At 72.5% G+C, this 57671-nt stretch carries 24 protein-coding genes and 1 pseudogene (1 of these 25 cut by a window edge); 8 read left to right on the top strand and 17 right to left on the bottom strand.

Going from position 1 to position 57671, the window contains the following annotated elements; translation table 11 throughout:
• Both FM076_RS17460 and FM076_RS17455 read right to left on the bottom strand, forming a co-directional pair.
• Nucleotides 1-28693: the 5' end (the start) of a hypothetical protein gene (locus FM076_RS17460; RefSeq protein WP_173871844.1), read on the bottom strand. 33821 nt of this gene lie to the left of the window's left edge; the window shows 28693 of its 62514 coding nt (coding positions 1-28693); its start codon is at nucleotides 28691-28693; the stop codon falls past the left edge of the window.
• A gap of 330 nt (nucleotides 28694-29023) precedes the next feature.
• On the bottom strand, nucleotides 29024-29638 hold the full coding sequence (locus FM076_RS17455) for a hypothetical protein (protein WP_173871842.1): 615 nt from the start codon (nucleotides 29636-29638) through the stop codon (nucleotides 29024-29026).
• Between the two features lie 290 nt (nucleotides 29639-29928).
• Between FM076_RS17455 and FM076_RS17450 the strand changes: the two genes are divergently transcribed.
• Nucleotides 29929-30570 carry a hypothetical protein gene (locus tag FM076_RS17450; protein WP_173871840.1) on the top strand — a complete coding sequence of 214 codons (642 nt, stop codon included), beginning with the start codon at nucleotides 29929-29931 and terminating at the stop codon, nucleotides 30568-30570.
• A 128-nt stretch (nucleotides 30571-30698) separates the two neighbouring features.
• Here the strand turns inward: FM076_RS17450 and FM076_RS17445 are convergent, their stop codons facing one another.
• Both FM076_RS17445 and FM076_RS35010 read right to left on the bottom strand, forming a co-directional pair.
• Complete coding sequence (locus FM076_RS17445) at nucleotides 30699-32255, bottom strand: WXG100 family type VII secretion target (protein ID WP_173871838.1); 1557 nt, start codon at nucleotides 32253-32255, stop codon at nucleotides 30699-30701.
• 1159 nt (nucleotides 32256-33414) lie between these two features.
• On the bottom strand, nucleotides 33415-34323 hold the full coding sequence (locus tag FM076_RS35010) for an RICIN domain-containing protein (protein WP_173871836.1): 909 nt from the start codon (nucleotides 34321-34323) through the stop codon (nucleotides 33415-33417).
• Between the two features lie 598 nt (nucleotides 34324-34921).
• Here FM076_RS35010 and FM076_RS17435 point away from each other — a divergent pair.
• Nucleotides 34922-35167 carry a Smr/MutS family protein gene (locus tag FM076_RS17435; RefSeq protein WP_173871834.1) on the top strand — a complete coding sequence of 82 codons (246 nt, stop codon included), beginning with the start codon at nucleotides 34922-34924 and terminating at the stop codon, nucleotides 35165-35167.
• 244 nt (nucleotides 35168-35411) lie between these two features.
• Here the strand turns inward: FM076_RS17435 and eccCa are convergent, their stop codons facing one another.
• The 5 genes from eccCa to FM076_RS17410 form a co-directional block, all read right to left on the bottom strand.
• Nucleotides 35412-39515: a type VII secretion protein EccCa gene (gene eccCa, locus FM076_RS17430; protein ID WP_173871832.1), complete on the bottom strand. Its 4104-nt coding sequence runs from the start codon at nucleotides 39513-39515 to the stop codon at nucleotides 35412-35414.
• 84 nt (nucleotides 39516-39599) lie between these two features.
• On the bottom strand, nucleotides 39600-42395 hold the full coding sequence (locus FM076_RS17425; RefSeq protein ID WP_173871830.1) for a right-handed parallel beta-helix repeat-containing protein: 2796 nt from the start codon (nucleotides 42393-42395) through the stop codon (nucleotides 39600-39602).
• Nucleotides 42396-42450: 55 nt separating this feature from the next.
• Nucleotides 42451-43797, bottom strand: coding sequence for an EsaB/YukD family protein (locus FM076_RS17420; RefSeq protein WP_173871828.1), 1347 nt, complete (start codon nucleotides 43795-43797; stop codon nucleotides 42451-42453).
• A gap of 108 nt (nucleotides 43798-43905) precedes the next feature.
• The gene (locus tag FM076_RS17415; protein WP_173871826.1) at nucleotides 43906-44220 is read right to left on the bottom strand and encodes a WXG100 family type VII secretion target; all 315 of its coding nucleotides are present in this window, start codon (nucleotides 44218-44220) and stop codon (nucleotides 43906-43908) included.
• Between the two features lie 33 nt (nucleotides 44221-44253).
• Nucleotides 44254-44655: a WXG100 family type VII secretion target gene (locus FM076_RS17410; protein WP_173871824.1), complete on the bottom strand. Its 402-nt coding sequence runs from the start codon at nucleotides 44653-44655 to the stop codon at nucleotides 44254-44256.
• Nucleotides 44656-45487: 832 nt separating this feature from the next.
• On the opposite strand from FM076_RS17410, the gene FM076_RS17405 reads away from it, so the two are divergent.
• Nucleotides 45488-46096, top strand: a complete 609-nt coding sequence (locus FM076_RS17405) for a Uma2 family endonuclease (RefSeq protein ID WP_173871822.1) — start codon at nucleotides 45488-45490, stop codon at nucleotides 46094-46096.
• 150 nt (nucleotides 46097-46246) lie between these two features.
• Nucleotides 46247-46510, top strand: coding sequence for a hypothetical protein (locus FM076_RS17400; protein ID WP_173871820.1), 264 nt, complete (start codon nucleotides 46247-46249; stop codon nucleotides 46508-46510).
• 77 nt (nucleotides 46511-46587) lie between these two features.
• Here the strand turns inward: FM076_RS17400 and FM076_RS17395 are convergent, their stop codons facing one another.
• The 5 genes and pseudogenes from FM076_RS17395 to FM076_RS17375 form a co-directional block, all read right to left on the bottom strand.
• Nucleotides 46588-47301, bottom strand: coding sequence for an alpha/beta hydrolase family protein (locus FM076_RS17395; protein ID WP_173871818.1), 714 nt, complete (start codon nucleotides 47299-47301; stop codon nucleotides 46588-46590).
• Nucleotides 47298-48539: a kynureninase gene (kynU, locus tag FM076_RS17390; RefSeq protein WP_173871816.1), complete on the bottom strand. Its 1242-nt coding sequence runs from the start codon at nucleotides 48537-48539 to the stop codon at nucleotides 47298-47300. The genes FM076_RS17395 and kynU overlap by 4 nt, the downstream gene beginning before the upstream one ends.
• Before the next feature lie 64 nt (nucleotides 48540-48603).
• Entirely contained in the window at nucleotides 48604-49425 is an 822-nt protein-coding gene (locus tag FM076_RS17385) for a tryptophan 2,3-dioxygenase family protein (RefSeq protein WP_173871814.1), read from the bottom strand.
• A gap of 205 nt (nucleotides 49426-49630) precedes the next feature.
• The gene (locus FM076_RS17380; RefSeq protein ID WP_173874819.1) at nucleotides 49631-50044 is read right to left on the bottom strand and encodes a DUF3151 domain-containing protein; all 414 of its coding nucleotides are present in this window, start codon (nucleotides 50042-50044) and stop codon (nucleotides 49631-49633) included.
• A 33-nt stretch (nucleotides 50045-50077) separates the two neighbouring features.
• A pseudogene (locus tag FM076_RS17375) lies at nucleotides 50078-50701 on the bottom strand (YczE/YyaS/YitT family protein); the annotation flags it as partial.
• Between the two features lie 234 nt (nucleotides 50702-50935).
• On the opposite strand from FM076_RS17375, the gene FM076_RS17370 reads away from it, so the two are divergent.
• From FM076_RS17370 to FM076_RS17355, 4 genes are read left to right on the top strand one after another with little or no spacing between them, the layout of a single operon-like run.
• Complete coding sequence (locus tag FM076_RS17370; protein ID WP_173871812.1) at nucleotides 50936-51592, top strand: DUF6875 domain-containing protein; 657 nt, start codon at nucleotides 50936-50938, stop codon at nucleotides 51590-51592.
• Entirely contained in the window at nucleotides 51589-52605 is a 1017-nt protein-coding gene (locus tag FM076_RS17365) for a tryptophan 2,3-dioxygenase (RefSeq protein ID WP_345945062.1), read from the top strand. Before FM076_RS17370 ends, FM076_RS17365 begins: the two co-directional genes overlap by 4 nt.
• 26 nt (nucleotides 52606-52631) lie before the next feature.
• Nucleotides 52632-53900, top strand: coding sequence for an aminotransferase class V-fold PLP-dependent enzyme (locus FM076_RS17360; RefSeq protein ID WP_173871808.1), 1269 nt, complete (start codon nucleotides 52632-52634; stop codon nucleotides 53898-53900).
• Nucleotides 53897-54676, top strand: coding sequence for an SDR family NAD(P)-dependent oxidoreductase (locus tag FM076_RS17355; RefSeq protein WP_173871806.1), 780 nt, complete (start codon nucleotides 53897-53899; stop codon nucleotides 54674-54676). Before FM076_RS17360 ends, FM076_RS17355 begins: the two co-directional genes overlap by 4 nt.
• A gap of 199 nt (nucleotides 54677-54875) precedes the next feature.
• Here FM076_RS17355 and fbaA read toward each other — a convergent pair whose 3' ends face one another.
• The 3 genes from fbaA to FM076_RS17340 all read right to left on the bottom strand — a co-directional run bounded on the left by fbaA (nucleotide 54876) and on the right by FM076_RS17340 (nucleotide 57561).
• Nucleotides 54876-55907 (bottom strand): class II fructose-bisphosphate aldolase, encoded by a 1032-nt coding sequence (fbaA, locus tag FM076_RS17350; RefSeq protein WP_173871804.1) that lies wholly within the window; start codon nucleotides 55905-55907, stop codon nucleotides 54876-54878.
• Nucleotides 55908-56090: 183 nt separating this feature from the next.
• Entirely contained in the window at nucleotides 56091-56630 is a 540-nt protein-coding gene (locus FM076_RS17345; protein ID WP_173871802.1) for an orotate phosphoribosyltransferase, read from the bottom strand.
• Nucleotides 56631-56709: 79 nt separating this feature from the next.
• Entirely contained in the window at nucleotides 56710-57561 is an 852-nt protein-coding gene (locus tag FM076_RS17340) for an aldose 1-epimerase (protein ID WP_173871800.1), read from the bottom strand.
• Nucleotides 57562-57671 lie beyond the last annotated feature (110 nt).

Raw genomic sequence — 57671 nt, 5'->3', positions numbered from 1 at the left:
GCCGCAGCCCTCGGGCCGGTTCGGTGACGACCTCCAGGACCGCGCCGTTCTGCCCACCGTCCATGGTGATGCTCAACAGCCCGGGCAGCGTCACCACGCCACCGTCGTAGTCGCCGAACGTCTCGTAGTGCTGTCCTTGCGGCAATACCATCCGGTACGCGTGCAGTTCGGCCTCGAAGCCACTGGCCGGGGCGAAGCCCTCCACCTCGACCGGGCGGGGGCCCGCCGGGATGAGCGACTGGGCCGGGCCATGCGCCGCCGTTCCCTGTGCGGAGGCACCGCTCCGGTGCCGGTGCCGGGACGTCGCGTCGGGGGCGCGGTGCGACTCCTGGAGCCGCCGCATCCGGTCCCGGACCGCTTCCTCCAGCCGCGTCACCGCGTCCCAGCGGCTGCTGCTCCGGCTCGCGGACCGCTGCCACTCGCGCACGGCCTGGAGCACGCCCGCCAGATCCTGGGCATTCGGGTGGCGTGGCAGGCCGGCCACCGCCTCGTCGATGGCCCGCAACGCGCCCGTGCGCCGGTGTCCCGGTACGTCGGAAATCCGCCGCCAGTCCCGGACCGGGTCGAGGACCTCACGCCGCGAGGGGGGTGCCGGAAGGACGTCCGGCACCTGCTCGGCGTCGGCCGACTCGGGCTGCGTCGTCCCGGCCCCGGACTCGACGGCGCCGCTCGTCGTCACTTCCGTGGTGGACGGCTCCTGCACTTCCTGTCCACGCTGCCCGTCCGTCGCGGACCGGTCCAGCGGGGGCAGCCCGCGCTGCCGCAGGGCCTCGTTGTACAGGTCGAGGGCCCGCTGCGCCGGAGTGACATCTGTGGGCTCGGCGTCCACCAGCTGCCGGATCTCCAACTCGACCGCCGGCACGACGGTTTCCGGAACATCGCCGACGGCCTTGTCGCCCGGCGAGCTCAGCCCCAGCGCCTCGTCCTGCCCGACGAATCGCTCCGGATTGCTGAGCAGCAGGTTCTCCAGATACTCGCCGACTATTGCAGGGCGCTGGCTACGCTCCTCCGGCAGGGAATAGCGCAGCGGCTGCGGGCGGATCGAGCCGCCCGTTTCGAGTATGTACTCCAGTGTAGAGGCGAGCGGCCATGCTTCCGCCTCCAGGAAGTCACGCGGCGCCTGCCCCAGGCTTTGCCGGACCGCACCGAGGGAAGCTTGGGACACGAAAGCCGCGTAGTCCCTCGGGGAGGGCGGCTGCTCGTTCCACTCACGCACCACTGCGGCGATCTGGGTGTATCCGAGGGCCAGAGCACCGGCCAACTCATCCTTGTCCCCGGGCTTTACGTTGGCGGCCTTTTTGGGATTCTCCTCCAGCCACCTGTCGAACATGCGCCTGGCGTCTTCGGCGAACTCCTTCGCGCCCTGGGCATCCTCGTAAACGGCCTTTTCCTGGGGCGAGCCCTCCCGCAGCGGCGCGGTGGCCTGGTCCAGGAACGCCAGGATGCCGCTCAGCGGGACGGTCACTGCCGGGTGGGAAAGCGACCAGGCCGAGACCGACGGCCGAGCCGACTCCAACTCCCCCTGGCCGGCACCGGCGGCAGGGAGCGCGGAAGCCTGCCCGGACACCTGCTGTCCGGACACCTCCGACGGCAGGTACTCCATGGGACTGTTGACCTTGTAATACCCCGGCTCCGCTCCCGGGCCGTACAGCCACTCCAGAAGCGGCACCATGTCCGGAAGGGCGTCGCGGACCCACTGCGCCCCGTTGTTCCGCGGCAACATGGTGTTCGTGTCCTCGCCGGCGTTCACGCCCAGCCAGACAGTGGTCAACTGCGCGAAAAACTCACGCTCGTCCCACGACGAGTAGTTGGGGTAACCGCCGAGCGGGCCGTGCCGGGGGCCGTCCGGCCAGGCTCCGGCTTCCCCCCGTTTTTCCTTCTCGGTCTGCGCGTTGAAGACATCGGTGATGAGCTGCTTCTGCTGCCGGTCCAACGCTCCGAGGTGAATCGCGTGCGCCATTTCGTGGACGAGGTCGGAGTGCCCCTCGTCCTCCTTGGAGAAGGCGGGATTGCCGGGCTCCTCCCCCAGCAGGTTCTCCTCCGATACGCCTACCAGTCCCTCGCGCACGCCTGCCTCGGCCGGCTTGGTCCCGCCCCGATAAGCAATATCGACGTGGCGGAAGCCGTCCACCTCTCGGAACGGCACATCCTTCGGCACCACGATGAGGCGGTAGTGCTCGTCCTCGACCAGCCTCGAAGCGACCTCCGGGTTGCCCAGCATGACGGTCATCAGCGGGACAGCCGCGCGGCGTACGTCCACCGGCCGGTGCACCCGCGGCTCGATCCGCAGCATCAGCAGCGCCGCGGTCTCGGCGTAGTCCTCGGGGGAAAGGGTCGCCCGCAGACGCCCCATCAGCCACATGTTCCAGGTCAGTGCCCCCAACTGCTCAGGGGGCAGCTGTGCCAGCACGTCGGCACGCTCGCTCTGGTCCATGGAGAGCAGCTGATCGGCGAGGCGGGCCGCTGCCACGGGAGCGGCCTCCGGCGCGGCCTGGGTGGTGGCCTGCGCGGAGGGCTCGGTGGCCTGTTGCGGCGCGGTGTCCGTCGCCGCGCTGAGCACCATGTCGCCGGACGCCACCGGCGCGCCGACCGTGGCCGGGGCCTCGCGCTCGCTGAACGTCCAGTTCGGCACGGACCCGTCCGCGTTGGCGTACAGCACGATCCAAGCCGGCTCGTCCGGGCCCTGCAACGGCATGATTGCCGCAGGATTCGCGTGCGCTTGGGTGAAGCGGCCGGTCCAATGGGAGACCGGTTTCTGCAGGGACTCGTGCACGTCCCCCATGCCCAGGAACACCACGGGGTCGTTGAGATCGCGCTTCGTCAGCTGCGGGTCCATGTCGAGCAGCGCCACCACCTCGCCGGGTGGCACCTCCACCTCGACGCTGCGCGGCAGTATCAGTCGTACCTGGCCATCCCGCCCGGGCCCGGCCGCGAAGAGGTGCGGGTCGCCGGTGCCGAGATTCTTCCAGGGAACCGCACCCAACTGGGAGGTTCCGTCCGGCAGAGCCACCGTCAGTTGGTCCGTGCGTACGCGGCTCGTCACCGGAATACCGGTGAAGTTCCGGCCCTGCGGTCCGGCCGCTCCGGGCAGCTCCGTTTCCGGTGACAGGGCGCCGATCATGGTCAGGTGGTGGGCGGCGAGCTGGTCCTCGTGTGTGATGTCGACGCCCACCGCGGTCGCCATGGCCACCGTCCGCAGAAGCTGGCTCTCCCAGTTCTGCTCCCAGTAGTCGCCCCAAGCCGAGTCCTTGGGGAGGTGCAGGACCTTGCTCGCCAGGTCCCGTGGGTTCGCCGCCCGCGCCAGATGACGGTGGGCGCGGGTCAGTGCCCAGATCGCGCGGCCTACGTCCTTGGCGGCCACCGGTGTCTGCTCATCCTTCCGCAGCAGCCACCGCACCTCCTCGTCGCTGACACTGGCCGGATCGTTCTGGGGGAAGAGGTGCTGCAACGCGGCGCGCAAATGCCCCTCGTCGTCCAGCGATGACAGCGGTGCCTCGGGAGAGGCGTCGTCGACCTTCTCTTCCAGCCACTTCAGCAGCCCGTCGTAGGCGATCGCGGCGTTGCGCTCATGCGCGAGAGAGCCGTAGCGGCCCGCCAGCGTGCGCAGCATGTCCATGTTGATCTCGGTGAACTGCCGCAGCAGGGGGTCGTTGGAGCGGAGAAGCTCCAGGACACCGAGCATGGGAACCAGCCGCTCCCAGTAGTCCGGCCGGTCCTCCACGTCGCGCCCGAACATCTTCCGCAGCGCCCACGTCATGACCAGCGCCCTGTCCACGCGGGCAGGACCGGTCAGCGTGGACCCGCTGAACTCGGCCACCTTCTCCAGGGCCTCCGGCGTCGGTTCGGGGCGCGCGACCACCAGTTGCTTGAACCCGGACCGGGCGTCCGCCAACAGGAAGCGGGCCAGTCCCTGTGTGCCGTCGGGCCTGATCGTCTCCCGCGTGGCCACGTACCCGGAGTAGCCCGCCGCGTAGCGACGGCCCACGGTGGCCAGATGCTGGACGAAGTCGACCGTGCGCAGCTCGTCCTCGACCGGGGGAATCGCCTGGGTCACAGGGGGAGGCGGAAGCATCGGGGTATGCCAGGGGACAGCTGCCAGGCAGGTGTCCGCGAAGATCCAGTCACCCGGCCGGAGGTCGGATGCGTTCGCCGCGTCGACAGTCAGCTCAGCGCTCTGCTCGTTGTCCATGACGAGACGCCGGCCATCCTTGAGAGCCCACTGGACACCGCCCGCGGTGCCGTGGGCCATGAGATGGACGCCACGATGCGACGGCTTCAGCTTGTTTCCGGCAGGTTCATTGACCGTGCTTCCGTCTGCGTTCACGTTCCAGGGGCCCCTGCCATGGGCGCGGGCCATCGCGTGGTAGAAGTCCAACGCGTTACCGTGCTGCTGCGCCCTTGCCATCAGGCGATGGGCAGGGCGGTCTTCGCTGGCGATGCTCATGATCGCGTCGGGGCCGCCGTCGTTGCGCGGAACGGGAAGCAGGATCACATCGCTGGTACGGAAGCGTTCACCTCCCTCGGCGATCCACTCCCGCTCCGGCAGCGACTGCTCCACACCGTTCCAGTGATACGACGCCCAGCCCCCGTACGCCTGGTCCGGGTGCTTGTCGACCAGCGTGGGGTACCAACGGCCGTCGGGCCCTTCGATGAACGTGGCGACCCCGGACGGCGTGCGCACCGGGTTGCCGCGCAGGCTGTTGCCGAGGGCGCGTTGGAACGCCGTGTCGAGCGACGAGGCCTCCGAGAGCACCACCACCACGGAGGTGTCCTTGCCCATCTGCCGCAACACCGGGTCGCGCTCAAGAATCCCCCCGAGCCTCTTCCCATCGATCCACTCACCCTTGTAGTGGATACCGCGGCTCCCGTCGCCCTCCGCCCACAGGAGGTACACCTTCCGCCAGGGCGCCGGTTGAGCCTGGCTGAGCCGCTCCTCCTGCCCCGGCCAGGCACGCAGCAACCGCACCTGGTCCGTCACCACCGAACCCAGCTGCCTGCCCGTCAGATTGCGGCCCACCGTCTGCCTCGCGGCGTCGGCCTGTGCGGCGTGCACGCCTCCCTCAACGAGGGTGTCCTCGGCGAGGAAGGCGTTCAGCAGTTCCTCATCGGCCGCCGAGGTCCCGCCCTGGGATGCGGTGCCGCCGTGCGTGGCGTGCTGGTGGGAGGAGCCGGAGGGCTGCGGCATGTGCAGGGCCACCGCATCGCGGGGCGCGTCGCCGTCGTACTCCTCGTCCGAGGCGAGATCCGTGTCCTCCTCGAACGTCCCGTAGAACGGCGCCTCGGCAACGGGCTCGGTGAGGATTTCCGTCGGATCCTGGACCAGGTCCTCGGTGTGCGGGGCCACCTGACCGGTCTGCTCCGTGGCGGAGCCGTCCTGCTCCTCGCGGGCCAGCTGCGCGCCCTCGCTCTCGACAGCGCGCGGCTCGGCCCCGAAGAACGTCTCCGGCTGCGGCTGCGGCGCTTCCACCGTGGTGGGCGTCTGCGTCGGGTCCGTGGTGGTGTGGGAGGCCGGGGCGCTCACCGGCTCCGGCTCGTGGGCCTGGCTGGTCGCCTCGGTCCGCTCGCTCCCGAGCGGCGCGGGGGCGGACGCGTTCGCCCTCAGATCCCGCACCGGGACCGCCGCCGCCCACGCCGCGTCCCCGGCGTCGCCGGTCCCCAGGCGCAGCAGCGTGATCTCACGGCCGGAGTTCGGACCGGTCTCCCACAGACCGCCGTTGGGCAGCACCACCGTCGGCCGGAGCCCGAGCACGGGTGCGACCGCCGCGAGCAGGCCCCAGTCGGAGGCCCGCTGCGGCGCGACGGAGTTCTCCTGGCCGGTGCGGACGCCGTCGCCGGGTCGCAGTGACGCGGCGAAGGCGGAGCGGTGCTCGTCCGTGTTCCCGGCGAGGAGCGGCCTCTTCTCGCCAGGCGCGGACAGGCCGTCGATCCAGGGCCAGAACCGGCGGTCCCCGGTCGGCAGGCGCAGGTCCGCTTCCAGCGCGTCCGCCACCAGATTACGCAACTCGTCCACGCCTGCGGGCCAATCGTGCCCGGCCAGCGCGGCCGACTTCGCCGCCGCCGTCTTCACCGAGTTCACCGCGTCCACCAGCTTGCCGGTGGCGTCGGAGCCGGGCAGCATGACCTCTCCGCGGCTGCTGAGCGTTGCGGCCTGCGACGCGGTGACGGTCGGCCGGCCGAGCTGCCCGGCCTCCTGCGCCCCGGCCACCGAGTCGGTGCCCGCTGCCTGCCCGGACGTGGACACACCTGTCCCCTCGACCGGGGACAGGGAGTCTCCGAGCGCGGACGGACGGGGGTCCTCGACGACCCGGTCCCCACGGACAGGCACGCTCTTGGTGTGGCTCGTCCTGGCCGACGGGCCGTGGTGTGTGGCCTCGGACGCGGTGCCGGCCCCGGAGCCGGTGGGGACGGCCTCAGTCGTGGGGCCGGCCGGGATCGCGACGGGCAACTGCGGCGCGGTCGCTGGATTCTCCAGGAAGTTCAGGAGCTCCATCGCGCCCTCGGTCCGGGCTGCTTGGACGAGCATGCCGCCGACCGCCTGGCCCGGGTCGGCCGGCACCGGCTGGCCATGGCGCCTGTAGAACAGCTCCAGGATGTGCTCCAGCCGTGGCATCGTCAGCGGGTCGGTGTCCCCGATGCCCCAGCGCATGGACTCAAGCGCCCCCAGCCCACGGAGGTAGCCCACGTACTCGCCGACCCGCTCCGGGGACTCGATCGCATCGCCGAAGCCGTAACGCAGGACACGAGTGAATCGACGCGCCCGCGTCTCGCGCTCGGGAATGTCCGGATGCAAACCCGCTCGGTCAGCGATCAGCGGGAGATACGCCTCGGAAATCTCCGGATTGGCCACGAGGATGTCCTCGCGGTTCTCGTCCAGCTTGCCGTGAATCAGCAGGCGAGCCGGCTTTCCGTCTCCCTCCTCGACATAATTCGCCTTGTCCGCGTAGGTGTAGGCCGGAACTCCTACCTCGGTTGCCGTCCTCACCCCCGGGAACGCCGGCTCGACCAGCGGGTCTGCGACTTTCTTGCCACTGTCGCAGACGTCCATCCACACAGTGGGCTTTCCGCGGAAACTCGGACGGCGCCGGATGAACCGTCCGGCCTCCTCCCACGCCACATCCGAGGGCATCTCCGCCGTGCTGCCGTCGGGTTGGACCTCGTTGTAGGTGGCCGCCACGGCCCCGAACTCGATGCGCCCGTGTGTGGAGAAAATGTACGAGTTCGCCATCCCCGGCGGGAGTTCCCGCAGCGGGCCCTCAACGTCCCTGTCAGGGTCCCACCGCGCGAAGTGCCGCACGGCGGGCAGCGGCCGGTACGCCCACTCGTTCTCGGCGAAATCCTCGGAATCGTGCAGGCTGCGCCCGGTCGACTCGTGGGTGTTCGGGTCGACCAGCGTGTGCGTCACCATGGTGTTTTCGGTGAACGAGTGGTTCTTGCCGGGTTGGAACACCATGTCCCCGGCCGGGGGCAGCAGGCCGGGTTCCGACAGCATGCCGGGGCGGGTGAGAATCCATTGGCCCGTCGGCCGCATACCCTGGGGATCCTCGACGAACGCCACATACGGCAGCCCGCCGCCAGCCGGAGTGACCCACTCGTACTTCCAGGCGTCCATCGAGAACGTGCCTGCCTGCGACTGGTGCGCCACCTGCCGTGGCAGCACCAGCAGGTCCGCACCGCCTCTCGCTGCGAGAATCACCACCCGTGTCCCAGCGGGCCGCTCCGGGTCCCGTGCGACCACGTCGGCCACCTGCTCAGGACCGAACAGGCGCTTCGTACCGTCCGGACCGTCCGGCAGCCACAGTCCCTCAGGACCCCCCTCGGCCACCAGCGCGTAAACCGGTTCGCCCGCCCATGGGGTCTCGACGGGTTCCCGCCGTGTCCCGTCCGCACCGATGACGCCCCAACGCGACAGGTCGATGTCACCGAGCGGCTGCGACGCATAGTTGCGGCCTCGGCCCGCGACTCCGCCGATCCGTGTCTCAGCCGCATACACGTACTGAGGCGACGGAACAGCAGAGGTCTGACCGACCGGGGCAGGGGCCTGGAAACCGCGGGGCACCTGCGCTTGGGACAACGCGCTGGCGAAGGGGTTGCCGAGGGCAGCACTCTGCGGGACCTGCTGCGGCTGCTGGTATCCCTGCCATCCGGATGGACCGGTGAACGCCCCCCAGCCCGTGTTCGCGCTCTTCGTGTGGCTCTTACGCGCCACGGACTCCGGCGGCCGTTCTCCGCTCGTGTCCTCTTCCGCGTCAAGGGAGGTCCCGTCGTCCGCGGAAGTCGACACACTGGTCCCGTCGGACCGACCGTCAACCGTTCCGGCACCCTCCGTTACCGGCTCCGCGGCCCCCTCGGTGGCCACCTGGGCAGCGGACTCCGTACCGCCCTCCGCGACGAACTCCGCGACCGTGTCGGCGGCGAAGACGGCGTCCGCCAGGGAGACGAACACGCTGGGCTGCACGTGGCCGTCCGGGTCGGTCACCGTGAGGCGGGGCGGCAGGACGGGGCGGCGCGGCAGGCCGAGTTTCTCCACCAGGCGGCGCGGCAGCAGCGCCTTGTAGGTGTCACCGTCGCGCAGCACGTGCACCGACGGCAGGTCGCCCGGCACCTCGTCCTCGGTCACCGCGCCGGTGACGCCGGGGTGGAAGACGAACACGCCCTGGTCGGGTATGACCACGTGCACCGACACGTTGTGCCGGTGGGCGAACAGCTGCGGTGCGAGGTCCATGGCGGAGTTGTCGTAGCCGGCCGTCGGCACGGTCATGGCCCCGGTCTTCACCTCGGTGCCGCCCGGGCGTTCCAGCTGGCGTGCCAGCAGCTCCGCGCGCTGCTCGGGCGTGGTGGGCACGTTGAAGTGCAGCACGCCCTCTTCGTCGAACTCCTTCTGGTGCGTGTCCTTGCCCGAGGTGTCGAGCACGCCGAGTCCGGCGGCGGCGAGATCGTCCGGGGTGAAGACGTCGTCCGGCTCGCGCTCGGCCCAGTCCGCGACCAGCTCGGGGTTCGCCCGCACCCAAGCGGCCAGGTCGGCGCGGACCTGCGCGGCCCGCTGCGCGGAGGTGACGCCCTCGTAGGGGTTCTGCGTCAGTCCGGCGTGGTCCAGCGCGGCCAGCCCCGCGTCCAGGGACAGCGGCAGGCCCTCGCCCTTGGTGGCCTCCGGGGTGCGCACGCTGTGCGGATCGAAGACGTCGTAGACCGTGCCGTCCGGGCCGGTGTAGCGGGTCACCGCGTCCTCGCCGGGCTCCCGTACCGGCTCGAAGCGCACCGACGCGTCCAGGGCCTCCTTCCACCGGAGCGCTTCCCGTTCGGTCTCCGACAGGTCCCGGGTCGCCCTCGTCGCGGGCAGCGCCGACGGCTGGGGGAACCGCTGCGGGTCGGTGGCGAAGTCCAGTACGGCCTGCTTCACCTTCGCCCGGTGCAGCTGGTTCTCCAGCCGCGCCACCTGGTCCCGCTGCTCCTCGGTGACGGTGGCGGCGCCGTGCGCGGCGCGGGCGCCGCCGGCAGTCGTCGTCGGGACGCCCTTCCAGGCCGAGTCCAGCTGCGTCTGGAGGACCTCGACCTCGCGCGGCTGCGTGTCGAGCGGACTGCCCGCGGACAAATGGGTGCGGATCTCCTGTGCCAGCGTCTGGCGGGTCTCGGCCTCCGTCTGCCCGCGGCCCTCGTCCTCCTCGCGGTCGGACTCGCGCGCCTCGCGGTCCAGCCGGTCCAGCTCCTCGTCGATGGCTTGGCGCATGCCCTCACCGGTGCGGACGACGTCGGCCAACGCCTCCTGGAGGTAGGCCAGTTCGCCGCCGCGTACCGCGGCCACGTGCGCGTCCCCCGCGTCCAGCGCCGCGTTCAGCTCCGCCCGCTTGGCCCGGACCAGGCCCCGCAGCGCGTCCGCCTTCAGCCACTCCCGCAGCTCCAGGTGCTGCGGCGGCACCTGCGGGCCGTTCCACCAGTCACCGGGCGAGTCGGCACGCCTGACCAGGTCCTTCACGTCCCGCCGCCGGTAGAGGGGGACCTCCGGCGGTGCCTCGTGGGGCGACGGCGCCGCCACCTCGTCCTGACCGACCGGGGCGAGGGGGTGCTGGGCGGCCTTCAGCTCCTCGTCCAGCTCGTGCGGCTTCCAGGCGGCCGGCGGCTCGCCGGTGCGGGTCGCCGGGTCCTGCTGGTACCACTCCGTCAGATCCAGCGCCGACAGCTTCGCCTCGGCCTGATCGGCCCCCAGCCGCTCGTAGGCGTCCCGCAGCCCGGCCCGCTCCACCAGCTGTTCACCCAGCCGCCGGACGAGGTTCTCGTACCGGTCGCGCAGCGGTACGGCGTGCGCCTCGGTCCGCTCCGGCTCGCTCAGCAGGTCGTACAGCTCCTTGTAGATCCTCTCCACACGGATGTCGGCCGCCTCGAGCTGCTTGTAGACATCGCGGATCTTCTCGTGGAGCGCGTCGACACGGTCCCAGGCGGTGCCGACCACCTCGGGGTAGGTGCTGTCGTCGATCAGCCCGTACTCCCGCGCCTGCCGCTCCGGCACCATCAAGTACAGCGGTTCGTCGTCCACGAACGACGAGGCGAAGGCTTCGGCCCGCTCGTGCCCGAAGTGCATCCGCCCACGCACGGCGCGGTGCACCCAGTCCTTCCACTCCTTCGGCCAGTTCTTGCCGACCCTGGCCTCCACCCACTGCTCCAGCCCGGAGATCCCGACCAGCAGCTGCGGCTCCCTGACCGGAACCCCCCGCACCTGGTAGACGGACTTGTCCGCGTGCTGGCTGGCACCGGTGTCGCCTGCCCCGAGCATCGGCAGGTTGTCGCTGGGGAAGCTGTTGCCCGTCGTGGTGCCCGAGTTGAAGGCGGGGTGCCCGCCGAACGACACCGCCGCCTCGATGCCGGACGCACCCTGCTCGAACTGGTCGGTGTTGGCCACCTGCTGGTCGGTGTACTGCCCGAAGGTGCGCGTGGCACCGTGCACCTTCCATCTGGCTCCTGCGAGGAACCTCCACCACACCCGCATATCCGCGTGCGCGTCGCCCACGGCGCTGCCGTTGTACACCCGCGGCAGCCGGTAGCCCCGCGGCCCCACGGCGTCCGGCCCCTTGAGCCGGAGCGCGCGGGAGCCGAGCAGCCGGCTCATCTCGACCTGGGCCTGTGTGCCGGGGCGCGTCAGGGACGTGTAGTCCCGGCCGCGCACCAGCGGGCTGCGGGACGCCCAGTCCCGCACGTCGCGCTGCCGCTGCGAGATGCCCCGCAGCATGCCGCTCCACCGCTTCGGGACGATCCGCAGGGCCTTGCCGCCGCCGGACACACGTGTCCCCGACGACTCGGGCGCGGGCTCCACCGTGACGGTGGTGACGGTGTAGCCGTTGGAGGTGCCGGCGAAGATGAGGTCGCCCGGGTCCCAGGTCAGGCCCGGGGTGGACGCGTCGTCCCCGGGCGCCTGGGCCTCACGGGGCCCGTCGGCCACGGAGAAGCCCGTGGTCACGGTGATGGCGTGCGCGGGGCCGGGGTCGGCCGCGATGGTGGTGGGGGTTCCCGTCCCGGAGGCGCGGACGAGGGCGCCGAGCGGGATGTCCTCGGTGTTGCGGAAGGTCGCCGGGACGAAGGAGGCCGAGGACGCCGAGGACGCGTCGTCGGCGGTGCCGGCGGCGAGCCGCGTCGTGACCGCGTCGCCGCCCCCGGCCGGCCGCTGCTCGCGGTACCAGTTGTACGCACGGGCCAGCACGGCCTCGGCGTGCTTCTCCCGCTGGAGGCCACCCGGGGCGTTGAGCACGGTGACCTGCTTGTCCTGGAGGAGCCGTACCAGCGGATGGTCCTGCGGCGCGGCCAACCGGTCGCCGGGGCGGACCGGGACGACGACGGGTTCCTTGCCCGCCTCCGCCCGCACCGCCGGCGCCCGCACCGCCGGCGCCGTCACCTCCGCACCGTCCGGCCGGACGGCCTCCGCAGTTCCGGCGGCGGTACCGGCGGCGTCCTGACGGACGGGCAGCACCAGCAGGTCCGGGTACACCTCACTGAGCCGGCCGGCGGGCTCCAGCACCGCGAACTCGGTGCCGTCGTCCCGGGTGTAGGTCACTTCCACCCACTGCGGGACGTCGAACTTCCAGTCGCCCGGCATGGCCAGCGCCGGGTTGCGGCTCACCTCGTTGGTGACGCTGGTGCTCTGCACGTTGGACGAGGCCGCGGTGACACCGGGGGCCAGGACCGTGTTGTGGCCCTGGGCCTCACCCGAGGCGTCGTTCTTCTCCGTGCCGAAGACCGCGGTGAGGGGCAAGGGCGACGTCACCTTCTTCGGCCGGGAGGTGCCCAGGCTCCGCGTCTTCTTCTCGGTGAGGACGAGTTCCTGTTCCACGTCGATGTTGTGGTGTGCGTCCCGGTACCGCGGCTCACCGCGCACCAGCCGCACCCGCACGGTGCCGCTCAGCGACCCGAGGTGGAAACGGTCGAAGAACTGGTTGTGGTAGTGCCGCGTCGAGAGCCCCTCCGGGGTGCTGAGCTGGTCGTACATGGACCTAACGAGGTGCGGGTTGCGCAGCAGGAGGGCGAACTGGTCGTAGAGCCCGCCCAGGTCGCGGATACCGCTGGCGGGCAGGACCTTGCCCAGCTTCTCCGACGCGAGTGCCCGCCGGAAGGCGTCCAGTACGCCCCGGGGATCGAGCGCCCCCTCGGCCGTCGCCAGGATCGGCGTCGGCAGCAGCGGCCGGACGGCCGGCAGCGGCTTCGGCCTGTCCAGACCGTTGCTGACCAGCCCCAGTTCCACGGCCGACTTCAGGTCCCGCAGGTCCGTCGACCTCGACTGGACGAGCACGGCGCCGACCTTTTCGTGCTCCTTGGAGAACGGTCTGTTGGACTTGATCCTGGCGGAGACCACGTAGACCGTGCTGTCGTGCTCGGTGCGCGCCTGCCGGCCGCCGCGGGTCTGGCCGGCCTGGAAGGTGAAGGACAGTCCCTGCGACACTCCCTCGCTCTTCATGCGCTGCCACGGCGTCCAGGACGGTCCCGTGATGATCGTGGCCGGCAACGCGTCCGGCACCCCGTTGTTGATGCTGCCCCAGCCGGACGCCCGGACGCCGGCCTCCCAGCCACGCTTGCCGGCGGTGCCGCTCCCCACGGAGATGGGGCCCGCGTAGCCGGCCTCACTGTGCAGGCCGCCGTTCAGGATGGGGCGGACGCGGTGCCCCTGCTGGAGGGCCGTGACATCCACCTCGGCCTCCAGGCCGAAGAACCGTCCCGTGACCTTGACCCGCACCGCGGGCCACTGGCCGACGAGCATCGCGGCCAGGTGCGACTCCAACTGCCCCGGGGCGAGGGACATGTCGATGGTCTGCCGCTCCGTGGTGCCGGTGGCCGACAGCATCCACCGGGTCTCCTTCGGCGACATCTCCGCGATCATGTTCGCCATCAGGTCCGCCAGCGGATTGGCGTGCCCGACCCACAGCGGCACCTGGTGGACGTGCTCCTCCGGCCGGAACGGCCGCCGCATGAGGGCGTCCCGCAGCGCCCGCGCCTGCGGCTCGGTGAGCACCCGGGAGGAGGGCGGGGGCGGCGCGTTGTGCTGGGCCCGCTCCTGGCCCTGGACGGTGGGCTGCACGTCGGCCGGCGACTGCTTGCGGACGTTGCTCAGGCTGTGCGGCATCAGGGCGTCGGGGACGCGGGCCACCGCTGCGACCTGAATGTGCAGCGCCCCGTCCCCCGGGCTGCCGAGCCGGACGGGCACGATGCGCGGCTGCGCGTCCGGCCCGGCGGTCCGCGGCTCGCCGTTCTTCCGCTTCCCGGCGTTCTTCCGCTTCCCGACGTTCTTCCGCTTCCCGTCGGCGAGAGCCCGCCCCTCGGGGCGCTTGCTCAGCCAGTTCCCGGTGACCGCGCGCACCGGACCACGCGGCACGGTGTGCACCTCCGCCGTGACCTCCAGGCCGAACTCCGTGCCGTAGAGGTGCACGCCGGAGTCCGAGACGACCGTGCCGTCGAAAGCGACCCCGGTCCCGGTCTCGCCCCGGCGCGACGCGGACCACGTACCGGCCACCCCGCCGCCGGGCATGAACCGGCCCCCGTCGAACCTCGGCCCGCCGTCGATTCCCGCAGTGACGCCGCCGCTCTGAGTGGCGTTGGAGGAGTTACCCGCGTCAGTGCCGCCGCGGTAGCCCCCACGCGTGTTCTCGTGCGGTTCGTAACCCTTCCACTTGAAGTCCCCCCAGCTGGTGCCGCGGAACTTGAGCACCAGCGTGCTCTGGGACAGCAGCCCGGGGCGCCGGAGTTGGACGACGTAGGTGGCGCCCTCCTGGTCGAACGTCGTCCGCATCCAGGTGTTCAACGACAAGGGCGAGAACCCCTGGTCGATCAGCTGCTGGTTGCGGAGCGCGTTGATCGCCTTCCGGTGCAGGGTATCGAAATGAGGCTTCACCGGGCGCCGGTGCGGTATCGGCCTGCCGCGCACGGCGGCCCACGCCGCCCGCCGGGCGTCGCCCATCCGCACCTTCGCCTTCCTCAGCGGCGGGTGCAGCCTGCGATCGGCCTCGCGGAAGCCTTTCCGGATCCTGGACGGCTCCGGGGCGATCCACTTCCGAAGCCGGGGGTCGGACTCCAGAACCCGGGAGACCAACCGCCTCAGCTCCGCGGGACCGATCAGGGTCGGCTCCTCCACCACCGGGGACGGGGCCTCCGCCGGGCCGTCGAGCGGCGAGGGGGGCACCTGGAGCCGTTCCGGCACAGGGGGAGCCGAGCTTCCCCGGCGCCGGTCGCGAAGCTGGAGCGGAAGCTCCTGCGGGCGCTCGGCCGCTCCGGTCACCGTCCCGGCCCGCGACCTGCGGCCGCGCGGGACGCCGAACCGCGCCTCGCTCCCCTCGGCGTCCGGCAGCCCCAGCAGCCCCTGGTCGCCCAGCGCGTGCTGCGCAGACCTGGTACGGCGATGCAGCGGGGACGGCAACCGTGCGGCGTCGCTGCCCGGCGTACTGGACCCGCTGCGCGAGGAGTTGGCCCGGATCCGGGGTGCGAAGCCCAGCAGGGGTGAGCGGGGCCGAGGGGGCTGCGTCCTGGGCTCGTTGAGCAGTTCGGCACGGCTCACCAGCATCTCGACGCCGTAGGCCATCAGCGCCAACGGGTGGCGTCCCCGCAGCTCGGGCGGCATCTCGGGCACGTGCAGCGGCTCGCCGTCCGCGCCCTTGACCCTCCGGCCGGGGTCCCAGCCGCCCAGCTTCCGCGCCTCGGTCCGGGGCGTCTGGAGCCGGACGTTGCCCTCGAAGGATGCCACCAGGCCCTTCGGGTCGGCACCCTTCAAGTCGGACGGCTGGGGCAGACGGGCCAGGTCGTGCGGCGCGTTCACCGTCAGGCTCACCTCGACGGGGCCCTGGTAGAGGCCCTTGGTGCCCTTGTCCTCCCGTCCCGTGTACACGCCGCCGGTGTGCGTGACCGTGTTGGCGTCGGTCCTGCTCGTGCCGAGTGTGAATCCCGCGCCGCCCATCACCCGGAAGGTCGGGACGTTGGCCCCGACGCCTCCGCTGACCGTGACCGCCAGGCTCTTGTTCAGCCCCCGCTCGTGCGCGACGGAGGGCATGTACTCCTTCTCGTTCCGCAGCGTGGAGTCGTAGACCGGACGGTCGAGGCTCGCCGCCTTCCCCGGGGCCGGCCGCACCGTCCACTCCACGGAGCCGGCGATCTGGCCCGAGTTGGTCTGGAGCAGAACCTTGGTGCCCCCGCTCTGGTTGGCCAGGAACATGTCCTCGCTGAGCCGGGACTCCTGGAAGCTCCTCAGTACCTGGTCGACGCCCCTGTCTTCCAGAGTGAGGCCGGTGAACTTCTGCAGGGTCGGCAGCAGCCACTGCAACAGCTCCGGGGCCACGGTGAGCTGTCCCGTGGCCTGGTCCGGCAGCTTCCCGTCGGCGAACTCGATGGCGCGGGGCAGCCCCTGGGGCTTGGCCGGCACCTTCTTGGTCATGCCGTCCGGCACCCGCCACTCGAAGCCGTCGCGGACCACGAACCGCAGGACGTGCGGCGTGTCCTGCCCGGCCGCCGCGGACGGCATCAGCGTCCCGTTTTTCGGGTGCTGGTCGTACAGCTCGACGTCGTACAGCGCCTTGTTGGTGTACGCCTTGCCGCCCACCTGGTCCCGCACCTGACGGGTCTCCTGGACGGCCTGCTGGAAAGTGCTCTTGTACTGCTCCCGGTTGTGGGAAAAGCTGAGGTCCACGCGGAGCAGGCCGCTGGGGTCGCCCATCGGCGGCCAGAAGCCGCCGCCGAGGGAGGCGGCACCCGGGGAGTCCTTCTGGGCCGCCCGGACGCTCTTGTCGTGGGTGCGCTGCCGCTGGTGCACCTTGAGGCCCGTCGCGGTGTCCTCGACGCCCTCGGCGCTCCGGGTGCCCTGGGGCGCCTCGTAGACCGCGTAGTCGCCGAAGTTGCGCATCCGGATCCTGGCCAGCCGCCAGACGCCGTCCGCGCCCCGGAACGTGACCGCCTTGCCGTCGCCCGCCGGGCCGGGTTCGGTCGCGTGCTGCCGCTCGCCCGGTGTCCGGGGGATCTCGCCGAGCAGGTTGTGCGGCCGGCCGGACATGTCGCCCAGCAGATCGTTGTACAGCCGTCCCACGTCCTTGGGATGCGGCCGGAGGGCCTCGACGATCTTCTGCGCCACCGTCTCCGGCTCGTGCAGGATGATCTGGGTGCCGCTCTCCCGGACGGCGTGCTTGCGCAGGCTGCTGCCGTCCGCGAAGGTCTGCACGCCGCTCTCGTCGAAGGACGGGTCGCCCGCGCCGCCGGGCTGGACCACGTACATGGCCCGGACCGTGTCGAAGGCGGCGGCCTCGGCGGGCAGCGGCACCGTGCCCGCCACCAAATCCTCGGTGCGGGGGGCGGAGGCGCTGGTGGCGGTGCCGGTGGTGGCGGCCTCGGTGGCGGCTGTGCTGCTGGTGGTGGTGGCGCCGGTGGCGGTGCCTGTGGTGCCGGACCGGTCCGACGAGGACGCGCCCGTGCCCGTCCGCCCCTGCCGCTGCCCGAGGAACACCTCGCGGTGCAGGTTGCGCAGGTAGTCCAGCGCCCGGTCGTACGCCGGCCCGTCCTCGTAGAGCCAGTCCTCCGCCGAGCGCCGCGGGAACCCCATGAGGTCCCACGCCTGGTGGCGGCGGCGCACGATGAACTGCGCCCAGGAGCGCTGCTCCGACTCCGACATCGGGCTCGGTTCGCCGGTGGGTGTCGTCTCCGGAACGGTGGTCGGCACGGCCGGGTAGCCATGGAGCCTGTGCTCCTGCCGCGGTGGCCGCATGCCGTGCCGCAGGCGCCACCAGGTGCGCCGGTTCTCCAGGTTCTGGACGGTGATACGGAGGGTGCGCACCTCCTCGCTGTAGTCGGCGCCCAGTTCGGACGCGGTGTCGGCGGCCGACGCCTCGCTGGAGTGGCTGCTCGACGTGTCGCTGTCCGCGGAGCCCGTGGTGCTCGCGGAGTCCGACGTGCTGCCACCGGTGCCACCGGTGCCCTCGGTGCCCTGGTCGGACCGGTCGTCGTCGAAGTCCTCGGCGGCGGCGAAACGGACGGAGTTCTCCCGTCGAACCGGCTCCGCCGCCCTGTCGTCGGACGCGGCGGACTGAGACGTCCCTGTCCCCTGGCCCTCCGACGCTTCCTGGCCCGCCGACGCTTCCCGCGCTTCCTGCGCCGATTGCGCCGTGCGCGACAGCTGGGCGGAGGTGGTGACCTCCGCGGAGCCGTCCTGTTCCTCCGGGGCGACGGAGGAGGCGGAGGAGACGGAGGAGTCGTCCTCGGAGGGCTCGCGGGGGGCGTTCACCGCCTTGTCGGCGGTCCCAGCGGTGGCCTCCTCGGCCGCCTCGGTCACCGTCTCGCCGCCGGCCTGGGCGGCGGTCTCGTCGGTGCTCTCCTCTGTGGCCTCGGTCGCGGTCTCGCCGGCGGTGTCGGTCCCGGTGTCGCTGGCGGTGTCGTCGTCGGCCTCGCTCAGCGTCTGCCCGGCGGTCTTGTCGGCGGTCTGGCCGGCAGCGGCGGTCCCGGACGCGGACCCGGCGTGGGCGCCGTCCAGGAGGTCGTCGCCCACCCGGCCGCCGGACGCGCTGTCGTCCGCCCGCGCGTCGGCCTCGTCGATGTCCACCCACGCGTCGGAGTCGTCCGCCGCCTGGGCGGTCCGCTCCCGGTGGTCGGCCACCCCGGCGGCGAACCGGTCGCCGGTCGCCGCCTCCGCCGCCGTCCAGGAGGACGCCAGCGACGCCGGCGCCCACAGCCAGCGGGACAGCTCGCGGGCGTCGGCACCCATCTCGGTGAGCCGGTCCTCGTCCAGGCCGTGCCGCAGCGCGAACGCGTCGGCCGCCGCGCCCACCCGGTGCAGCGCGGGCTCGGCCCACGCCTCGAAGTCGAAGTGCGCCGGCAGGGCGCCGCTCAGGACATCGGCACGCCGGTCCCACGTCCTCACCTGGGCGTTCAGACCGCTCGGCTTGCCGAGATGCGCGTCGAAGGTGTCGCGGAACGCGGCGTCGGTCTGCCGCGCGTAATCCTCGCGTATCCGCTGCACCGCCTCCGGTGCCAGCGTCTGCCCGGGGTGCTGCTCCTCCCAGGCGGCCAGTTGCTCGTCGAAGCGGCGCGTGGCCTGAGCGTGCGCGGCCCGGCGGCCCAGCTCCTCGGCGAACTTCGTGTGCAGCCGGTCCGCGTCGGTGACCCGGGAGTGCTGCGTACGCCACTGGGACGTCCAGTAGTTCTGCCCGAGGTCGCCCCGCCAGTGGTTCCAGTGGTCGAGCACCCGGTCGACCCTGCCCGGCACGAAGCTGCCCTCGGAGAAGAACCGGTCGAACACCGCGGCCGCCGTCTTCGCCGTCCCGACCTCCAACGGCAGCAGGACGGAGGCGTCCAGCCCGGAGCCGGAGGCGACGCCGAAGCGGCGCCGGAACGCCCCGTCGACCAGCCCCTCCTGGTTCTCCCAGGACCGGACGGCCTTCTCCACCTGCCGCACGGCGTCCTGCTGGACGGCGCGGCGGGCGGCGTGGTGCAGCAGCCGGCCCGGGATACGGGCGGCCACATCGGCGTACCGCTGCTCCCAGTCGGCCCTGTCACCGCTGGTGGCGTGCCGCGGCGGTACGTCCTGGAAGGTCAGGTCGAACGCGGCCCGCAGCTCGCCCTCGGCCTGCTCGTGCACGGCGGCCACATCGGCCTGCGACAGCACCGCCTCCACCGGCACGCCCGGCGCCAGCACGCCCAGCAGGGAGCCGAGGCGGGTGGGCAGGACCCCCAGGGCGTCCTGGAAAGTTTTGCCCAGCCGCTGCCGTTCGACCTGGAGGCTCGCGGCGCGGTCGGCCTGCTCCCCCACCCTGTCGGCCAGCGCGTGCGCCCGCTCGCGGACCCGCTGCACGGCGTCCCGCAGCCCCTCCTGCGCGGCGGCCGGGGTGTCGAACACCTCGCCGGCCACCTGCGACAGGTCCCGCAGGAAGGCGTCGCGCACCTCCTCCCGCGCGGCCTCGGCGGCCGGGGCCGGGACCTGACTGGCCTCCTCCGACCGCAACCAGGCGTCGAAGGACCGGTCGAACAGCCGGCCACCGCGTGCCACGACGGCCTGCTGGGCCAGGCCGCGATCGAACTGTCCGGCCAGCCGCTCCCACGCCTCGTCGGCGTCCTCGCCCCCGGAGCGCAGCCGGCTCTCGTGGGCCTGCCACGCCTCCTGGTACACCCGGCCGGCATCGATGCGGAGATCCCGCACCAGCCCCCGGCGCAGCGACGCCCAGGCTTCGAACGCCTCGTCGTAGAGTCGCCGGTCCTCCTCCGACACGCCCTGGGTGCCCTGAGCGGGCACCACCTGCGTCTGGGCGTCGGACCGCGTCCCCGCCTGCGACCCGGGCTCCGCCTGCGCCTGCTCCTGCTCCCGCGCCTGCTCCTGCGCCCGTTCCGCTTCCCGCTGCGCGGAAAGCTTCGCGTCGAACAGGTCCTTCAGGAGCGTCGGCCATGCGGCGCGCCGCCAGTCGTCCTCCGCCGCCCAGGACGGCGCGGCCGGCACGGACACCTGCGTCGTCGCGCCCGACTGCTCCTGGGCGCCGCTGCCCTGCTGCCCGGCCTGCTCCTCGGCCTGCTGCTGATCGGTCTGCTGTCCGGCCTGCTCCTCGGCGTCGGCCAGGGACGCCTGGTGGGCCAGGTAGGCGTCGGCGTACGCGGTGCGCGCCGCCTGCGCCTGCTCCTCGGCCCAGTCCACGACCCGCCGGTCGTGGACGACGGCCGTGTCCTGCTCGGTCTGTTGCCGGGACACGAGCCCGTCGAACTCGACGTTCGCCCGGTGCCGCATGCCGGCCACCTTGGCGAGCGCGTCCAGCCGGCGGACGAAGTCCCGCTCCGCCGCGGCCCGCTCGTCCTCCGAGAGGAGGCCGCGGGTGCCGAAGCCCAGCTCCTCGCCGTACTCCTGGAGAAGGTGCTGCTTCCGCTCCTGGAACCAGCCGTTCGTCTCCCGGTCCCAGCCCCCGGTGCGGCCCCGCTCGGCCAGTCCCACCAGGTCGTTCGCGTGCAGCCCCGCCTTCTGGGCGCGTGCGGACAGGTCCCGCACCGCCTGCCGGAAGTTGTCCGTCAACTCCTGCCGCTGGGCTGCGAGGTCCTCGGGAGCGGTCTCCTCCACCGCGCTCCAGTCGTGCCGGAACTGGTCCTGGAGGCCGCGGAGCTGCTCCTCGTACGCCGGACGCATCGCGGACGGCAGTTGGTGGCCCAGCAGCCGCGGGGTGAGCCCTTCGTCGTCGACAGGCTCGTACATGACCTGGTCCACGACACGACCGGCCCGCTGGGCGTCCCGCCACTGCTGGTGCGCCTGGGCGTAGCGCTGCGTGAACCGCTCGGCCAGGTCGGCGACGGCGGGCGCGCCGCGGTCGGTGTCCTCCTGGAACGCCACCCCCGACTCGGCCACGGCCGCGTGGAAGTCGGCGCGCACGCCCTTGGCGGCCTGGGAGTGGTGGAAGTCGCTCTCGTACGTCTCCCAGGGCTGGAAGGTGAAACGGGGGGCGGGCCTGTCCGGGATCACGGTGGGCACGATGTGTTCGTCGAACCACGCGTCGGCCGCCTGCTGCCGCACGACGCCGTCCACCTTGTCGTGCAGCTCGGCGGCGACCGCCGCCTGCTCGTCGCCCGGCCGGGCGTGGGTCCACGCGTCGGCGAACCACTCGCGGACCGGCCGCAGCCGGGGGGTGTCCGACAGCGACAGCCCGGCGTGGTCGCCCAGCTGCTCGTCGAACACCTGGTAGGCCGTCTCCCGGTCCTCGACGGTGTCCCGCACCGAGGCCAGCTTCGCCAGCGCTTCCTGGGCGGCGTCCGGCACGGTGCTCGGCGGCGCCTGGACCTCCTGCGCAACCCGCGACGCCTGGGACGCCGCGTCCGAGGCTCCCACCGCGAGCGCGGACGCGGGCACCGCCGCGTCGGCTTCCGCGAGCCCCGAGGCGCCCTGGAAGCCCGTGGCGCCCTCGAACCCTGCGGCACCCGCGAATCCCGTGGCGCCCTCGGCGCCCTCGTTCAGGCCGGGGCGCGTGCCGCCGAACTCCTCGTCCAGCACCTCTTCGACGAACGGAGACCGGTCCTGACCCGAACCCTCCGCCCGGACGCCGCCCTCCTCCCACAGCCGCGACTCGTGGGCGACGGCCGACTCGTACGTCGGCAGCTCCGGCGCCCCCTCCGGCTCGACGAGCAGCTGGTCACCGCCCCCGCGGACGATGCCGCCGGCCTCCGCGTCGGGCACCTCCTCGACGGTGGGCGTACGGTACCGGCCGATGTCTTGGGCACTGGGCACCGGCGGCGGGGACGTGCGCTCGGACCTGAAGGTCTTCAGGTCCATGTGCCACTCGGGGTTCTTCCGCCACGCCTGGTAGGCGGCCTCCCGGTCCTGGACGCGCGCGTTGAGGGTGGACCAGCGCTGCCGTATCTCGTGCATCAGGTCGGCACGGATCTGCTCCGCACCGCGCACGCCCGACATCTTCTCGTAGGACAGCCAGCCCTCGTGGAAGCGGTCCTCGATGTTCTTGGCCTGCTGCTCGTAGTAGGTCCGCACGCGCGGATCGGCGAACGAGGCGGCGGGCAGCCGGTGCTCCTGGGAGAAGGAGCCGTCCGAGAGCTTCCGCACACCGAGCGCCTCTGCGCGGACGCTGTCCCTGCCCGCGGAGCCGCTGAAGAGCTGCTGCATCCGCCGGCGCCCGGCGGCGGCCTCGGCGGCGTCCTGCTCCCGCTGCGCCTGGAGCCGCGGCTCCTCGGCCCGGTTCCAGTGCTTGTCCCACTCCTCCTTCAGGGCCTTCCCGAAGGCGTCGCCGTCGCGCTTCTCCTGGGCGAGCGCGGCCTCCACGTCGCGGTCGCCGGGTCCCCAGACGTCGTTGTGGTTGTGGGCGTGCCGCTCGCGGTACTCGGCGGCCAGCTTGTCGAAAGCCAACTCGTCGACGTCCCACAGCCGCTCGGCGCGTCCGGTGAGCGGGTTCACCGCCGGCCGGCCGAACAGCTCGCCCTTGCGGTCCGCCAGCTCGTGCGCCGTACCCAGCTCGTCGGAGCCCCGATCGGCGTACCGCGGGTTCGTCGTCAGGTCGTGGAACGCCCGGCCGCCCTCGGCCAGCGCCGACTTCTGCAGCTCCTCGTACCGGAGGCGGTCGGGCAGGGACCGCACATTCGGCTCGAAGTGGTTCCTGAAGAACTCCTCCTGGCGGGACCGGAGTTCCTCGCGCGTCCACACGCCGTCCGGGGTGATCTTCTTGCTGAAGTCGTGTGCCGCCCGCTCGGCGTCCACCGCACGCGCGAGCGCCTCGTCCGCCCGCTTCTGGGCGGCGTCGACCTTCTGCCAGAGCCCCATGTTCGTACGGAACCGCGCGGCCTCGGCGCGGGCGTCCTCGACCACCCGCTGGAGGTTGTGCGCCTCGGTGCGGAGCCCTTCGGCCCGCTCGGTCAGCGCACGCAGCTCAGCCCCGGGCAGACCGATCACCTCGTTGTAGGCGTCGGTCGTCGACTTGAGGAACTGGTCCCGCACCAGGACAGCTTCCGGAGTGTCAGGGTCACCGACCCGCTTGGCGAACTGCTGCCCGGCCAGGTCCCGCATCTGGTTGACGCCGACGTGCCGGTCGATGCGGCCGGGCATGTACGCGTTCAGCCGGATATCCTCCTGGACCAGGGTCTCGTTGTAGCGCGACCAGTCCTGGGCGGACATCTCCTCCGGCTTGCGGCCCCCCATGGCCTTGTCGGCAGCGGCCTTGACGTCGGCCATGTGCTCGTCGACCAGCGCCTTCCGGTCGATGCCGGCCAGGTTCTCGCGGCTGACCTGACGGTCCGAGATCAACCACCGGTGGAGGTGCTCGGGCAGGTCCGCCCTGTTCTCCTGGCGGAGCTGTTCCTCCAACGCCTTGGAGGTCAGCCGGGATCGCCAGGTGTCCTCCACCTGCGGCAGCTTGGGGAACCAGCGCCCGTCGCCCGCCCACTCCGTGAGCGGCGTGGCCCGCACCTCGGTCTCGGGCAGCCCGTCCTTGGCCGGCAGCTTGTCGGTGGCGGCGCGGTAGTCGGCGCGGAACTCGTCGTACAGCTTGGTCCGCTCGGCGTGCGGGATGGTGTCGCCGATGCCCACCTCGCGGCTGAGCCGGCCGAAGGCGCCGTCCGCCTCCCACTCCAGGGCCAGCCGGCTGTCCAGGCCCTTGAACAGCGCGTCGACGCGTTCGCCTGCGGCGGCGACGAATCCGTCCATGTCGCCCCGGCCCGTGCCGATGCCGTACTCGTCGGCGAGGCGGCGGACCTCTTTGACGATCGCGTCGCCGAGCTCGGCGCGTGCCTGGCCCTCGGCCGCGGGCGAGGAGAACTCGGGCCTGTCGAACGGCGCGTCGGGACCGCTCGGGCGGGTGGACGCCACGGCGGCCGGGGAATCGCCGGTGCCGTGCTGCCGCACCGGTGCGGTGTGGGTCGCGCCGTCCGGGACGGCCGGGCCGCCTTCCACGAGCGTCTGCGTCTTCGGCGGATGCGCCCCGAGCTTGGCCACCAGGTCGGCGGCCTGCTGCTCGAACTCCGCACGGTCGATCCGGCCGTTGAGGAACCGGTTGGCCGTGGGGCCCACCAGTTCCTGTGCCTCCTCGTGGAGCCGCGTCACGCTGTCCCGGGAGGGCTCGAAGCGCACGGGGTTCGCCGGAACGTCCCCCTGGGCGACGGCGTCCGACCGGGGCACGGGGTGCGACTCCAGCCCGTCCCGGCGCCCGCCCATCAGATCCGAGACGCGCTGCGCGAACTCCTGCCGGCCGATGCGTTTGTCGGCGAACTCACGCACCGCCGCCGCGACCTTGTCGCCGGTGCTCGGCTTCGTCAGCTTGTTCGCGGACGGCCGGTCCGCGACCGTCTCGCCCGCGGTCCGTCCGCCTGCGGCCGACTCCACACCGTCCGGCTCACCCGCGCCCCGCGAGGTGGCCTGCACACCCTCGAACTCGTCCCGCGACAGCTCCAGGGCGTTGCGGCCCTGAGGCTCCTCCCGCGACAGCTCCAGGGCGTTACGGCCCTGAGGCTCCTCCCGCGACAGCTCCAGGGCGTTACGGCCCTGAGGCTCCTCCCGCGACAGCTCCAGGGCGTTACGGCCCTGAGGCTCCTTCCGCGTCAACTCCAGGCCACTACGGCCCTCGGACTCCTCGGCCCTCGCTGAGGAGCTGCCGCCCACGGGGGCGTCCGACGGCGCGCCGACCGGTGCGGTGTCGCCTGCGGCGGAGGACGCGCGGTCGTGACGCGGCCCGTGCTGGAAGTCGTCGAACCACTTCAGCACGTCGTCCCGGACCGCCCGGGCCATGACCTCCCTCTGGAACAGCTCGGGCAGGCCGTCCTCCAGCTTGTCGAACTCCCTGCGGAACTGCAGCGGGGAGATCTCGCCCTTCTGCAACTTGTCGAAGAGCGGCTGCCAGGCGCCGTCGAAGCTGCCCTTGACGGCCTCCCGCACCGGCCGCGTCGTCTGGTGGGCCAGCCACGAGTCCCTGCTGAGCATGTGGTGCGCGATGTCGGCGGGCGAGACGGTGTGGTGGAACTGGCTGAGGGCCGACTCCAGTTTCTCGTTGAACAGTTGGACGAAATGCGGGTCGTCGGGGGCCGCGTACGGCGAGTCGCGCAGGCCGGCTCCGCGCTCTGCGGCGCCCTCGCCGCGCCAGAACTCGTACTGGGCGATCTTGTAGGCGTCGGCGACCGGGGTCACCATGTGGTCCGGCACACCCGTCTCACGCGCCCACTCCACGGGGCCGTACGCGTCGTCCTGCCTCATCATGGCCGACGCCACGTGGTCCACGTCCACCTCGGGCACCCGGTCGCCGAACGCGACGTCCAGCTTGCCCCGCAAGGTCTCCGGGAAGGTCGGCAGGGAGACCAGGCCCTCCGAGGAGACCTCGCCACGGCCGCGCCCCGAGCGCCACTCCTTCAGCGCCTCCCGGTACGCGTCCGCCGCCCGTCGCACATCGGCACCGACCAGCCCCGCGTTCTCCGCCCGGGTTTCCAGGGCCACCACCGGCTCCCGCTCCGGGAAGCCCCGCTCCGGGTGGTCCCGGTGGTCCCGGTAGGCGGCCTCCAACGCGGCGTCCGCCTTCCGCTGCACCTGGGTCCGCTGCTCGGCCCAAGGGAGCTTGTTGGTGGCGAACTCGCTGTTCAGGCTCTCGGTCCTGACCTGCATGTCCGCAAGCCGGCCCGGGTCGCCCAGCTCAAGGGTGTACGAGGAGTGCCCCTCGTTCGGGTTGAAGCCGTCCTCGTTCCACGCGACCGCGTCCTGCCCGCTCCGTCCCGCCGGGCGCTCGCCCTGGCCGGCCGGGTGTCCGACCGCGCCGTCCGTGTCGGGGTGCGCCGCCAGGGAGCCGTGGTGCTCGCCGCCGGTGCGCTCGCCGCCGGTGCGCTCCGGGGTGACCGCGATCCGGCCGTCGCCCTCGTGCGTACCGCTGCCGGGCTGTCCGCTCCCCGGCCCCTCGTGGGCCGACTCCCCGGACACCGGCTGCCTGCCGACGGGTGCGCCGTGGGCGCCCGGCGACTCGTCGCGCTGTCCGGACATCCCCACCCGGCCCGCGTCACCCTCGCGCGCCACCGGACCGGACGACCCGCCGTCCGGCACCGCGGTCTCGCTCTCCGGCCCCGCCGCCGAGCCGGGCCGGGCCGGTGCCTGCCCCTCGGCCACGGGCGCCGTCTCGTCGCCCGGGGCCTGCGCACGCCCCTCGCCACCGGTGCCGTTCCGGGCCCCGTCCCGCACTCCGTCCCGCTCCGCCGGGCCGGACGCCGGCCGACCGGGCGCCGAACCTCCCGTGGCAGGCGTCTTGTTCGTCGCGGGCGGACCGGACTCGCCGGCCCGCTGCTGCTGCGGACCCCGCGACGCCGGACCGTCCCCGGCCCGCGCGGTCTCGCCCCGCGCCGTGTCGCCCCGCGTGCCGTCGCCGCGCGTGCCGTCGGCCCGCTGACCGGCCGCCCACGCGGACTCCTCGCCGCCCCGCTGACCCTGACCCTGGAGGTGGTCCGGACCCGCCTCACGCTCCTGGCCCTGTGGGCGGGCAGAGTTCTCCCCCGAGGCGTCGGACGTGCGCGTCGAGGTGCCGTCGGTGACGGCGGTGCCGCCGGTGCCGCCGGTGCCGTCCTCGTGCTGGCGCGTCCCCGTCTGCTCCTGCACGGGTCGGTTGTTCGTGGTGCCGTCGGGCCGGTACTCGCCGGCGCGGTCCCCGGGCGGCGTCGTCCTCGCCGGCGGCGGAGCCTGCTCGTGCGGAGCCGCCGCACCTGTGCCGGCCCTCGGTACGGGGGGCACCAGCGCCGCTTCGCCACCACCCGTCGCCGCCGGCGGGGTGGGGCCTTCCACCCTGCCGCCGGGAACCACGTGCTGATCCGGGCCCTGGGCACCGGGCTGCCCGGTCTCCGCGGGCTGCCGGACCTGCACCTCGGGCGCGCCCGCCCCGCTCTCGTTTCCGGGCCGCGCGACGGTGTCCGCACCGTGGTCCGCCTCCTGCACGCGGCCGGACGAACCACCCTCCGGCGGCGCGTTCGTGGGGTCCTGCGGTGAGATGCCCTGCTGCTCCGCGTCCCTGGGCGGCAGGGTCTGGGACGACGCGCTGCTCTCCCCACCACGGTCACCCTGCGGCGGGGCCGCCAGGTCACCACCACGCTGCGACTGCGACGGCGGCACCGCCAGGTCGTCACCCCGCTGGAACTGCCGGTCGCCGCCCCCCGGAGGTGCGGCATTGTTGCCGCCGTCCTCCGCACCGGAGTTGCCGCGCTGCTGGGCGGGCGGCGGGGCGCCGACGTGTTCGTTGCCGGACGGCGGCGTCCCACGTCCACCGGGCCCGACGGGGACCAGCGGGTCGCCACCGGACGCGGTCCCGCCCGGACCGGACGTTCCCACCTGGTCCTGCGGCGGCGCCGAGCGCCCCGCGTCGGAGGACGGCGAACCGGACGACTGGTGCTCGGTACCGGCGGGTGAGGTGCCCTCCGGGACAGGGGGTTGCGCGGTGCCGTCCGGAGGGGGTGTCCGCCCGTCCGTGCCGACGGAGCCCCCGGGGCCGCCCTCCCGGCGCGGCGGACCCTGCGGGGGCGCGACGGTGCCGCCCCGCCCTTCGGCCGCCACCGGGCCCTGCGGCACGCCCGGATGCGGGAGGGGCGGTGCGCCGCCGGGCGGCATCCCCTCCGATCCGTGCGAGGTCCCGGGCGTGGGCGGGCCGTCAGGAGTCGTCGCCGGTGTGCCGCCCGGCCCCTCGGGAGGCGTGCCCTGCGGCTCGACGACCACGCCGCCCCGCGAACCCGCGCCCCCGTTGACACCGGGGGCGCCCGGCGCACCGGGCATGCCGTGATCGCCGCCGCCGACGGTGCCGCGCGGCGGAGGAGGGGTACCGCCCGGGGAGAAGACGGACGCCCCGGCGCGGTCGCCGCCCGTGCCCGCGGTGCCGCCGGTGGGGGTCTTCCACGTCGGGGACGTGCGGAGCCCGCCGACGTTCAGGTTCCCGTCGTTGAAGTTGGTGTTGGTGGACGCGCGCCCGCCCTCGCCGCTCTGCCACTTGGGCGCTACCGTCGTGTGGTCACCGAAGGCGGTGTTCCAGGCGGACGTCGCGGAGCCCCTGCCGCCACCCGTCGACCTCCACCAGTTCTGGACGGCGCTCCGCACGGCGTCCTGGACGCCCAACGCGCCCCCTCGGCCGCCCCCTCGCCCCAGCCCGGCGACCCCGGGGGCGAGCCCCATGAGGGCGCCGATGCCGATGTTGGCGCCCTCCATCCTCGGGTCGGAGTGATAATCCGTCCCCGCCATCGCGGCTCCGGCCTCGCCCGCGGCACGGTCGATACCGGCCGTCAGCGCCGCGCCGAGGCCCGCGCCACCGAGGAGTTCCATCGCGCTGCGGGTGAAGCTGTTGAGCACCTGCGACAGCGTCCTGCCGACGTTCGCCAGCATGGACGCGAGCCTCGCGGACAGCGATATCGCCGCGCCGAGGAACGAGCCCACGCCGAACGTCGCGAGGCCGAGAATCGTGCCGAAGATCTGCATCCAGACGCTGGCGTTCTCCGCCTTCGCCTTCTCCTCGGCCAACTCCTTGATCTTGTCGGCGTATTGGTTGATCGCCTGGCCGATCTTCCAGACGGCGTCGATGGACTTGGTCCACCGATCGCTCAGGCCGTCGGTCCAGCACTCCTGCATCGTCCGCGCGGCCTTGCTCTGCCACTTCTCGTCGAAGAACAACACCCGGTTGTCGAGGTCGTACTTCTGCTCGTAGAGCATGTCGCCGAGCCTGATCCAGGCGTTGCCCATCTCCCAGATCTTGTCGATGTCCAGGCCCTGCAGCTCATCGCGCCAGCTCTTCACCGCCCGGCTCCTCTCAGACGTCCTGCTGTGCGACGGCGACCGCCGCCTGGTGAACGGTTCCGAAACGCGCGAACGACGTCCGCCCAGGCGTGACCGGCGGGACGCTGCGGATCAGGCGGTGGTTCGGGCTTCGACTCATGGGGTGTGCTGCCTAGCTGTCTAGCTGCTGCGGGGGGTGGCTGACGGTGCGGGTGGTGCGGCTGCCCTGGTACGGCGGCGGGTGCGGCTGGTGCGGGTGCGGGTGGTGCGGACGCGTGGGGCGGGAGCCGGAGCCGTACGGTGCCTGCGACGGCACGGCCCCCGGGCGCTCGGCCCACTCGTGCGCGGACCTCACCCGTCCTGGTCGCGGTGCTTGGTCTGTTGCAGAGCTGTCCCGTCGTCACCTGGGTAGTCGGCGGTGACCGCGGTGCGGTCGGTGTTCATCTGGTCCTCCGGCGGCTTGTGCAGCTGATCCAGCACGGACTGGTACGTGGCCTCCGGGTCGGCGGACGTCATCATGGCCGTTCCGGCGATGATCTGGTCCATCGGGGGTGCCGTCAGCGCCATGTGGTAGTCGTTGAACATCTTCCAGGCGTGGTCGTCGGCCTGCCCGAAGTTGCCGGCCGCCTTCTGCACCCCCCCGACGAGCGCGTTCAACACCCCCGTCTCCGGGTGGTCCTTGGTCCCGAAGAGCGCGCTGAAGACGCGCAGCCACCTGTCGCTGATGTCCTTCTGCTCCTCCGCGGACTCGCCCTGCCACTGGAGGTGAAGGCCGTTGAGAATCTCGTTGATGTGGTGGATACGGCCGGCCACCTGGTCCGCCAGCCACCCCAACTTGGTGGCCAGCAGGTCCATCTCCTGCGGATGCGCCCGCAGGGTGGTCCAGTCGTAGTCCATGCGGGTCCTGTACGCGAGCCCGGCGGCCAGCATCACCTGTCCGGGGTCCGTCCCGTCGCCCTCGCTCATGCTGCCTCTCCCTTCCGTATCGGACCCTTCGCATGGACCGCGTCCTTCACGGTCCCGCCCGGTCCCCGTCCCGCTGCCCCGGGCGCACAACCCGTCCGGGGACCGCCTCCGGAACCACCGCAACGCCGCACAGGCGCGGGGTATTTCCGTCTTTGTACGCACATAAAGTGCGGCGAACCACTGACATTTCCGACTGATGTCTGGTAAACGTGGGCAGCCCGGACGCAGGCCCTCGGCCTCCCGGGCGACCGCAGCACCAGATCGGCCCTCCCGAAGAGAGACGGCAGACGATGACCGACCCGATCAACTCTCAGTACGACTCGCATCCGCTCCAGCCCCCGCCCGACGACGACTCCAAGAACTCGGACGAACAGGCGGAGGCCAATCCCGACAAGGGCAAGGACTTCAGCGGTGAAATCCCGGCCCTCGACACCGCCTGGGACAAGCTGCCGTCCTTCAACGACAAGCCCCCGCTGGAGGAACAGTCGGGCGGCGGCGGAGAGAAGCCGACGTTCTCGCCGGACACGAACTTCACCTTCAAGGCCGGCGAGGTCCGGGAAGCCGAGCAGAGCATGCTCAACAGCACCCGCACCGCCGTGGACGGCTACGAGGAGCTGCGCACGAAGTTCCTCGCGGAGAAGGACCACGTCTTCGGCCAGGGCTTGCGGCACATATACGACACCGGAGGCCCGGGTGCCAGCGGCATCGGCCTGAACGCCAGCGGCGACACGACCCAGCATCACGACGAGCCGGCCGACTTCAACGGTGACGAGTTCGGCGCCACCATGGTGCCGATGATGGAGAAGGCCCTGGCGCAGGTCGGCAGCGTTTTGGCAGCCACCGGCGAGTACATCGCCATGATCAACATAGCCGGGCAGATGTACAGCCAGGCCGACCGGGATTCCCGGTTCCCCCCGCCGCCCGGAGGCTGACACCGCGCCGGGACGGAGCCGGGCACCACGAGGGTGCCCGGCTCCTCGTATGTCCGGCTCCGGCACCGGGCCTCGGCCACCGCGGCGGCAGGCCGCGGTGCGGACGTCCACCGTTCTTCGGACGCTCATCAGCCCTGCCCACCGTTACCGCCGGGGGGCGGCCCCGCCACGGGCGTGCCGTCGGCGTTGACGTGCTCGACCACCCACTCCTGACGCGGCAACGACGGCACCGCCCCACCAGCATCACCACCAGCCGCACCAGCACCACTCAGATACTCATCCAGCGGCACGGTCTCCGGCTTGAACGGGCCCGTCACACCCTCCGGAGCCGGAAGCAAAACCCGCGGCCCCTCCTCGTGCGCACCCCCAGCCACCGACGCCGCAGCACCCTGATCCCCACCGCCTGACCCCGCCCCGCCCACAGGCGTGCCATCAGCATTGACGTGCTCGACCACCCACTCCTGACGCGGCAACGACGGCACCGCACCACCAGCAACAGCACCCCCCGAACCATCGCCACCAGCACCGGCCGAAGCATCACCACCAGCCGCACCAGCACCACTCAGATACTCATCCAGCGGCACGGTCTCCGGCTTGAACGGGCCCGTCACACCCTCCGGAGCCGGAAGCAAAACCCGCGGCCCCTCCTCGTGCGCACCCCCAGCCACCGACGCCGCAGCACCCTGATCCCCACCGCCTGACCCCGCCCCGCCCACAGGCGTGCCATCAGCATTGACGTGCTCGACCACCCACTCCTTGCGCGGCAGCGACGGCACCGCACCACCCTGATCGCCACCACCCTGCCCCGCATCACCCACGGGCGTGCCATCAGCATTCACATGCTCGACCACCCACTCCTCGCGCGGCAACGACGGCACCGCACCACCCTGATCGCCACCACCCTGCCCCGCATCACCCACGGGCGTGCCATCGGCGTTGACGTGCTCGACCAGCAACTCCTTGCGCGGCAGCGACGGCACACCACCGCCCTGCTCACCACCGCCTGACCCCGCACCACCACCCGCGGACGCGCCGTCAGCTCCCGCGTGTTCCAGCACATACACCTCACGCGGCCGCGGCGGCTGGGGGGTACCCGCGAGTTGTTGCTGGGAGCCCTGGAGGTTGGCGAGGTTCACCAGTTCGGCCTGGTGGAAGTTGTCGTAGGAGATCTTCATCCTGCGGACGATCTCGTCCAGAAGGTCGTGCAGCTGCTTCTCGGTGCGCTGGAACCACTGCTGGACCGAGTCGAAGGAGAGGTAGGCCGGGCCGTCCCAGTGGTCGTGGAGCTGGGTGGCGAGAGTGGCGATGGTGCGCATGTAGCCCGCGATCTCGGTGGAGACGTGCCCCACCTCGGTCGTGGCGTCGGACAGCGCCTGGAGGTCCACATGGAACTGCGCCAGTGAGTAGTCCGACGGCGCGCTGCCCTCGCCGCCGGTGCCGCCCTCCGTCCCCGCGGGCGGCGCCCCTCCGCCGGTGCCCGTGTCAGTGGACTGCTCTGTCGGGGGAGGGGAGGGGTAGGGCGTCCGGGCGTAGTCGCCGATCTGGTCGGCGTTCGCCTGCCGCTGCCACTCTTCGGGCACCGGGGGAGCGCTGCCGTCCGTGCTGCCGGCGGGCGGGCCCAGACCCGGCATCGGCGGCGGCGCTATGCCGCCGCCACCCGCCGTGTTGCTGCCGTCGTCGCTCATTCCTCAGCACACCCTTTCCTCGTGACGGCTGCGGGCTGCTCGTCCTCCATGCGGTGGCCCTCCCCGGTGACTACTTGGGTTGGATGCTGGTTGCTGAGTACCGGTTCTCGCCCGGGGCCGTATTTCTCGCGTGCCTCACGTGCCTCGCGTGGTTCGCGTGGTTCGCGTGGTTCGCGTTTTCCACGTCTTCCGGGCGCGGCCCGAGTACGCGCTCGTACGGCGGGCGGGACGGTGGGCGCGGGGTGGGCGCCGTTGTCGAAGGCCGCGAAGCCGCAGTGCGCGGAAGTCCGCGTACCGGCCGGCCGGTTCCCAGGTCCCGGATCACCCGCACCGTTGTCCGGTGGAGATCCGTGAAGGCCGAGGGGGGACCTACATACCTGAACGCATGCGTTCAATTACTTTCGGCTGTCGTCATTCCGCGAAGCGCATGCCGCACGTTCCAGCCCGGGGCGAACCCGGTGCGCCGCGCACCCGCCTGTCGCGCGGCCGGTTCCCGTGGCGACAGGCGGCAGCGGCACCTCGGAATGGTCCCCATTCCGCGCTTCGACGCTCGGCCTGCTCCATCGCGTTCTCCTGGTCCCAGTCACACGGCACGCCTCCGACCGGCGCCGCGGTCGCGGGAGAAGGACCCGCGAATTCCGTGTCCGGCGCCACCCCCAGGTCGAAATGACTCTATAGCGCGTCAAGTTTTCACGTCAATTGGCGCAGTTGGCGCCGCAGACGCCGTGCTTCCGGTCATAAATCGTTCACCTCCCGTGCGGCGCGCCGCCATCCGGACACGGAAGGTTCCCACCGCTGCCGCTTTTGCCCTTTCAGGCTTCACACGGTTCCGTTTCGCCATTCCTGGAGTTCGTCTGCCGCCCGTTGTGAAAGTCGGCACCGGGCAGCGCCGACGGCTTGCCGACGGCCGTCCGAAGACAGCCGGTGCCGCCCCGCACCGGTCATCCCGGTGCCCGGTTTCCCGCTTTCCCCGTCCGTTTGCCGTGGGTTGGCGGGCTCGATGCGGTCGTCTGCCGTGCGGCGAGTGCCGTATGGGCACGGCGGAGCGGGCCGGAGGGCGTGTGTGAAGCGACAGCCGCGGCGTGCCGGACCGGAGAAGGCCGGCGGGAGCGTCAGCCGCCCGCCGGCCAGTCATCCGTCCGTCAGTCTCGGACGTTCCTCACTTCCGCAGCAGCCAGTTGGACGAGGGGGCCTGGCAGTCGCCGATGATCAGCGGGGCGTCGTTGGTGTGGGAATTGTTGTTCACCTGGAGGCACAGACCGTTGCTGGCGAAGTTGTGGATCTTTTTCCGGCCGTCCGGCAGGTCCTCGATCCGCCACTGCTGGTTGTCGTCCATATTGCCGTTGCAGTTGGCCGTGTGGAGGGGCGTGCCGGGGGGCTTGCCCCCGCCCTCGGGGAGGTCGAAGCAGTGCCCGTCCTTGACGTTGGCCAGCATCACCAGGTCGCCGCCCTCGGCACCGGCGCCCGGGTGGGAGACGGTGATGTTCCACTGCTGGTTGTCGGCGGTGCTGGTGTTGCAGGGGTACTGGTTGACGGGGACGCCGTCGGGCTGCGGGCCGAAGTTCGGGATGTCGGCGCACTGCTTGCTGTCCTGGTTGACCAGCACGACGCGGGAGTAGCCTGCGCCGGCCATCTTCAGTTTGTTGTTCAGCCGCACCTTCGACTTCGGCTTCTTCACCGTCTGGTCCGGCTTTTCGGTCTTCGTCGCCTTGGCCGTGGTGCCGCCGCCACTTGAGCGCTGCTTGGTGAGCGTGGGCAGCTCGCTGTTCCTCGTCTTCTTCGACGCGCTCGGCGACGGCGTCTTCAGCGCGGACTTCCGGGAGGCGGCCTGCTGCTTCTTCCACGCCGCGGCGGCCTTCTTCTCCTTGGCGGCCTGTTCCGTCTTGTACGAGTTCCAGGCACCGATGCCCAGGGTGGCGCCCGCGACCAGCGCCACCACGGCCACCGCACCCGCTATCCGGGTACCGAGCCGGGGGCCCTCACCGGGCTGCCGGGCCGCTTCCGTCAACGCGTCGACCCGGCGGGCCCGCTCCCGCCGCTTGGCGTCTTCGTTCTGCGACTCGCTCACTGGTCTTCCCAACCCCTCATCTGCTCCTCCTGACCCCCACGGCGGCGGTGGTCCCGCGTCACCGGCCCGTGTGATGAGATGCTGCCGGGACCCGAAGAGTTCACGGCCGCGACGCCGTGGGCCGGCGCCTCCCCCGGTCACCGCACCGGCAGGGCGTGGGGTGCCGGGCCGTGCGGCGAGGGCGGGCTGCACCGGAAGGGCTGACGGGGGCGACCGCTGCCCGGGCCCGGGGTGACCGGTTCGGGCGGGCACGCGAAAGCCGGGCGCGGAATTCCGGGCCACCGACCGCAGTTCGGAAACTCTCTCGCACTCTACCCGGCGCGGCCGGGAAACAACAGCGGCGTCCGAGCAGCACGACCCGTCGCCAGATTACGGAAACCCGGTGCCCGGCGAGGGCCCGACGGCACCGGGGAAGAAACGGTCGTTGAACGGTCACCACTTTCACGGAAACGGAAAGGAACTCCGCCGCGCCCCTGGTGTGGTCCCCGCCTGCGGCCGCGGCGTCGTTTCCCGGCCGATTGATGCCGTTCGGCGGCTGTGCCAGCATGGTGTGCCACGCCTGAGCCGCGTCATCGGCCGTGCTGACCGAGGAGTTGCCGTGCTGACGCTCGACCTGCATCCCATCTTCCGCAACAACCGCGACATCGACCGGAGCGTGCGCGCTTTTCTCTTCAAGGCGTACAGCTCCGGCGAGTCGAAGGTCGCGATCATTCCAGGAAAGGGGCGTGGCCAACTCAGGCAGCATGTTCTCGCCTACCTGAACCAGCGGCACATGAAGCGTTTCTACAAGCGGGTGGAAACCGACAGTTCCAACAGCGGCAGGATCATCGTCCATTTCACCTGACCGGCACCGCCGGCCCCGCGCTGTCCGAAGGGCGCCCGACAACGGGCGTTCGCGGGCGCGGGGGCCGGCAACGGCACGCATCCGCTGCGGCCCCACGCCGTGCAGCCGGGGGGACCGGAGCTGAACCGGGGGCGGGGCCGACGGGTGCCGGCCGGCCCCGCCCCCGGTTCAGCTCCACCTCTTTCGGCTTCTCCCCCGGCTCCGGCCCCCTCCACGCCTCCAGCGCCTACAGCGCCTGCATCGGCTACAGCGCCTGGGCCGAGGCGTCGCTCCGCTCCTCGTCCAGCGCCAGTTGCACCACCGTGGGCTGGCGCCGCCTGCGGACGAGGAGTCCGCGTCCGGCCGGACGCTGATACGCCCGGTGGCTGCCGATCAGCGCACCCTCGCGATGGTCGCCGGACAGCAGCAGTCCGTCCGTGTCCAGCTCCTTGAGCCGGGTCAGCAGCGGATCGGACATCAGGGCGCGGCTGGCGCCGCCGACCCGGCGGGCCAGCACCAGGTGGAGGCCGATCTCGCGGGCCTGCGTGATGAACTCGGCCAGCCCGGCCAGCGGGCCCCGGTTCATCGGGCCGCCGCTGACGAGGTCGTAGTCGTCGGCGACGACATACAGCTCGGGGCCCTCCCACCAGTCGCGGTTCTTGAGCTGGCGGGCGGTGATGTCCGGCGGCGGCATCCGCTTGCGCAGCGTGTCCAGCAGCACCGCCGCCTGACGGCCGACGAGGTCCGCGTCGCCGCCCTGGGCGCCGATGTACTCCTCCGGTACCGCGTCGAGCAGGCCGCGCCGGTAGTCGACGACCATGAACCGCAGCTCGCGGGCCGTGTGCCGGGCGGCGAGGCCGCGCATCCAGCTGCGCAGGAACGCGGTCTTGCCGGAGCCGGAGTCGCCGAACACCACGAAGTGGGACTGGCCGCGCGTCATGTCGAGACCGACGGGCCGCAGGTCGGCCTCGCGCAGCCCGATGGGGACCTCGCCCTCCTCCAGTGCCGGACCGTGCCCCGCCCACCGCTGCCCTTCCGCGGGGCCGGCGGTGACGGCGGCGGCCAGCTCGGCCGCGGTGACCAGTTCGGGCAGCACCCGCAGCGCCGGCGGCGCCGGGCGCTTCCACGACTCGGCGATCCGGGACACCAGACGCGACTGGGCGTCGGTGAGCCGCTCCAGGCTGTCCTCGCCGTCGACGCGGGGCAGCGCGATGTGGTGGATGAGGCCCTTGCCGACCAGTCCCCGGCCCGGCACGGTGTGGCCCAACTGGCGTGCCACGGACCGGTTGACCTCCGACTCGGACGGGTCGTTGAGCCGCAGCTCCAGCCGGCCCGGGATGGCGTCGCGCAGGTTGGGGCGGATCTCCGCCCAGCGGTTGGCCGTCAGCCACAGGTGGACGCCGACGCCCAGACCGCGGTTGGCGATCTCCACGATGGCCGGGGCGAACGAGTCGTCGGCGGCGTTCAGCGCCGGCCAGTTGTCGATGACCAGGACGACGTCGGCGGCCCCGGTGCCCTCCGGGAGATCACCGGACTCGCGGCGGGCGCGCAGGTCGTCGGCGGACTGCAGGCGCAGGTCCCGGAACATCCGCTCGCGCGAGGTGATGACGTTCTCCACCTCGGCCAGCACCCGCCGCACACGCGCGCCGTCCCGGCGCCCGGCGACGCCCACCACGTGCGGGGCGTCCTCCAGGTCGTGCAACGCGCCACCGCTCATGTCGATGGCGTAGAACTGCAACTCGTCCGGGGTGTGGGTGAGCATCGCGCTGAACATCGCCGTGCGCAGGAAGGTGCTCTTGCCGGTCTGCGGGGCGCCGACGAGCACGAGGTGGCCCTCGCTCTCGGCCACGTCGAGCACGAGCGGCTGCTGCTCCTGGCGCTCCGGCAGGTCGACCACGCCCACGGGGAACTTCAGCGAGCCGGGGAGCGGCCAGTGCGGCGAGCACAGCCCGCGGTCCGCGTCCGGCTGCGGCTCGCCCAGCAGCGGGGTGAGCGTGAAGACGGGCGGCAGCGGCGGCAGCCACACCTGGTGGCCCGGGGCGTCCTCGGTGATCAGGTGCCGCACCGCGACCTGGAGCTCGGTCTCGTCGTTCTCCGACCACTCCCAGGTGCGGTTCTCGTTGACGACGTCGGCCGGCAGCGGCGGCAGATCGCCCTGCACGGCGAACGGGACGGGTTCGAGGTGCTCCTCCTCGTCCTCGCCCTGGCGCGGCGGCTCGTAGGGGGCGGAGACGTGGGCGACGCGGAAGCGCTCGTACACCGACTCGTCGACCTTCAGATAGGCGGAGCCGGGGATGGCGGGCAGCATGTACGCGTCGGCGGTGCCGATGACGGCGCGGGACTCGGCGGAGCTGAAGGTGCGCAGGCAGATCCGGTACGACAGGTGCGACTCCAGACCGCGCAGCCGTCCCTCCTCCAGCCGCTGGGTGGCCAGCAGCAGGTGCATGCCCAGCGACCGGCCGACGCGGCCGATCTGCACGAACAGGTCGATGAAGTCCTGCCGCTGGGAGAGCAGCTCCCCGAACTCGTCGACGACGATCAGCAGGTAGGGCAGCGGCTCCAGCGGGTTGCCGTGCACGTCGGTGCCGCCCGCGGCCTGCTTGAGCTGGTACTCGCGCACCGAGTCGACGTTCCCGGCGTCCCGCAGCATCCGCTGACGACGCTGCTGCTCGCCCTCCAGCGCGGCGCGCATCCGGTCCACCAGGGCCAGGTCGTCGGCGAGGTTGGTGATGAGGCCGGAGACGTGCGGCAGCTCGGTGACACCCGCGAACGTGGCGCCGCCCTTGAAGTCGACGAGCACGTAGGAGAGGTGGTCCGGCGAGTGCACCATGGACAGCCCGGTGACCAGCGTCCGCAGCAGCTCGCTCTTGCCGGAGCCCGTGGCGCCGACCACCAGGCCGTGCGGGCCGATACCGCCCTGCGCCGCCTCCTTCAGGTCCAGCTCCAGCGGTGCGCCGGTGCCGTCGATGCCGATGGGCACCCGGAGCAGGTCCGGGTCGTCGGGGGTGCGCCGGTTCTGTCCCGGGACGAGGCGGTCGAGGTCCGGGACGCCGAGCATGGAGGCCAGCGACACGCTCTGGGACAGCACCTGGTCGCGTTCGCCGGTGAGCCGCAGCGGTGTCAGCGCGCGGGCGGTGTTCTCCCGTACGGCCGGCTGCATCTCGTCGACGACGGCGTCCTGTACGGCGCTGTAGAGCCTGGTGTTGCGGCCTTCCAGGGACACCGCGCCCGTCTCGTCGACCCGGGCCCGCACATCGACGCGTCCCGGCTCGTCCCGCTCCTCGGCCACCAGGCAGACGACGTGCAGCGCCAGGTCGGGGCCGGCCTCGGTGAGCAGCTGGGAGACCAGCGAGGAACGCACCCAGGAGGCGGCCGGGTCGAAGTCGTCCAGGACCACCACGACGCGCTGCCGCGGCGCGTCGGAGCCGGTGGGGAGGAGCCGGTTGGCGCGCTCGGTGCGGAGGGTCGCGATCCGCTCCAGCACCTCCTGGAGGTGCTCCTGAAGGCTGGAGATGTCCGCGGCCACCAAGGGCACCACCTCCTGGTCGCGGAAGCGGGCCGCGGACCCCGGGTCCTGGGTGTGCGGAAGCCACTTCGTCCAGTCCCACACCGGGCTTCCGCCGGTGACGACGACCAGCCGCACGTCGTCCGGGGCGTGCAGCACCGCCAGCTGCGCCAGCATGGTCTGCGCGAGCGCCCGGGTGCGCTCGCGGGGGCCGAGCAGGGTGACGACGCCGGCCGAGCCCAGGTCGAGCCAGGCGGGCTGGCCGGCGACGGTGTTCTGCGTCTCCACCAGTTCGGCGGCGGCGTGCCGGGCGTGCGGGTCCAGCTCGACGGTCGGGTCGTTCTGCGTCGGCATGGCCAGCGGCGTGGCCAGCGGCGCGGTGCCGGTGCCGACGCGGAGGTGGAGGAAGTCCGAGTCACCGGGGCGGCGCTCCCACACGCGCCGCCGCCGGGTGGCTATCGCCCACAGCCGGTCCGGGTGCGGGTACCGCCACACGCCGGCCAGCCGCTGCTCGGCGGCGACCCGCAGCGCCTGCTTCCGCACGTCGCCGAGGTACTCCAGGTACTTCTCGCGCTGCCGCTCCTGGTTGCGCCGCCGGCCGGCCCGCAGCTGCATCCGGACGGCGATGGTGACACCGACGGACAGCACGACGAAGGCGATCCCGAGGAGGATCATCCAGGGGCGGCCGTTGGCGATCATGTACGCGGCCATGGAGAAGCTGCTCAGCAGGGGCAGCAGCAGCATCACCCACTGCGCCGCGCCCGGAGGCTCCGGCTTCTGCGGAAGCGTGGCCAGCGTCGTCTTCCCCTCCGGCATGGGGGGAGGGGCGATCCGCACCGGGCGGTGGAAGGGGATTCGACTCATGGATGCTGCTGCCTCAATGGGGGTCGTCTGCGGCGAGCGGGCCTGTGGGGGAGGGGCTGTCTGGGGCGGGGGGACGGGCGCGGCTCACAGCGCCCCCTCGGGAGGCAGGTCCTGCGGAAGCAGCGTGGTGAGGACCGCGGAGTCCGCGGCGGCCAGGTCGAGCGTCGCCAGATCGCCCTCGGCCAGCCGCTGCGCGTGCCGTTCCGTCATCAGCTGGAACACCTGGCGGGCGGTGCGGCCGTTGCCGAAGCCCTCGCCGCGAGGGAACGCCGCGAAGAACGCGTGCAGCGCCTCCAGCGTCTCGGGGGCGCAGAGGTACTGGTGGCTCTCCGCCTGGTGCTGGACGATCCGCACCAGGTCCTGCGACGAGTAGTCGTCGAAGGTGAGGGTGCGGGTGAAGCGGGAGGCGAGGCCGGCGTTGGACTCCAGGAAGCGGTTCATGTCCCCGGGGTAGCCGGCGACGATGACGACGACCTCGTCGCGGTGGTCCTCCATCAGCTTGACGAGGGTGGAGATCGCCTCGGAGCCGAAGTCGTTGCCGATGCCCTGGGGGGTCAGCGAGTACGCCTCGTCGATGAAGAGCACGCCGCCCAGCGCGCGCCGGAAGACGGCGGTCGTCTTCGGCGCCGTGTGGCCCACGTACTCGCCGACCAGGTCGCCGCGGTCCGTCTCCACCAGGTGCCCGCGTTCCAGCAGGCCCAGGGCGGCGAGGAAGCCGCCGTAGAGGCGGGCGACGGTGGTTTTTCCGGTGCCGGGGTTGCCCGCGAAGACGAGGTGGCGGCTGAGCGGCGGCGGGGAGAGGCCCGCGTCCTGGCGGACCTTGACCATCTGCATCAGCTTGGTCATCGTCATCACGTCGCGCTTGACGCTCTCCAGGCCCACGAGCCGGTCGAGTTCCTGGCGCAGCTGCTGGAGCCGCTCCTCGGCGGCCTGGCCGTCGCCCTCCTGCTGCTCGGCGTCGGCGCCCGCCCCGGTCCTGGCCGTGACGCCGGAGCGGGCGCCGGCGACGGCGACGCGCCGCCCGAGCCGGTCGCCGCCGCCGTCGGTGCCCTCCAGCGTGGGCAGCAGCGGCTCCTCCACCCCCTCGACGACGCAGCCCTCGGCCCGTACGTCGGCCTCCTCGTCCCGCAGCAGGTCCTGTTCGCTGCCCGAGACGGCGCAGCGGCGCAGTATGAAGCGGGACTTGGCGCCGGCGTAGACGGCGGGGAAGCGGCTGTCGGTGATCTCGCAGTCCTCGTACAGGCCCTCGCCGCGCTCCTCGACGAACAGCCCGTTCTTCGCCGCCTTCCGCACGGCGGTGCCGCGTATCCGGGGCCGGGCGCCCGCGCGGACGACGATCCCGCTGCCGGACGCCTCCCGTACCGTGCCGCCGTCCACCACAACGGTGGAGTCCACGTCCAGCACCATGCCGGAGGAGCCGCTGCGGGAGACGGTCACGTTCTCCAGCAGGCCACCCGTGCCGGGGCCGGCCTCGATGCCCACACCGGTGGTGTCACTGATCTCGCAGCCCACCAGCAGCGGCCGGTGCGTGGTGCGCAGCCGGACGCCGAGCCGGGCGCCGCTGATCCGGCAGTCGCGCAGCGCGGCGTCTCCGCCGTCCACGCTGACGCCGACGAGTTCGGTGTCCTTCGTCTCGCAGTCGACGGCGAGGAGTTCGGCGCGGTCGGTGGCGCGCAGCCCGTACTCGGGGGTGCCGCTGACGGTGCAGCCGGAGAGCCGGCCGCGGGCGCCGCCGCCCAGGTGCACCGCGGTGTAGGCGGTGTCCTTGACGGTGCAGCCGGTGAAGGACACCTCGGCGTCCCCCACGGCGTAGACGCCGTTCGCGGCGGTGCGGGCGAAGGTGCTCGCCTCGGCGGTGGTGCCGGCCTGGCCGGTGACCACCAGCGCGCTGTCCTCGCTGTCCACGGCCCGCACCTGCTGCATGCTCAGCTTGCTGGAGCCGGTGGCGATCAGCGCGGCGCCGCTGGTGTGGTGGATGTGGCAGTCGTCGAGCAGCGCCGCGCTGTCCCCGTCCGCCAGCACCCCCGCGCCCGCGGTGCGGAAGATCTCGCAGGTGCGCAGCCGCACACCGAACGCGTCGCCGTCCAACGCCTCCTCGGCCGAGGCCGCGCCCGGCACCTCGCCGGGGGGCCGTCCGGACTGCTTCGCGGGCCCCCGCTGGTCCGCGCGGCGCCCGGCGGAGCCGGCCAGCCGGACGCCCTGGGCTCCGGTCTCGTGCAGCCGGCACTCGCGCAGCACCGCCGCGGCGCGGCTCTCCGCGAGCAGCCCGGCGCCGGCGCTGTGCTTGATCTCGCAGCGGGTCAGCGTCGCGTGCGCCGCCCCGCCGAGGTAGAGGCCGCGTGCGGCCACCTCGTCGATCACCGTCTCGGTGGCCTCCAGCCGCGCCTCGTCGTCGGCGAAGACTCCGTCGCCCTCGCAGGCGTTGACGCCGCAGCCCTCCATCGTGGTGCGGCTGGTGCCGGTCAGCCGGATGGCGGCCAGCGCCGCACCGCGCACGGTGCAGCCGATGAACCTGGGCGTCGCCGTCTCGGAGACCTCGATCCGGCCGCCGTTGATCTCGCAGTCCCGCAGAACCGGTTCACCGGCCCGCAGCAGCACCGCGGGCTCGCGGGGCGAGGACGCCTCGAAGGTGAGGCCGCGCAGCTGTGACGTTCCGCCGTGTGTGGTGAGCGCGGGGCCGCGGGCGGCGACCACGCGGACGGTGCCCGTGCCCTTCTCCGCCACCAGTGTCACGTCCTTGTCCAGCACGATGCTCTCGTGGTAGGTGCCGGGGCGGATGGTGACGACCGCTCCGGGGCCGGCGCTGCGCACGGCGGCGCTGATCGTCCGGTGCGCGCCCCAGCTGCCGGGCGCCACCCGCTGCTGCTTGCCACCCTTCATCGCACGGCCCCCCGGGCCCTCACCGGACGGCGGGTGCGGCCTGCCACCGTCGCGCTCACATCGAGCTCCCCAGGTTCACCAGGCCCTCGTAGACACCGAACACGCCGACGGCGAGCGGCACGCACACGATGGCCAGGAAACTCGCCAGCCCGGTGAGCCACTTGGCGCGCTCCGTCAGGTCCACCGGGCGCACCGCGGCGCGGAACGCCATGCCCAGGCCGCTCCCGGTGAGCACGACGCCGACCGCGAAGGCCACCAGGGCACCGAGCTGCACGTTGTCGAACAGCACCTCGGGCAACCGGGCGACGAGGGCCACCAGCCCGAGGGTGCCGACGGCCAGTTGCGGGGCGACGACCGGGACGAGCCGGGACGAGCCGGCCTCCAGCAGCACCGCCACACCGGCGCAGCCCAGCAGGCCGAAGGCGTACGCGTTCTCGGAGCCGGCGAGCGTCACCAGCGCCCAGCCGAGGCCGATCGCGAGGAGGACGGTGAGGAAGGTCAGCAGGTGGTTGCCGCGGCGGACGGCGGCGGCGACCTCGTCGCTCTCCCGGCCCCGGGGCTCGGCCGCCTCGCTGGGCACCAGCACGGCGATCTGGCTGGCGATCCTGGGCAGCACCCGGAACAGCAGCAGCATGACGACGGCCACCACCGCGGCCGACTCCGTGGGGCCGGCGCCCAGCAGCGCCAGCGGGATCGCGAGGAGGGCGATGACGGCGGTGACGAGCAGTGCCACCACGGTGGGTACGGAGGGCAGGGCCAGCAGCGCGGCGATCGCGCCGAGGACGCCGGACAGGGTGGACACCGCCGGGGTGGCCACCGGTCCGTGCAGCGGCAGACCGAGGCCGGCCGCCGCGGTCAGCGGGACGGCGGCCAGCGCCATCACCTGCCGCACCCCCGCGGGCACGGGCCAGCTCTTGCGCGTCGCGTACCAGGAGGTCAGCGCCGAGGCCAACCCGGTCAGGAAGAACATCATCACCGCGGGCCCCGCCTGGTGGCGGAGGCTGAGCGGGACGGCGGCCAGCACGCTGCCGAACAGGCCGGCGACGACGACGGACAGCGCCCGGTTGCGCGCGTTCCACAGCTGCGTGTCCTCGTTCGCCGCGGCGATCTGGTCGTCGAGGTCGGTGACGGAGAGGTCGAGGTCCTCCTCCGCGCGGCAGTCGCGCAGATACAGCACCGTGCCGTCCAGAACCCCCGCGTTCTCCAGGGAGTCACCGGGCGGGATCGGCGGGGCCCCGGCAACGGCCAGCGACCACACCGGGGGCATGGCCTCCGACTCCTCCTGACCGCACAGCCCGGCGAGCCGGGGGACGTACTCGGCTATCGGGGCGCGCACGGGCAGCGCGAGATCCACGCTCTTGCGCTCACCGACCACGGTGACGCGGCAGCGTTCATCGGGCACTTGGTCGTCTTCCTTGTCCCGGCTCCTTCAGGGGCCCTGCCCGACCGCACCCGAGGGGATGGTGGACGGCCCGGCATCCGGGCCCCCTCAAGGAACCGCAGTGTGTGGTCAGTGCTTCCAGGTGGAGACGTTAGACCACTCGGCGTCGCTGTAGTTGTTCCAGTTGAGGTGCATCGCGTGGGCTATGCGGCCGAGCACGCCGTCGTAGCCGAACAACCCCTCCGCCGCGATGTCCCATTCGTTCTGCATGTCCTGGTAGTAGGTCGCGGCCTGGCTCTCGTTCCAGGAGGCGGCGACATCGCTCAGCCGGGTCTTCAGGTTCCGCAGCTCGTCGGTCGTCTTGTCCGAGAGCGTCCTGATACGGGTGGGTGCGTCCCCGAGTTCGGCCCGGACGAGAATGGAGGCGCCGTCGATGTTGGTCATGTGTACTCCTCGTCGAGGTGGTGGGAAGGGCCGTCAGGAGAAGTTGGCGCCGCCGCCGCGCTCGCTCATGGCGGCGAACTGGGTGCCGCTGTTGGGCGTGGGGATGTCCACGCCGAGAGCCGTGAGGTTCGCCAGGTTCTGCGCCTCGGACTCCTTGTAGTTGACGTAGTTGCCTTCCAGGCCCTTGGAGATGCCCATGAGGGCGTCGTTCAGCATGCGGGCGTAGGTGTCGAACTCCTGCATGAGCAACTCGAACTGGGCGTGCGCGGGCCCCTGCCACGCCTGGCCCAGCTGCTCCGCGTACGCCCGCAGACTCTGGATGTCGGCCGCCACCCGGCCGGCGGTCAGAGCGGTGTCCTGCGACGCCTGCTGCACTCGCTGGGGAGTTACACGGTAGTGCACACCACCGACGGTGGCCTGGTCCTGTTCCGCCATCGCGGATTCGCCTCCCTTTCCCTGACGAAACGTCAGGTATCTGCTGGGGGTCCTCCCCGCCGCATTCTCTCGACGACGGGAGTGCGCCCATTTTCGTCGTGGGCGTTATGGAACAAGAGGGCGCCGGTGCAGCGCCGTGCCGCCGACTTCAACAATCCGTTGTCGGTGACGCCCTTCCGAACTGTTTACGGGTCCGCGCACACGGCAGTGGATTTCCCGTGAACTCGTCCGCGCCGACGCCGGGAACGTACGCCATACACGACGAAAGGAGCGCCGGTTTCCCCGGCGTGACCGGATGCTGGACAGTGCCATTACTCCGCGTAGGCCGCTCGGTTCCCACCGTGGGCGCACCTCCTCCCCGGCCGCACGTCGAGCGCTTGACATGACCGGACTACAGCTCCGGTCGAAGCGTACCTGAGGCTATGCCACAGGCGTTCGGGGGCCAAGAGTCAACTCTCACTGTTCGGACGCAATTCGGTGACGTGTGGTTGCCGGGCCCTCAGAACTTCTCCCCCCGGACGGAACCGACCGGGCCGCATCCTGTCGGTGGCGACGGAGGCGACGAATTGCAACGGAACCGAACCGGGCGCCCGGAGAGGGAAATCGGAAACGAAGACGGCCTCCGGTTTCCGTTTCCCGCCCGTTTCGAGCCCGTGCGCCGACGGGACGGAACGACGACGTGCACGGCGACCGGCACGACGACGGCACGACCGCGAGGGGCCGGCCGCCCGCCCCGGAGGCCCCCTCACTCATGTGGGTGCATCCCCGGGTAACCCCTGCCGCACCCGCCCGGCCCGGTCAAGACTGGTTCCCGCCTGGAAGGAGGTGCAACATGACGGTTATGGCCGAGCGCACGTCTCACATGTCGATGGCGAACACCTCTCACATGTCCGTGGAGGACTTCGAGAAGATCGCCGCCACCACACCCGAGACCGTCACGTTGGAGTTCATCGATGGACGGATCGGGGAGAAGGCAGTGCCGGACGGAGCTCACGCAGCCCTCATCTCGTGGCTGGTCAGGCAGTGTATGCAGTCCCGCCCTGACCTCGACCTGGACACCACACAGGGGCTCCGGGTGGGCGCCTACCGCAACGGAAGAGCCCGCCCGGACGGCTCGCTCGTACCCATCGACTATTTCCTGAACGAGGGCGAGTGGGCCGACCCCCAGGGCGTTCTGATGACGGTCGAGATCACCTCGTACGACTCCGACACCGACCGGCGCGACCGCCAGGAGAAGCCCGCCGCGTACGCCGCCGCGGGGATCCCCGTGTACCTGCTCGTCGACCGCGACGCGTGCACCGTCGTCGTCCACACCAACCCCGACCAGAAGGCGGGCCGCTACCGCGATGTGCACACCGCGCAGTTCGGTGAGGAGGTCGCGCTGCCCGAGCCGGTCGGGATCGCGCTGGGGACGGAGGAGCTGAAGAAGTACGTACGCTGAGCCGTGAGGGGCGGGCGGATGCTCCGTGCGGGGTAATCAGCGGCTCGCATGGACTAAAGATGATCGTCCCGGCTCGCGGTGTGGAAGAGGTCAGGGCGCACAGCGCACAGTCCGCGCGAGACCGCGCGTCCAGAACCGCAAGGAGCACTCATGCGCATTCGCACCGCGACCGCAGCCGCCTTCCTGCTGACCGCCGCCGTCCTCGGCTCGGCGGGCACGGCCCTGGCCGATGAGCACAACTGGTCGGCCGCCGCCTACGACTACAGCAACACCCTGCTCAAGAAGCACGAGAACAAGAGCGACAACGACACCAACTCCGCCGAGCAGTTCTCGAACACGCAGACCAACGTCACCGACAACAACGTCCGCGCGTTCGCCACCGGCACCCAGATCGGCAAGCTCATCCAGGACTGACGGCTGCACCAGCCGCGCGCACCGCGCACCGCACCGTGCCGTCCGGCCCCGCCTTCCGCGGGGCCGGGCCGCCGGGGTCAGCGCAGTGACCGTACGAGCACGTCGAAGGCGGGCGTGCGGGGTGTGATCGGGGCGTAGTGCCCGACCCCGGGCAGCAGATGCAGCCTCCCGCCCCAGTTGTTGGCATACCGCCGGGACAGTTCGATGGGGACCTCGGCGTCCGCGGTGCCGTGCAGGATCTCCACCGGGATGCGGGGCAGCAGCCGCATCGGGTCCGCGTCCCACAGCCGCCCCTCGACCGCGTCCTCACCGCCCAGGAAGTCCGCGACGACGCCGTCGTCGAGCCGCAGTTCATGGGCCCTGGCCAGATCGGCGACCGGCGCGGCCACCACCACCCGCCCCGCGGCCCGGTCCCGCTTGGCCGCCGCCCACAAGGCCAGGTACCCGCCCGCCGAGTGGCCGAACAGCACACTGACCGGGGCGCCCAGGCGGGAGAGCGCGGCGTCCACGTCCTCCACCGTCGCGGGCCAGCCGCCGCCGTCGCCCAGCCTGCGGTACTCCACGAGGGCGACCCGCATGCCGTGGCCGGCCAGCGCGGCGGCGAACGGCGACAGATGCGCGCGGTCCCACTCCTGGCGCCAGAACCCGCCGTGCAGCAGCACGACGCGGCCTTTCGAAGCGCTTTCCCCGTACAGGTCGATGACCTGCGAGGGGTGCGGCCCGTACCGCACCTGGTCCTGAGGCGGCACCGGGTCCAGGGCCAGCAGCGCCTTGCACTCGTCCTGGCTCATCGCGGCCCCCCGATCACGTCGCCGAGGACGCGGGCGGCACGCTCGACGTCCTGGAACGCAGTGTAGAGCGGGGTGAAGCCGAAGCGCAGGACACCGGGACGCCGGAAATCACCGACCACCCCCCGCGCGATCAGCTCCCTCATCACCTGCTCGGCGCGCTCGGCCGGGTCGCACAGCAGCGCGACCTGGCTGCCGCGGCGCGCGGGTTCGGCGGGGGTGAGCGAGCGGACCCGCACCGCCCCGTCCTCCTTCCGGTACGCCGCCACGCAGCGCAGGAAGAAGTCGGTGAGCGCCAGCGACTTGGCCCGCACGTCCTCGATGCGCACCCCGTCCCACACCCCGAGCGCCGCCTCCAGCGCGGCCATCGACAGGATGTCGGGCGTACCGACCCGTCCGCGTGCCGCGCCCGCCGCCGGCTCGTACGCGGGGGCCATGGCGAACGGGTCGGCGTGCGAGTTCCAGCCCGGCAGCGGGGTCTCGAACCGCTCCTGGTGCGCGGCGCGCACATACAGGTAGGCGGGGGAACCGGGCCCGCCGTTGAGGAACTTGTAGGTGCACCCGAGGGCGAAGTCCACCCCGTGCGCGTCCAGGCCCACCGGCAGGGCGCCCGCGCTGTGGCACAGGTCCCACACGGCGAGGGCGCCCGCCGCGTGCACGGCGGCCGTCAGGGCGGGGAGGTCGTTGAGCACGCCGGTGCGGTAGTCGACGTGGTTGAGCAGCACGGCGGCGGTCCGCGGGCCCACCGCGTCCGGCACCGCGTCGGCCGCCACGGGGCGCACGGTGCAGCCGGTCAGCCGGGCCGCGGAGCCGGTGATGTAGCCGTCGGTGGGGAAGGTCGCCTCGTCGACGAGCAGCTCGTCCCGCCGCGCGTCCCCCTCCCGGGCGATCCGCACGGCGCCGACCACCGCTTTGAAGACGTTCACGCTGGTCGAGTCGCCGACCACCACCTGCCCCGGCGCCGCCCCCACCAGCGGCGCGACCAGCTCCCCCACCCGCTGAGGCATCTCCCACCACCCGGACTCCGTCCAGGACCGGATGCGCAACCGCCCCCACTCGCGGGAGACGACATCGGCGAGGTGGCCCTCGACCGCCCGGGGCAGCGCGCCCAGCGAGTTCCCGTCCAGGTAGACGGTGTCCGCGTCGAGCACGAACAGCTCACGCGTCCGCGCGAGGGGGTCGGCCTGGTCGCGGGCGAGGGCCTCCTTCGCCAGCTCCTCCACCGGCGGGGTACCGGACATGGCTGCACGCCCCTCCACCGGCGCGGTACCGGACACGGCTGCGCGTCCCTCCACCGGCGTGGTGTCAGACATGGCTGCGCGCCGTCCACAGCTCGGGGAACACCGGCTTGGCGGCCCGCTTCTCCAGCCAGGCCACCCCGGAAGAGCCGCCCGTCCCGGTCTTGGCCCCCATGGCCCGCCGGGTGGCGACCAGGTGGTCGTTGCGCCATCGCCACACCAGCTCGGCGACCTCGGTGAGCGCCTCACCGAGCCGGTAGGCGCCGGAGTTCTCGTCGCCCTCGTACACCCGCACCCACACGGCCTCGACGCCGGGGTCGGGCTCGTAGCGGCGGGTGACGTCACGCCTGAGCACCGCCTCGGGCACCTCGGCGCCGTGCCGGGCGAGGTAGCGCAGCGCCTCGTCGTACAGGCTCGGCTCGTGCAGTGCCTTCTCCAGCTCGGCGTGCACCCGCGGCGTGCCCCGGTGCGGCACCAGCATGGACGCGGACTTCTCGCCCAGCAGGAACTCCAGCCGCCGGTACATCGCGGACTGGAACCCGGAGCCCTCGCCCAGCGCGGAACGGTAGGAGTTGAACTGCCCGGGCGTCAGATGCGCCAGCGGCTCCCAGGAGGCGTTGAGGGAGGTCATCTCGTAGCCGGAGCGCTTCAGGGCCGCCAGCGCGCCGTCGAGGTCGTCGCCGCGCAGCCGGGCCGCCGCCGTCTGCCACTCGTGGACGATGGCCGTGAACCACAGCTCCATGACCTGGGTGGTGACCAGGAACGCCATCTCTCCGGGATCGTCGGAGAGCGGATGCTGGAGGTGGGTGAGGACGTCGGCGTGGACGTAGTCCTCGTACGGCGTGGTCCCCGCGAAATCCAGCACGGGGGCGTCGGGGTCGTGTGACATCGCTGTCTCCACTCGCTGTGCTGCCGGGTAGCGGTCCGCTCCTTCCCGATCGACGTCGGAGCCCCGGTCCCCTCGGGCCCCTGTGGGCCCACCCCGCATCATGCGCGCAGGCCGACGGCGGCGGCAAGGTCACCGCTCCGCACGGGTACCCCCCGCCGCCGCCGTCACCACCGGCCAGGCCGGGTGCGGCCCGGCCGGGTGCGGCTCAGCCCAGCGTGGCGGCGGCCGTCGGCGAGCTCTCCTTCAGGAAGGAGGTGCAACGCTCGTACTCCTCCTGCTCCCCGATGGCCTGCGCGGCCCGCGCGAGGGCGTGCAGCGCGCGCAGGAAGCCGCGGTTGGGCTCGTGCTCGAACGGCACCGGCCCGTGCCCCTTCCAGCCGTTGCGGCGCAGCGCGTCCAGCCCCCGGTGGTAGCCGGTGCGCGCGTACGCGTACGACTCGACGACGCGGCCCGCCTCGAACGCGTCGTCGGCCAGCTGCGCCCACGCCAGCGAGGAGGTGGGGTGCTTGGCGGCGACATCGGCGGGTGCCGTCCCGGCGGCGAGCAGCTCGCGGGGCTCGGGGTCGTCGGGAAGGTGGGTCGGGGGCGGGCCCCCGAGCAGGTTCTCGTGAATGGACATGCTCCCAGTGTGCCTGGCCGCACCGACACCCTCCGGGTCCGGGGAGCGCGCATGCGGCGCGGTGAACAGGCGGTGGAAGAACTGGATGAGCGGCCCGATGGTGACCGCGTAAACGACCGTGCCCACCCCGACGGAGCCGCCCAGCAGGAAGCCAGCCGCCAGCACCGCCACCTCGATGGTGGTGCGCACCAGCCGGGTGGAGCGTCCGGTCACCCGGCACAGTCCGGTCATCAGTCCGTCCCGGGGTCCCGGGCCGAGGCGGGCCGCGAGGTAGAGCCCGGTCGCGGCCCCGTTCAGCACCACGGCGGCCAGGAACAGCGGCACCCGCGCCAGGAGCGGCCCCGGGGCGGGGACCAGGGCGAGGGTGGCGTCCATGGACAGGCCCACCAGCAGCACGTTGGAGACGGTGCCCAGCCCTGGCCGCTCCCGCAGCGGTACCCACAGCAGCAGCACCGCGGCCGACGCCAGGACGACCACGGTGCCGATGCTCAGCCCCGTGTGGCGGGCCACGCCCTGGTGGAAGACGTCCCAGGAGTTGAGGCCGAGCCCGGCGCGGAGCTGGAGGGCGACGCTGGCGCCGAAGAGGAGGAGCCCGCCGTACAGTTGGAGGAGCCGGCGCGGCAGCCGGCCGGGGGCACCGCTTGGGGAGGGGGTCACCCGCACATGGTGGCGCGGCCGGTGGTGCGGTGCGGAGATAAGCGGCGCACCTGTCGCACGACAACCCCGCAAAAGCGGCCACGTCCCTGTGGCCCCGTGGGTCCGCCTGTTCACTTCCGTCCCGTCCGCCTCACGTCACCAGGCACGGCGCGGAGCGGGCATGCCCCTGGCACCCGCGCACGATGACGGAGATGTGCCTGCCACGCCCGCGCGAAGTGGCGTGATTCTTACGGCATGGACTTACGCGACGGGGACGGACGGGCGGGCGGCGGCGAGGTGGCGCCGGCATCGCCGCGGGAGAGCGCATGGCACTGGTTCGAGGACTTCCTGTGCATGCCGCACGACCGGATAGGACGCTCGGGCCATGTGTGCCCGTTCGTGGGACCGGCGATGGCGGCGGGCACGCTGCGCGTCGAGGAGTGGCGGACCGGGCCGGTGCCCCGGGTGGCGGAGCTGGTCGCGCTGGTGCACCGGATGATCGACACGTTCGAGACCGCCGAGTGGGCGGGGCGCAACCGCACGCTGCACGCGCTGGTCGTCGTCCTGCCGGGGCTCGACACCGCCGCGCTGCCGCTGCTGGACGAGACGCACCGCCAGGTCAAGCCGGACGTGGTGCGGCGCGGCCTGATGCTGGGCCAGTTCCATCCGGCGTGCGAGGAACGCGCCGTCCGCAACCCGGAGCTGCGGGTCTCGCGGGCACCGGTGCCGCTCTTCGCGCTGCGCCACATGGCCTTCCACGACGTGCTCTTCCTCGACCAGGACATGGAGTGGTTCGGCGCCTACCACGCCCGGTTCGGCCACCGGTACGCGTCGGTGACGCCACCCGAGCCGCTGTACGCCGACCGATACGCCCGCGCGTGCGAGAAATGGCTGGAGGGATGCGAGGCGTGACCCACCCCGAGCGGCGGACGACGCCCCCGGGCCGGAACGGGACGAGCGCCCCGGGACGGAACGGCACCACGGACACGGAAGAACCGCACAGCACCACGGACACGGAACCGAACGGCACCACGGACGCGGAGGCCGGCGGCACGGCGACGGGAGCTGGCGGCGACGCGGAGCGCGCCCGCGTCGCGGCACTGCGCGACGGCGCCCCCCTCGTCGACTTCGACGCGGGCACCACCCCCTACATCGACTACCAGAGCATCGACGTCCTCCTCTCGCTCCAGCACCCGCGCTCGGCCGAACCCGCCGAGGTGCCCTTCTACGTGCTGGGGCAGGTCAAGGAGCTGCTGTTCAAGCTCCTGTACGAGGAACTCGTACGGGTGCGGTCGCTGCTGGACGCCGACGAGGTGCGGCAGGCCGTCTGGGTGCTGCGGCGCGTGCACCGCGAGGCCGGGCTGCTCTGCTCCACCTGGGACGTCCTCGGCTCCCTCGCGCCCACCGAGTTCAACGCCTTCCGCGACAGCCTGGGACAGGCCAGCGGCCTCCAGTCGTACATGTACCGGATGGTGGAGTACATCCTGGGCAACAAGGACCCGCAGCTGGCCCGCGCCCACCTCGGGGTGCCCGGTGTGGCCGACCAGGTGCGGCGTGCCCTGGAGGAGCCCAGCGTGTACGACGCCGCGCTGGCGCTGCTCGCCCGCCGCGGCGCCCCGCTGACCGCGGCGACGCTGGAGCGGGACCCGGCACGCGCCCACGAGCCCAGCGAGGAGGCGGAGCGCGCCTGGGCCCGGGTGTACGCCGAGGGCGGCGGCCCCGACGACGAGCTGTTCCGCCTGGCCGAGGCGCTGGTGGACGTGGCCGAGGCGATGTGCCGCTGGCGCTCCCTCCATCTGCTCACCGTCGAACGGATCATCGGCACCAAACCCGGCACCGGCGGCACCCACGGCGTGCGCTGGCTGCGCCGGGTGAGCGAGCACCGGTTCTTCCCCGAGCTGTGGTCGGCGCGGGGGCGGCTGTGAAGCGGGCGGCTGAGAAGGAGACGGACATGACCACGACGCGGCCGGACCCGGACCTCGGCCTCCCGGACACCGACCTCCCGGACACCGGTCCGGCAGCCGTACGGGAACGGGACGAGACCGACCCGCTGGCCGGCTTCCGCTCCCGCTTCGCACCCGTCCCCGAGGGGCTGGTCTTCCTCAACGGCGCCTCCCTGGGCCGCCTCCCGGCCGCCACCGCCGACGCGACGGACGCGCTGGTGCGCGGGGAGTGGGGGGCCCGGCTGGCCGAGGCCCGCACGCAGTGGCTGGACCTGCCGCAGCGGGTCGGCGACGAGCTGGCACGGACCGTGCTCGGCGCCCGCCCCGGCGAGGTGGTCGCCTCCGACTGCACCAGCGTCAACCTCTACAAGCTGGGCGCCGCCGCGCTGCGCGACCGGCCCGGCGCCGTCGTCCTGGACGACGACAACTTCCCCACCGACCAGTACGTGCTCACCGGCCTGGCCGAGGAGTACGGCCGCGAGGCACGCGTCGTGCGCACCGACCCCGACCGGGGCCCGCAGCCGGAAGAGGTGCGCCAGGCCGTCGCGGGCGGCGCGGCACTGGTCTCGCTCTCCCTGGTCTCCCACCGCTCGGGCGCGCTGGCCGACCTGCGCGGCATCCAGGAGGCGGCGCACGCGGCCGGCGCCCTCGTGCTGTGGGACCTCAGCCACGCGGTGGGCGCCGTCCCCCTGGAGCTGACGGCCGACGGCGTCGACCTGGCCGTGGGCTCGACGTACAAGCACCTGTGCGGCGGCCCCGGCGCGCCCGCCCTGCTCTACGTCCGCGAGGACCTCCAGGCCCGGCTCACCCAGCCGGTGCAGGGCTGGTACGGGCACCGCGAACAGCTCGCGATGCGGCACGCCTTCCACCCCGACCCCGGTATCCGCCGCTTCCTCACCGGTTCCCCGCCCGTCCTCTCGCTGGCCGCCCTGCTCCCGGCGCTGCGGCTGCTCGGCGAGGCCGGGACGGACCGGATACGCGCCAAGAGCACGGCGCTGACGGGCCTCTTCCAGCGGCTGGCCGCCGAACTGCTGGAACCGCACGGCTTCCGGCTGGCGGGCCCGCCCGACCCCGCCCGGCGCGGCGGCCACCTGACCTACACGCACCCGCGGGCCCGGAAACTGGTGCCGCTGTTCGCCGAGCGCGCGGGCGTCCTCGTCGACTACGCCGCCCACGACCGCGTCCGCGTCTCACCCGCACCGCTGTCCACCCGCTTCGCCGACGTGCACGAGGCCGTGCACCGGATGCACCGCGTACTGAAGGAGGAGGGCGCATGAGCACGGGCCGCCGCAGGGTGCTGGTGACCGGGGCCTCCAGGCCCACCGGCATCGGCGCCGCCATCGCCGCCGTGCACGCCGAGCGCGGCGACGCGGTGGCCGTCCACTGCCGCGCGGACCAGGACGCCGGCAAGGCCGTCCTGGCCGGTCTGCCCGGGGACGGCCACACCCTGGTGACCGGCGACGTGGGCGACCCGGAACAGGTGCCCCGCATCTTCGCGGACGCGGTCGCCGGGCTCGGCGGCGTCGACGTCCTGGTCAACAACTCCGCCGTACACATCGAGCACCCCATCGCCACCACCTCCTGGGAGGAGTGGCAGCAGCTGTGGCGCCGCACCCTGGACGTCAACCTGCTGGGGGCCGCCCATCTGTCCTGGTGCTTCGCCCACCACCTGCTGGAGCGGCCCGAGGGCCCGGTGGGCGGGCGGCTGGTGATGGTCGGCTCGCGCGGCGCCTACCGGGGGGAGCCGGACGTGCCCGCCTACGGGGCGAGCAAGGCGGGCATGCACGCCCTCGCCCAGTCCCTCGCCGTGGCGCTGGGCCCCCACCGCATCGCCGTCGCCGCCGTCGCCCCGGGCTTCACCCGCACCGATCTGACCCAGCCGCTGCTGGACGGTCCCGAGGGCCCCGGCATCGTGGCCCAGCACCCCATCGGGCGCGTCGCGGAGCCCCGCGACGTCGCCGAGGCCGTCGCCTGGTTCACGGCCGCGACACCGGGCGCGGAGTGGGCGACGGGCGCCGTCCTGGACCTGAACGGCGCCTCGTACCTGCACTGACGCGTGCCCGCGCTGAGGAGCGGCGCCCCGTACGCGCACGGCAGCGGCCCCGGAGAGGTCCGGCCGGACCTCTCTAGGGCCGCTGCTGTCCCGTCTAGGGCCGCTGCTGTCCCGGCCGTCGCCGGCCGGCCGGGAGCCGCTCGCCGCTTGTCCGGCCCCAGCCGGGTGTTTCCCTTGCTTCAGCCGGGTGCCGGCCGGGTTACTTCAGCCGGGTGCCGGTCGAGCGGAGGTTGGCGCAGGCCACCTGCACCCGGTCGGCCATGCCCTTCTCGGCGGCCTTGCCCCAGCTGCGCGGGTCGTAGACCTTCTTGTTGCCGACCTCGCCGTCCACCTTCAGCACACCGTCGTAGTTGCTGAACATGTGCGCGGCCACCGGCCGGGTGAAGGCGTACTGGGTGTCGGTGTCGAGGTTCATCTTGACCACACCGTTGTCCAGCGCGGTGGCGATCTCCTCCTCCGTGGAGCCGGAGCCGCCGTGGAAGACGAAGTCGAACGGACGGCTGCCCGCGGGCTTGCCGAACTTCTCGGCCACACCCGTCTGGAGGTCCTTGAGCAGCTCCGGCCGCAGCACCACGTTGCCCGGCTTGTAGACGCCGTGGACGTTGCCGAACGAGGCGGCCAGCAGGTAGCGGCCCTTCTCACCGAGGCCCAGCGCCTCGGCGGTGCGCACGGCGTCCTCGACGGTGGTGTACAGCTCGTCGTTGATCTCGTGGCTGACGCCGTCCTCCTCGCCGCCGGTCGGGGTGATCTCGACCTCGAGGATGATCTTCGCGGCGGCGGCCTCGGCCAGCAGCTCCTGGCCGATGGCCAGGTTGTCCTTCAGCGTCTCGGCCGAGCCGTCCCACATGTGCGACTGGAACAGCGGGTTCTCACCGCGCCGCACCCGCTCCGTGGAGACCGCCAGCAGCGGGCGGACGTAGCCGTCGAGCTTGTCCTTGGGGCAGTGGTCGGTGTGCAGGGCGACGTTGACCGGGTACTTCTTCGCGACGATGTGCGCGAACTCCGCGAGCGCCACCGCGCCGCTGACCATGTCCTTGCTGTACTGGCCGCCCAGGAACTCGGCCCCGCCCGTGGAGATCTGCACGATGCCGTCGCTCTCCGCCTCGGCGAAGCCGCGCAGCGCGGCGTGCAGCGTCTGCGTCGAGGTGACGTTGATGGCGGGGTAGGCGAACTTGCCCTCCTTCGCCCTGTCGAGCATCTCGTTGTAGATCTCGGGGGTTGCGATGGGCATCAGACCGCTCCTTGGGGTGTACGGGTGATCCGGCTCGACGGAGGTTCATCGGAGACGTCGTCGTCGTGCCCATCTTCCCAGACGGGGTGGAATGCTCCAGCCCCTCATTCACATGTTCACGAACTCGGGTTTCACGTGAAACCTCAAGCCGCGAGACCCGTTCCGACGTCGGCGTTCCGCCTGTCAGCCGAGTTCGAGATCCGCCAAATCGAACGCGTATACGTACGGCAGTCCGGCGCGCTCCATCGCCGGGGCCGCCCCGCGCTCCACGATCGTCGCCACGGCCACCACCTCGGCACCGGCCTGCCGGGCCGCCTCCACGGCCGTCAGCGGGGAGTTCCCCGTCGTCGAGGTGTCCTCCACGATCAGCACCCGGCGCCCGGTCACCTCCGGCCCCTCGATGCGCCGCTGGAGGCCGTGCGCCTTGCCCGCCTTGCGCACCACGAAGGCGTCCAGCTTCCGCCCCCGGGCCGCCGCCGCGTGCATCATCGACGTCGCCACCGGGTCGGCCCCCAGGGTGAGTCCCCCGACGGCGTCGTAGTCCAGGTGCGCCGTCGCGTCCAGCATCACCTGGCCCGCCAGCGGAGCCGACTCCCCGTCCAGGGTGATACGCCGCAGGTCGACATAGAAGTCGGCCTCCGCCCCCGAGGAGAGGGTCACCCGGCCGTGCACCACGGCCTTGTCCTTGATCTGCCGCAGCAACGTCTCCCGCACATCGTTCATGAGACGTCAGCCTATGCGCTGCGGCCCCTCCGCCCGCGCGGGAGCCCCGGTCGGCGCCGGGGCCCCGTCCGGGCGCCGGTCACAGCCGGGTGAACGACCAGGTGGAGGTCAGCTCCAGCGGGTCCAGCGGCGTCACCTGCCGGGGGTGCGAGTTCAACCCGTTCGGGGGGCCGCTCTGCGGCTCCACGCAGACGGCCTCGGCGGGCTCGTCGTACACCACGACGTACTCGGCGCGCGAGGTGATCCGCACCTCCAGCTCGCCCGGCCAGCGCAGCGCGACATCGACACCGCCGGGCATCCCGAAGCAGTCGTCCCACGGGCCGGGGCGCGGCTCGATCCGCTTGCCGGTCGGAATGTGGTCGTCCCCGCGCTCCTCCTGCCACTCGGGGGAGAAGTCGATCCGCACGTCCTCGCCGCCCTGCCCGAGGTTGCGCAGGAACCACGGGTGCCAGCCGGCCTGCGCCGGGAAGGAGACGTCGAACGTCTCGACGGCCAGCTTCAGCGTCAGCGAGCCGCCGTCCTCGGCCAGCTCGACGACCTGGGTGACCCGGCCCTCCCACGGCCACGGGTCGGTCAGGTCGTAGGTGAACGACGCCTTCCGCGCGGTGCCGCCGGGTGCCTGGCGCCAGACCGCGTCGCGGACGGTGCCGTGGATGGCGTGCGGACCTCCCCGGGCCCCGGGCCGGGAGGCGCCCTCGTTGAGCGGGAGTTGGAACATCTCCCCGCCGTTGCGGAAACGCCCCTGCGCGGTACGGCCGCACCAGGGCGCCATCACGAACGAGCCGTACTTCGGCCCCTGGCGCAGCAGTTCCGTGCCGCCCACCCGGAGGGAGGCGAGCCGGCACCCGTGCTGGGGTTCGACCGACACCTCGGTCCCATGGGCGCTGAGCACGACGGTCGTGGCTTCTGCGGGGGTGGGCAGATCAGTCATAACAGCGACCATAACGGCGGTTTCAGCGGCGCCGCCGCAAGACCCGGCCGAGGACGACGGCACCGGCGACCACGACAGCGGCGGCGGGCGCGGCCCAGCGCAGCGTCGCG

Origin of the sequence: Streptomyces albus subsp. chlorinus (assembly GCF_013302895.1) — a bacterium.
Taxonomy (GTDB): Bacteria; Actinomycetota; Actinomycetes; order Streptomycetales; family Streptomycetaceae; genus Streptomyces; species Streptomyces chlorinus.
This window is presented reverse-complemented; position numbering and strand designations above follow the sequence as displayed.

What these genes read in the sequence shown, in the direction of transcription:
- FM076_RS17455 (WP_173871842.1), bottom strand. Translation starts at nt 29,638, where the DNA reads ATGAGCGAGGGCGACGGGACGGACCCCGGACAGGTGATGCTGGCCGCC.
- FM076_RS17450 (WP_173871840.1), top strand. Translation starts at nt 29,929, where the DNA reads ATGACCGACCCGATCAACTCTCAGTACGACTCGCATCCGCTCCAGCCC.
- FM076_RS17445 (WP_173871838.1), bottom strand. Translation starts at nt 32,255, where the DNA reads ATGAGCGACGACGGCAGCAACACGGCGGGTGGCGGCGGCATAGCGCCG.
- eccCa (WP_173871832.1), bottom strand. Translation starts at nt 39,515, where the DNA reads ATGAGTCGAATCCCCTTCCACCGCCCGGTGCGGATCGCCCCTCCCCCC.
- FM076_RS17425 (WP_173871830.1), bottom strand. Translation starts at nt 42,395, where the DNA reads ATGAAGGGTGGCAAGCAGCAGCGGGTGGCGCCCGGCAGCTGGGGCGCG.
- FM076_RS17415 (WP_173871826.1), bottom strand. Translation starts at nt 44,220, where the DNA reads ATGACCAACATCGACGGCGCCTCCATTCTCGTCCGGGCCGAACTCGGG.
- FM076_RS17410 (WP_173871824.1), bottom strand. Translation starts at nt 44,655, where the DNA reads ATGGCGGAACAGGACCAGGCCACCGTCGGTGGTGTGCACTACCGTGTA.
- FM076_RS17405 (WP_173871822.1), top strand. Translation starts at nt 45,488, where the DNA reads ATGACGGTTATGGCCGAGCGCACGTCTCACATGTCGATGGCGAACACC.
- FM076_RS17400 (WP_173871820.1), top strand. Translation starts at nt 46,247, where the DNA reads ATGCGCATTCGCACCGCGACCGCAGCCGCCTTCCTGCTGACCGCCGCC.
- FM076_RS17395 (WP_173871818.1), bottom strand. Translation starts at nt 47,301, where the DNA reads ATGAGCCAGGACGAGTGCAAGGCGCTGCTGGCCCTGGACCCGGTGCCG.
- kynU (WP_173871816.1), bottom strand. Translation starts at nt 48,539, where the DNA reads ATGTCCGGTACCCCGCCGGTGGAGGAGCTGGCGAAGGAGGCCCTCGCC.
- FM076_RS17385 (WP_173871814.1), bottom strand. Translation starts at nt 49,425, where the DNA reads ATGTCACACGACCCCGACGCCCCCGTGCTGGATTTCGCGGGGACCACG.
- FM076_RS17380 (WP_173874819.1), bottom strand. Translation starts at nt 50,044, where the DNA reads ATGTCCATTCACGAGAACCTGCTCGGGGGCCCGCCCCCGACCCACCTT.
- FM076_RS17370 (WP_173871812.1), top strand. Translation starts at nt 50,936, where the DNA reads ATGGACTTACGCGACGGGGACGGACGGGCGGGCGGCGGCGAGGTGGCG.
- FM076_RS17360 (WP_173871808.1), top strand. Translation starts at nt 52,632, where the DNA reads ATGACCACGACGCGGCCGGACCCGGACCTCGGCCTCCCGGACACCGAC.
- FM076_RS17355 (WP_173871806.1), top strand. Translation starts at nt 53,897, where the DNA reads ATGAGCACGGGCCGCCGCAGGGTGCTGGTGACCGGGGCCTCCAGGCCC.
- fbaA (WP_173871804.1), bottom strand. Translation starts at nt 55,907, where the DNA reads ATGCCCATCGCAACCCCCGAGATCTACAACGAGATGCTCGACAGGGCG.
- FM076_RS17345 (WP_173871802.1), bottom strand. Translation starts at nt 56,630, where the DNA reads ATGAACGATGTGCGGGAGACGTTGCTGCGGCAGATCAAGGACAAGGCC.
- FM076_RS17340 (WP_173871800.1), bottom strand. Translation starts at nt 57,561, where the DNA reads ATGACTGATCTGCCCACCCCCGCAGAAGCCACGACCGTCGTGCTCAGC.